The sequence below is a fragment of the Pseudoalteromonas sp. S16_S37 genome (assembly GCF_014694405.1).
GTDB lineage: Bacteria > Pseudomonadota > Gammaproteobacteria > Enterobacterales > Alteromonadaceae > Pseudoalteromonas.
This window is the reverse complement of the sequence record NZ_JAAUWV010000002.1, coordinates 1-57,671: the sequence shown is the minus strand read 5'-3', so window position 1 is coordinate 57,671 and position 57,671 is coordinate 1. Positions and strand designations below refer to the sequence as shown.

The following is a 57,671-nucleotide window of genomic DNA, read 5'->3' as shown; positions in this document are numbered from 1 at the left end:
TTATTAGCGTTTGATGAAGCCTTTGTTGTGCAGCTTGAAGCACAAATAGCGCTTTTAGAAAGCTTAGATAACGATACTTGGTTTGATAATAAAGATGTATTGCGCCAGCATAATGCATTGCTGTTGGCATTTTCTACAGTGGCAGCCGACAACCTAGAGGCAGCTTGGCAAGATGATTATAAGTGGTGGCTATTGCTGTTGGTGGCAATGACTTTGTGGGGCGCGTTGCTGTATTGTCTTCATAAAAAGTTGACTCATAGCATTGAGCTGACAGAGCAAGTATTACATAAAGTTATCAGCTCACATTCGTATAAAATACCTGAACATTTTTATGGGCATTTAGCTGCCGAGTCTCAATTAATAGAGCTACTTGATTTTGTTGATGTGTTATCAACGAGGCTAGATGAAGTGCATTCGCGCTTTATTGAAGAAGCACAAGAGGCAACCTTGGGGAGCATGACTCAAGGATTTTCAAAGTCTTTACTGCAGATCATTGAGCATGCGGCAACACATCAAAAGCGCCTCACCACAATCGTTAATAAGCTAGCCAATGGTCAGAACAGCGAGGAGCAAGAGGCGCAATTACACAATAAATCTCGCCAGATATTGGGTCAATTAGATGTTGAACTGGCAAATGTTTATGATCTTTTGGCTGATTTTGAACAAATATCCAATTTTCATCAGTTTGATATTGAAGTTGAATTTAACCTTAAAGAACTTGTTGAAGCGGTGTTTGCACGTCATAGCCAAGCACTGGTACAAGAGCAGTTCCATGTTAGTTATGAGATCCCCGATAACTTACAGCTACAAAGTGCCCCAGCGGTGTTTGAACAAATTTATCACCACTGCATAAGCAATAGCGTTAAACATGCAAAGTGCGGTGATAAAGTGTTACACATAGTCGTTTCTGCGATGGTTGTGAATGATTACTTACATCTATATTTTAAAGATGATGGTGCGGGGATCGATAGCGAACTCTTGCCAATTCTGGCTGAACCGACTTTAAACTCAAGACAAAACTTTGGAAAACATGGTTTAGGGTTAAGTGTTATCCACCATTTGGTAACGGATAAACTAAACGGCGAATTCAAGATCCAAAGTCCAGCACATGGTGGGGCTTGTATTCATATTGTATTGGAAAATACTCGGTTTGAACTAGCATCGCCTTGTCGTAAGACTAAGATGCATAAACAAGATCTCAGTAATTCGCCCTAACTGACGTTGCTGATTTTGCTTTTAAAGACATAAAAAAGGCTGCGATCAGCAGCCTTTCAAATTTTTTACAATTAAGCTATTATGCTTTTTTGCTTGCGACCCATTCGTCAACAAAGCGCTCTAATACATTCAATGGCACAGGACCATTTTTCAGCACTACGTCGTGGAACTGGCGAATATCAAACTTATCACCCAGCTCTTTTCTTGCCGCTTCTCTAAGCTCTAAAATCTTTAACATACCAATCTTATAAGCCGTTGCTTGAGATGGCATAACGATATGACGTTCAACCATTTTCACGCCATCAGATTTCGCGTTCGGCGTATTGTTTACGTAGTAATCAATACCTTCTTGGCGAGTCCACTTCATTGCGTGAATACCCGTGTCTACCACTAATCGGCAGGCACGCCATAGTTCCATTGCTAAACGACCAAAGTCTGAGTAAGGGTCTTCGTATAGGCCCATTTCTTTAGGCACTAACTCAGAATATAAACCCCATCCCTCAATGTAAGCGGTATAACCACCAAACTTACGGAACTTAGGAACACCTTCAAGCTCTTGTGCAATTGCTATTTGCATGTGGTGCCCTGGAATACCTTCATGGTAAGCCAATGCTTCCATTTGGTAAGTAGGCATCGCTTCCATATCGTACAGGTTTGCGTAGTAGATACCTGGGCGAGAGCCATCTGGAGCTGGCTGTTGATAGAAAGCTTTACCAGCGGCTTTTTCTCTAAATGCTTCAACGCGCTTAACAATCATGTCTGCTTTAGGCTTAACAATAAATAGCTCATCTAGGCGAGACTTCATATTGTCGATAAGTGCAGTTGCTTCACTTAGGTACTGCTCTTTACCTTCGTCGGTATTTGGCAGGTAAAATTGTTTGTTGGTTTTCATGAATTCCATGAATGCTTTTAAGTCGCCTTTAAAGCCAACTTTATCTTTAATCGCACGCATTTCATCATGGATACGAGCCACTTCAGACAAACCAATTTGGTGAATTTCTTTTGCAGTTAACGCTGTGGTTGTTGTGCGAGCAAGCGCATTGTTGAAGTACGCTTCACCGTCAGGGAATTTCCACGCACCATCACGGTCATCTGCGCGCTTTTCTAGCTGTGCAAGATAGTTAATAAGCTTGCTATAGGCTGGCTTAACAGCCACTTGTAGTGCTTCAGTTGCCTGTGCAATAAGTGCTGACTTTTCACTATCATCAATACTTAGCTTGTCAACTTTACGTTTAAAGTCAGCTAACAAAGTAGAATCTTTACCATTTTCAAACGGCGCACCAACAATGATGTTTTTGCTTGATTCAATGACATGTGGGAAAACAAACTTAGGCGCAATAATGCCTTTATCTGCTCTGATCTCTAAATTATCAATAAGTTGATCAAATACTTTAGGTACACCATTTAAGCGCGAAATATATGCTTGAGCATCTTTTACATCAGTGATTTGGTGTTGATTGATTAAAAATGCTGGCACCATAGAGTGTGTACCATACATTTGGTTTACTGGGTAGCTGTGGTAACGCCATTTAAAATCAGCAATTTCATTTTCTAAATTTTGTTGCATCAAGTCATAACTAACTTGAGTTGCTGCATCTAACTTATTGCGGTCGATAGTTTTTAATGTTGCTAAGTCTTTTTTGGTCAGCTCTAAATCTTCAAGGTCGCGAGCTTCGCTCTCATCGTCCCACTTATCGTAGTCTTGTTTGATACCCATATAGGTTTGATAAACAGGGCTACGCATGACACCGCGCATAAATACTTCTTCAAAAAACGCATTGGCTTTTTCTACTTCACTTTGTTCGACTTGTTGAACTTGTTGTGTAGGAGCTGGCTTTTCAGCAGTTTGCTGACAACCACCTAATAACGCTACGCTGATAGCTGCAGCAATAATAGTGAGTTTACGCATTGTTTTACCTTTATTGTTATTTAGGAGCCGAAGGCTCAGTCTTAAATTTGAACGATAGTCGGTGATTAATTGACTAATCTAAACAAAAGATTGTAGCAGGTCGTTTAAATATCTGTGGCCCTTATTTGTAACTAACCATGAATCACCTTGATCGAGCAACAGGCCATTTTTTTGTGCCTGGTTTATTTGGCTTTCGATATCAACAAGTGCAAGGCCAGTATAGTCAACAAACGCTTGTTTTGAACATGGTTGCTGCAAACGAAAGCAATTCATCACAAATTCAAAGGGCCTATCTTGTGGTTCTACTTGCCAACTTTCGTATAAATAAGGTTTGGTTAAATCCATATACCCTCTAGGGTGTTTAACTTTTACCGTACGAATAATTGACCCGTTACTTGGTTGTGTAATTTTGCCATGAGCACCACAGCCGATCCCGAGATAATCGCCAAACTGCCAATAATTTAAGTTGTGCTTACATTGGTAGAGCGCTTTTGCGTAGCCTGATATTTCATATTGCTGGTAGCCCGCTTGTGCGAGCAGCGCTTGGCCTTGCTCTTGAATGTCCCACAGGGTTTCATCTTCAGGAAGTATCGGTGGCTTAGAGGCAAATTGGGTATTGGGCTCTATGGTCAATTGGTACCAAGAAATATGAGGAGGTGCTAAGTCAATCACACGTTGTAAGTCGCTTAGGGCATCGGCTAAGGTTTGATCCGGTAAACCATGCATTAGATCCATATTAAACGACTTTAAACCAGCGTGTTTGGCTTCATTTGCTGCATTGATTGCTTCTTGCTCACCATGAATACGACCAAGAGATTTTAATTTATCAGCTTGGAGGCTCTGCACGCCAATTGAAATTCGATTAATACCTGCACCAACATAATGCTTGAAGCGGTCTGTTTCTACGGTTCCCGGATTGGCTTCCAGCGTTATCTCAATATCTTGTTCAAATTCAATGAGCTTATTTATCTCTTTAAGCAAATAATCATATGCATCGGCTGAGAGTAGGCTAGGGGTTCCACCGCCAATAAAAATACTGTGCAGTTTTCTTTGCTGCACAAAGTACAGATCTGCTTTTAAATCATTTAGCAAATGCTGTACATATTCTTGTTCAGGTATCTTGCCCTTTAAACTGTGGCTGTTGAAATCGCAGTATGGACATTTTTGTACGCACCAAGGAACGTGTATATATAAACTTAACGGCGGTAATTTCACGTACGGTCCTGCAATTGCTTAACAAGCATGTTTAGCGCTTGACCTCGGTGACTGATGGCATTCTTTTGCTCTTTTGACAATTCGGCACTTGTACAGTTAAGTGTTGGCACAAAAAAGACAGGATCATAACCAAAACCTTCGCGCCCCTGTTGTTGGGTTGTGATCTCACCTTCCCAACTTGCTTGGCAAATTAATGGGGTTGGGTCATCCGCATGACGCATATAAACGAGTACACACCAAAAGCGCGCTGTTCGTTTAGTTTGTCCTTCAAGTGCTTTGAGTAGCTTGTCAATATTGTCTTGGTCGTTGGCATCATTACCTGCGTATCGTGCAGAGTAAACACCCGGTGCTCCGTCTAGGGCATCAACCTCTAAGCCAGAATCATCAGCAATCGCAGGCAGCCCCGTAACTTTGGCCGCATGGCGTGCCTTGATGATGGCATTTTCTACGAAGGTGGTCCCAGTTTCAGGCACATCTGGCACATTAAATTGGCTTTGAGGAAGTACCTCAATATTGAGCTCGCTAAGCATGCTAGCGAGCTCTTTTACTTTGCCTTGGTTACCCGTTGCTAAGACAATTTGTTGGGTCATACTTGGTTAATCCACATAAAATTTTTGCTGAAACTTTAACACTTGTTGGTTATTGCCTTGGGCAATATTAACGGTAAAGCGATAAGTTTCTTCGTTGTTAAAATCAATCTGTGCTAAGTAATAGATGGCATCACCATCGATGACTTCTTTAAATTCCAACTCTTGCTTATTGCCAATTAAATTGCGCGCTTCGCCTGTTAAAACGGCTTTTTGCGCAGTTTTTTCAGCATTGTTTTTGAGCACTGAAATATTAACAACGGCTTTATAGTTACTCCGCTCTAAATCATATGCTTTAGCAATCGTTGGTTGAATAAAGGTGGATGGAAACGCAATGTAATGCACTTGCCATGGACCTAAGTTTTTGAACTGTCCACCTTGCTCTGTGCTTGCTTGTGCAAATGCACACGCCAGTAATAGCAAGGCAAAAGAGATGTACTTTTTCATCATGTATTGCTCCTAACTGAGTAAGTCCATCACCAGCAGTTGTAAAAACTGCATGCCGATGAGCAACACCAAAATTGACAAGTCTAAACCACCCAACGGCGGAATGACTTTACGAATTGGTCTTAGCATTGGCTCTGTGAGTTGATCAAACACTGCAGCGATTGGGTTATAGCCTTGTGCAACCCAACTTAAAATAGCCCTAATGATAAGGATCCAAAATACGAGTGAAAATGCTTCTTTAAGCACAGTTATGGCACCTTGGATAAATGCACCAAGAGGATTCCAGCCGCCATAAAAAAGCACCATCAATAAAGATACTTTAGCAAAGCCTACTATGAACGCCAGCAATAAAGACGCTAGGTCAAGACCACCTGCGCCAGGAATAATTTTTCGAAGCGGATTGACCGCAAAAGAGGTTACTTTTACGACCGTTTGGCTTAGTGGGTTGTAAAAATCAGCGCGAACAAGTTGTAACCAAAATCTTAACAATACAACCATTAAAAATAGATCGAACACGATCCCAATTAAAAAGTGCATGGCGTTCATAAATTAACCTTTAAAGTTCTTTTTCCATTTCTTCAGCACGGGCAATACAAGCATCCATTGCACCGGCTACTGTCGAGTATAAATTGTGTGATTTCAGGTGCTCAACCGCAGCATGGGTTGTTCCACCTTTAGAAGTAACATTGGCACGTAATTGCGCAATGCTGATATCGCTTTGCGATACGGCCATTTCAGCTGCGCCTAACGCTGTTTGTTGCACCAATTGGCGCGCTTGTTCATCGCTAAACCCAAGCGCCTTGGCTTTCTCTTCGATTGCCTCCATAAATAAAAAGAAGTAAGCCGGAGAGGAGCCTGTTACGGCAATAATGTCATTGATTTGTGACTCTTGCTCTACCCATGTAGCAATGCCTGTGGCAGAGAATACTTGTTCAACATAGTCACGTTCATCACTGCTGATATCAGCACCATACAAGCCACATACGCCTCTGCCCAATAGGCAAGGTGTATTTGGCATACAGCGCACCATTTTTACTTTTTTAGCCAGCATTTCTCTTAATCGAGACACTGTGATGCCTGCCGCAACAGAAATAAATAACTTGTCGCTGAAATCAACACCAGAGTCAATAAAGCTTTGACATAGCTGTGCCATCATCTGTGGTTTTACAGACAACACAATCACGTCTGCATCGCGTAGTGCTTGATTGTTATCAGAGGTGGTTTGTACTTGGAAGTCGGCAGCTACTTTAGCAAGTTTGTCTTGGTTGCGGTTGGTGGCAATAATGCTTTGTGGGGCAAAGCCATTTTTGATCATGCCACCGATGATTGCATAGCTCATGTTACCAGTGCCGATGAATGCAATTGTTTTATTAGACATAGCGCGTACTTACCTTATTTTCTTGAGCCAAAAATATCAGTGCCAATGCGTACCATAGTGGCGCCAGCTGCAACCGCAAGCTCTAAATCACCACTCATACCCATCGACAAGGTATCTAGCTGAGGATATTGGTCCTTTAGTCTATCAAAGCAAGCTTTCATTTGCTGGAAATATTGTAATTGTTTATTTTTATCATCGGTTTGTTCAGTGATAGTCATCAGCCCTCTGAGGTTCAGTTGGCGGCTGTTATGAATAAAATCGGCAAGCTCATCAAGTTCTTCTAAACGACAACCTGATTTATTTTCATCAGCACTGATATTAACTTGGATAAGTACGTTTAGCGGCATTAGGTTGTTGGGACGCTGCTCATTTAAACGTCTGGCGATTTTTAATCTATCAACACTTTGAACCCAGCCGAAGTGCTCTGCAACTAAGCGTGATTTGTTAGATTGGATAGGGCCAATAAAGTGCCACTGGATATCTTTTTTATCTTTGAGGTGAAGGATTTTATCTACCGCTTCTTGTACATATGATTCGCCAAACTGGCGTTGTCCATGTTCATAGGCTTGTTCAATCAGTTCAACAGGTTTTGTTTTAGAAACTGCTAGAATAGTAACAGGATGAGCATCTGAATGTTCAAGTGTACGCTGTTGGGCGGCTTTTTCTACTCGGGCGTAGGCCAAGTCAAGTCGTTCTGCTATTGTAACCATATTATTATTACGCTCGTAGTGGAGTCATACATGGATATTACTGAGTTATTGGCTTTTAGTGTGCAACACCAAGCCTCCGATTTACATTTATCGTCTGGCGTTTCGCCGATGATCCGCGTTGATGGCGATGTGCGCCGTGTTAACATTCCTGCGCTTGAAGCGAAGGACGTTAACAATCTGGTGTACGATATCATGAATGATAACCAGCGCAGAGACTATGAGCAAAATCTTGAGGTAGATTTTTCGTTTGAAGTGCCTAATTTAGCTCGCTTTCGTGTTAATGCGTTCAATACCAACCGTGGACCTGCTGCGGTATTTCGTACCATCCCCTCAACGGTGCTTAGTTTAGACGACTTAGGTGCACCTGATATTTTTCGCAGGATAGCCGAATATAGAAAAGGTTTGGTGTTGGTAACAGGCCCCACGGGCTCTGGTAAGTCGACCACTTTAGCCGCGTTGGTTGATCATATTAATGCCACGCAACACTATCATATTTTGACCATTGAAGACCCCATTGAGTTTGTACATAAAAATCAAAAATGCCTCATAAACCAAAGGGAAGTTCACCGTGATACACGTAGTTTTAATGCAGCGCTCAGGAGTGCTTTACGTGAAGACCCCGATGTTATCTTAGTGGGCGAATTACGAGACTTGGAAACCATACGCTTGGCCATGACAGCGGCTGAAACGGGGCATTTAGTATTTGGGACGTTGCACACCACATCTGCGCCAAAAACGGTAGACCGTATTATTGATGTGTTTCCGGGTGAAGAAAAAGACATGGTTCGTTCGATGCTTTCGGAATCATTACAAGCTGTTATTTCGCAAACCTTGGTCAGAAAAGTCAGCGGTGGGCGAATTGCAGCGCATGAAATTATGTTAGGTACACCTGCAATCCGTAACCTGATCCGTGAAGATAAAATTCCGCAAATGTATTCAACTATCCAAACTGGCGCCATTCACGGGATGCAGACGATGGAGCAATGTCTGAGCAATCTAGTCAACAGAGGAATAATATCGCAACAAGATATTCCCGGTAAGGCGCAAGATGATCATAATCAGCGGAATTTTTAAGGAGTACTGGTGATGTTGGATAAATATTTGCAGATGATGGTTGATAAGCAAGCGTCAGACCTTTTTGTGTCTGCGGGATTGGCTATCAGTGCCAAAATAGATGGTGAGCTGCGCCCGTTAGAAGATGACCCAATAGACGCTGCCAAATCGCTTGAGTTGGTTGAGTCGATTATGACTGACAAGCAAAAAACACAATTTCATGAACACAAAGAATGTAACTTTGCGATAGTCACATCTTTGGGGCGTTTTCGTGTTTCTGCTTTTTGGCAAAGAGATTGCGCTGGTATGGTGATCCGTCGGATCATCACTCAAATTCCTGACGTTCAAGAGCTTGGCTTACCATCGGTATTAACCGATGTGATTATGTCAAAAAGAGGTTTGGTGTTGTTCGTAGGTGGCACAGGCACCGGTAAATCGACTTCTTTGGCGGCTCTTCTTGGCTATCGAAATCGCAATCAGCGCGGTCATATTCTGACCATTGAAGACCCCATTGAATTTGTTCATGAGCACAAAAAAAGCATTATCACCCAACGTGAAGTGGGCATTGACACAGAAACATTCGAATCGGCACTAAAAAGCTCATTACGCCAAGCTCCAGACGTTATTTTGATTGGAGAAATTCGCTCACAAGAAACTATGGAATATGCGCTAAGCTTTGCCGAAACCGGTCACTTATGTGTTGCTACCTTGCATGCCAACAACGCTAACCAAGCGATTGACCGAATCATGCATCTGGTGCCCAAAGAAAAGCACGACAAGCTAAAGTATGATTTGGCTCTCAATTTGCGAGCCATTGTAGCTCAGCAACTCATACCTTCATCGAAGGGAGAGGGGCGCGAGGCTGCTATTGAAATCTTACTCAATACGCCATTAGTTGCCGAATTAATTAAAAAAGGAGACGTAGGGTCTATCAAAGAGGCCATGGCAAAATCCAAAGAAATGGGTATGCAGACCTTTGATCAGGCATTATTTGAATTGTATAAGCAGCAACGTATTAATTATGCCGATGCGCTGCATCATGCTGACTCACCGAATGACTTGAGGCTGATGATCAAATTGCAAAACAATGAGCAGCAAGGCGCTGGTTTTTTGCAAGGAGTCACGGTTGATGGGCTCGATAAAAAGTAGCTTATTTAGCGCTTCATTCATTAGCGTGTGTTTGGTAGCGCCATTTAATGTAGCTGCAAAAGATGCAGTTCAGATGTTTATCAGAGACGATGTGTACGCTGATTACTTACGTTTTTTGAACGGCCGAACGGTTGCACAGATAGATAGCTTTAGCGGCGATTATATTCGCCGCGATGTTGTTGATATGATTCTGTTACAAAAAGCCTTGATATTAGGTGGCTTTGAAAAGTCATTTGAATATCAAGCGGGTAATGTGAATTTTAGGAACACCAAACTGTTGGAGCAAGGCAAATTATTGCTTAGCTTTGATAGTTATTGGCTGGCTGACGCGCAACCTTTGCAGCAGTACCTATTCATTAGTGAGCCTGTGATCCGTCAAGGTGAATATTATGCAGGGCTTTACTATTCGCCGGATAACACCAAAGTAACTGCTTTGGCTGGATTTGAAGCGTTAAAAGCGCTTAGCGCAGTAAGTACACCACGATGGCGCACCGATTGGGATACGCTACAAAAACTTCCTCTTAAAAGTCATGTCATAGAGCACGAGTGGATTGCTCAAGCTCGTATGGTGAGTATGCAGTGGGTTGATTTTATGCTGATGCCACTAATGCCAGAAAAAAACAATGAGTATAAATTGGAGGGGATTCACCTTGTTGCACATCCCAAATGGGTGGTGCTGCTTGATGGAAGTCGCCATTTTGTTGTTTCAAAACGCCACCCCGATGGAGAACGTGCTTTTGCTGCGTTGCAGATTGGTCTTGCTAAATTAAGGGCTAAGGGACTGATCAAACGTGCCTATGAACAAGCTGGGTTTGTACCAGATTGGTCTAAAATGCAGGTTCTTAAACCTGCTCATTAAATTATTGCCACAAGCTCTCAAAGTAACTTTCTAAAATGATCACTGCCGACATGCTGTCTACATTGCCTTTGCCAAGGTTGCGATAGCCACCTTGTTCAAACAGTCTTGCTTTGGCATCTGCAGTTGTTAAACGTTCATCCTGAGTTTCAACGGGCAATCGATAGTTGTTATGTAAGCGGTTGGCAAACTTTTTAGCTGAAAAAGTAACCTGTTGATTTGTGCCATCCATATTCAGCGGCAGACCTACCACGAGTAAGTCTGGTTGCCATTGCTCAATATGTGTTGCGATATCAGACCAATTTGGAATGCCATCTTTGGCTTTTACTGCGCCTAGGCTTGTTGCTGTGCCGGTGAGTTCTTGCCCTACGGCAATGCCGATACTCTTGGTGCCAAAGTCAAAGCCCATTACAGTGCGCTCGCCAGGGCGAGCTGGTTCTTTTTTTGTCATAACTACTTCTAAGCGTGTCCTGCCTGAGAGCTTAATTGAGTTGCATCAATACCGAGCATTTGCACGGCTTTTTCCCAGCGTTGCTCAGGCGGCGTGTTAAATATGATTGCAGGGTCCGCCTCAATGACCAACCAAGAATTTTCCAATAGCTCTCTTTCTAATTGGCCACGTTCCCAACCTGCGTAGCCCAAGGTGATGAGAAAAGACTCTGGTCGGGCACTTGAAGTTAACGAAGCAAGCACATCTTTAGAGGTGGTGATCATAATGTCAGAGCTAAGCTCTTGGCTAGATGAGTAACCCGGTTTTGGTGTATGTAACACAAACCCTCTGTCAGTATGCACAGGTCCACCAGCAAAAACTTGTTCTGCAGCAGCTGAGGCACTCTTATCGTTGTCGATCTCTATTTTATCTAATAGCTCTCCAACGGTGACATCAATGGGGTGGTTTACCACCAGTCCCATGGCTCCATCTTCATTGTGCTCACAGATATAAGTCACAGTGTGCTTGAAAAATGGGTCTTGCAAGCTAGGCATTGCAATTAAAAAGTGATTTTCTAATGATTGCATATATATAGACCCCGAAATCGTTTTACTTAGTATGGGCGAGTTTTGCTTCTATCGCATCATAAAACATGTCCATAATTGAAATATCGTACGCCGCTTCTATTTCTTTAACACAAGTTGGGGCTGTTACGTTTATTTCAGTCAGTTTGTTACCGATAATATCAAGGCCAACAAACAGTAAACCTTTCTCTTTCAAAGTCGGGGCAACGGCCTGAGCGATGCGCAAGTCGTCATCACTAATTGGACGCGCTTCACCACGCCCGCCAGCAGCAAGGTTACCGCGTGTTTCGCCACCTTGGGGAATACGTGCTAAACAGTAAGGCACAACTTCACCATCGACCACTAAGACACGTTTATCTCCTTGTTTTATTTCAGGAATATACTGTTGTGCCATCGCGAAACGCTGACCATGCTCGGTGAGTGTTTCACAGATCACACCAATATTTGGGTCATCGTGTTTTACCCTAAAAATAGAGGCTCCACCCATCCCATCGAGTGGTTTAAGGATGATGTCTTGATGCTTTGTTAAAAACTCTCTAATTTGCGCTTGTGAACGCGTTACCAGCGTATCTGGTGTGTGTTCACTAAACCAAGCGGTAAAGAGTTTTTCATTGGCATCACGCAGGCTCTGCGGCTTGTTTACCACTAAGCTGCCCGCTTGTTCAGCACGTTCCAAAATATACGTCGCGTAAATATACTCAGTATCAAAGGGGGGATCTTTGCGCATTAAGATAACGTCTAAATCAGATAAATCAATTTCTCGCTTCTGTTCTAGCTCATACCAATGGTTTACGTCATCAAATACTTTGGCTTTTGCAGCGCTTGCTTTGGCACTACCTTGATATAAAAATAGGTCGCCCATCTCCATGTAATACAACTCATAGCCACGCTTTTGGGCTGCCATCATCATTGCAAACCCAGTGTCTTTTTTAATGTTGAATCCACTAATTGGATCGCTAATGATCCCTAATTTTATAGCCATGCATCACCTTTATACTGTTTTTATTAACTATGGGGGCCGCGCTTTGCAAATTAAAGGGCTAAATCACCAAACTGTAGTTGTAAAGCACTTAATACGGTCAATGCAGCAGTTTCCGTTCTTAAAACACGCGGACCTAAACGTACATCAATAAAGCCTTGCTCGCTGGTTGCTTGCATTTCTTCGTCAGTGAACCCGCCTTCTGGGCCAACAATAAAGCGCACCCCATTGTCAGGGACTGGTAAAGTTTTGATACTATGTTCAGCGCGTGGATGTAAGGTTAATTTTAGCTCATCCGAAGATTGTGCTAGCCAAACGTTTATATCTACAGGCGGATGTATTACGGTAATCGTGTTTCGGCCAGATTGTTCGGCTGCAGCAATGGCTATTTTTTGCCATTGCGCATGCTTTTTCGCGAGTCGTTCTCCAGAGAGCTTGACGCCACAGCGCGTAGTGAACAATGGTGTGATTTCTGTTATCCCCAGTTCCACTGATTTTTGAATGGTAAAGTCCATTTTATCACCGCGAGATATTCCCTGACCCAGATGAATTTTGAGCGGTGATTCACAGTTATGATTAACAAATTCAATAGGTTGAACAACCACTTTTTTCTTTGAAACTTCAACAATTTCACTGAGGTATTCGCCCCCTTTACCATTAAACAGCGAGACTTTGTCACCTGCTTGCATTCTCAATACTCGAGCAATATGGCCTGCGGCATCGTCGTCTAAGATAACTTGATTGTTTAAAGAGAGCTCTGAAGATTGGTAAATATGAGGTATACGCATAACTGGCCTACAAGAAATAGCAATGTTGCAATAGTAAAGTTTTGCCTTCTCAGCGTCTAGTTTCTAATGACCAGTGAGGGGAGTTTGCGCAATTAAATGCCTTTTATGTATCTAATTTACACAGTGAGGCTTCTATATCCTCGCCCACAGCGGGCAAAGCCCCATTACATGTCAGGTGATTGACATTGGCTGTGTCGGTTATTTTTTTGTAAGTGAAAGCGCCATCTTGTGTTTGTTCTAACAGGTAGCGCACGGGATGTAGTGAATTAAAAATAAATTGCTGGTCTTTACTCGCTAACTCGTAGTCAACATTAGAAATAAGCACACCGCTGACTTTATGATGCTCATTAAGATAACTGGAAAGTTCAGATACGCTGATTTCATTTGCAAAATCGCAATAACAATAATCTTTGATTAAATTATCAAACATCATCTTTAGTAGGTGTCGAGTGTTATCTCCAGCTGCGATCAACTGGCTCTCTTTATTACCTGAGTGTTTCTTTAGATATTCAGCATATTCCCGGCTGAACTCTTTGTTACTGTCAACTAAAAGAAAGTTATCAAGCTTGAGGGGCATGGCTCCACCTTGTGCAGCCTTATCCAACAGCTACACAGAAAATGTATTAATAAGTAGATAGCCCATTGATGCGAAAATCGCAAATTCTATGCAAGCAATTCCGATATTATCTTGATGGTCAACTTCAAGGCCAATGTCAACTTTAGGCAACGATAAATATACCAGCGCAAAACTACCCGCATAGAGCAATATCCACATCAAACCACAGTGCAACACAACCGAAAACAGGTTTTCTACTATCATCGCGCCATGGTATTGAGCGCTGTGTAAGCCCGCGTAGATAGCAAGGGCTAGGCCTATGGTTTTACCTGCGTATCGAATGCCGATAGATATATTGTCTAAACTAAAGTTTTGCTGCAGCGAAGCGCCTTGGTTGACCCTAGCAAAACGACTTTCTCTAAATTTGCTATCTAGTGCAAATAACCCCTGTAGTAGTAAAAAACTCGAGCAAACCACAAGCAAGTCACTAATACCTTGTGGGTGTACCCAATGGTATAAGCCAAGTACCAAAATACCGTTGGCAATGAGCATGCCTGAGTCAACTAAAGCTGCACAAATATTTTGTTTTAAAATGGCTTGCTCTTCATTGAACTGATACAAAATCCATTTTCGATGTATATATTGACCAAAACAAATAAATATCAGAATGAGCGACAATACAAATAGAGCGCGCAGCGGCTGCGCAATGGCGCTGGCGTATTTTATGTCGTTAAAAAAATACGCAACACTAAATGCTATCACTGAAATTTGCGATGCGTAACTGATCCCCAGCGCAAAATTGTCCCGTTTGGCCAGCTCTTCTTGCAGCGCTTGTTTTGCTCGGTACTGAACTTGTAGGCGCAAAAACGTAACAACAAGACAAATAACAACAAAACTCGACAAAATAGCAAAAAAATTAATGTTGGCTAGCGACAAATAGGTCATATTCGCTCTACTGGTAAATTTTAGATATTGTTACTATAACGACTCCCAACTCATTGAGCCATATAGCTATGGAGATTTTTTATGCATGACGTCGCTTTACCCACTAACTTGGCTCAACTTGCCCAAGAGCGTTGGCAAACACTAAGGTGCGAGCACCCGGCAAAGCCTGAACTGCTACGTTTACTTGCTATGAGTGATTTTGCTTATCGAGTGTTGCAGCAATCGCCAGAACTCGCGAATTGGTTGCTTGATGAAGAGCAAATGAAAAATCGAGATGTACCCTTTCCATTAACAGACGATTTAACCGCTTTGAGTGAAAGTGACTGTTTTAGGTTACTGCGAAAATACAGGCAGCGTTATTGGCTAAAGGTAATGTGGCTAGATTTGGTAAAGGGCAATGATATTGCAGATAGCATCCGCTATATTTCAGCGCTTTCTGAGCGACTAATTGATGCTGCCAATCGCTGGGCATTTGCACAAACGGTTAAGCAATGTGGCACACCACTTGATGAGTCAGGTGAAGCTCTGGCGATGATGGTTATCGGCATGGGCAAGCTCGGCGGTGCAGAACTGAACTTTTCATCTGATATTGATTTGATTTTTTGCTATCCACGAAATGTCTCAACACAAGTGGGGCGTAAAAGTGTTGAAGCACAAGTTTTCTATACCAAGGTCGCACAAAAACTGATTTGTGCACTCAATCAGGTGACCGTCGATGGCCAAGTATTTAGGGTCGATATGCGTTTACGTCCTTTTGGTGACAGCGGGCCTTTGGTGATGAGTTTGTCGGCGATGGAAGATTATTATCAAGACCAGGGGCGTGAATGGGAGCGTTACGCGATGCTTAAAGCTCGTTTGCTTGGGCAGCAAACGCAACATTGGCAAGCGTTTTACAACATGCTACGGCCTTTTGTATATCGTCGATACATTGATTTTTCGGTGATTGATTCACTTCGCAAAATGAAGCATATGATAGCCCAAGAAGTAAGACGCAAGGGGCTTGTGAACAACATAAAGCTTGGTGCCGGTGGTATTCGAGAAGTAGAGTTTATAGTGCAAGCGCTACAGATGATCCGCGGTGGTCGAGACACCAGTTTGCAAACACCTTCAATACTTAATGCATTAAGCCAGTTAAAAGCGCTAGAGGTGATCCCCCCAAATATCGTTCACTCATTGCAAGATAACTATCTGTACCTTAGAAAAATAGAGCAATACTTGCAGGCGTTTGATGATCAGCAAACTCAAACTTTACCCGATAGTGCGGTATCTCAAGCTCGATTAGTGACCTTGATGGGCGCGAAAAACTTCGATGAATGTTTAGCTATATTGCAAAACCGCATGACCAAGATTCGTGATGAGTTTAGTCAAGTGATAGGGGATGAGCCTTTAGAGCATACTCAGTCAGATGAAGCATACACTTATTTGTGGCTGGAAGGAGATACAGAGCAGCTCGTAGGTAAAGTTAACGAAGAGCAGGTAGAGCCTTGGCAGGAGGCATTACAGGAGTTTAAAGGAGCGTTGACTAAGCGCAAAGTTGGTGCTCGTGGCGCGGATATTCTCGATAAGTTAATGCCTTGCTTATTACAGCAAGCGGCAGAACTCAGCTTAAGCGGTAATGTATTGAGCCGAGTTTTAAACATAGTTGCAACCGTGGTATCAAGAACGGCTTATCTTGAGCTCTTATATGAAAATCAAGGGGCGTTAAAACAGCTGCTCTTCTTAACCTCACACAGCCAATGGATCGCCGAGCATATTGCCAAATATCCTATTCTACTGGATGAATTATTAGACCCAGCTGCGCTTTATAAGCCACTGCCCTTGAATGCTTACAAGCTAGAAATAAGACAATATTTTTTGCGTATAGAGCAGCATGATCTTGAGCAGCAAATGGAAGCGTTGCGGCAGTTTAAACAAACACATCAGTTACGTATTGCTGCGGCTGATGCAACTGATGTGCTTAGTATAATGAAGGTAAGCGATCACTTGACTGCGCTGGCGGAAGCTATCATCGAACAATCCGTTAACTTAGCTTGGCTGCAGATGACAGAACGCTACGGGCAACCACAAGGTAGCCATGAAGATGCCAAAGGGTTTGCCGTTATTGCTTATGGAAAAGCGGGTGGCTGGGAGCTTGGCTATGATTCGGATTTAGACTTGGTATTTGTGCACAATCGCGATGGCGATAGTTATACCAATGGAGAAAAGGCGATTTCATCTCGCCAGTTCTATCTTAAGTTAGCACAGCGTTTAATGCATTTGTTCAATACAAGAACTGCGTCGGGCATCTTATATGAGCTGGATACGCGCTTACGTCCTGAAGGTAATTCGGGATTATTAGCGATTAACTTAGAAAGCTATTACCAATATCAATTGCAGCAGGCTTGGACGTGGGAGCATCAAGCAATCGTTAGGGCAAGGCTTGTATATGGACAGCAAGACATGCGAGAGCGCTTTATGCAAATACGCGCTAACATATTAGAGCTGCCACGAGAGCACGACAAGCTATTGGAAGACGTGACCTCTATGCGAGAAAAAATGCGCAATCATCTGAGCAAAGACAGCGACGAGTTGTTTGATTTAAAGCAGGGACTCGGGGGGATGACAGATATTGAATTTATCGTGCAATATCTGGTTTTACACTATGCCCAGCGTTACCCCGAAATGGCTGAGCATACTGATAATGTGCGTATCTTAGCTTGTGCAAGTAAGTTAGGTATTTTGAGTGAACAAGAGCAGACGGTGCTAAGTGAAGCATATTGTTTTTTCCGTGAGCTTTATCATAACCTGAGTTTAAATCGCCAAGGAAAGTGTGTTGCCAAGGATAAGCAAATACATGCGATGACACAGAAAGTAACTGAGATCTTTGAGGCAACATTAGCAAAGTAGCTAAGCCGCTATATTGAATAAGCCCATGTCGTGACCTTAAAGGTCACGACTCGCTAAGACATTAGTTGGTTAGTTTTCGACAATTATCTCGAACAAAAAGAGTTGGTTTTTCGGTGATCACCGCTGCGCGTTGGCGATGACAGAAAAAGGTATATATTTCATTCTCAAAATCGTCGTTGATGGCGCGACCAACTTGGTACAGTGCAGATAAAAAGTTGCTATCGACACGAAAGTTCTGTTTTACAACATAGTCTTTATCTAAGTACCAAAATAGCTCTACATTTTCTTGGCGTGCGTAGTCAGCAAGCACACTTTTTAGGGTATCTCCAGATTCAAAACGTCTAGGTTGATGTTCCCCCGTCCAGCGTTGGCTGGAAGCTTTAACAACTCGCTCTCGGTCTTTGAGTGCTTCGTTGATACGAAATGATGGGTCACCAAGTTCAATCACAAACTTGGCACGCTCAGTATCTCTACTAGAAGTACTGTTACGGAAGCTTTCATAGAATTGTGAAAACCCTTGAGCTGCGACATTTGCGGTTGTGCTGACACTCATTTTTGGCATAGCACCAAACAAAAAGTAGTACGCTGATAAAATCAGAATGAATGCCAACGACAAATGTTTGACCCAAAACCAAGCTGCAGACACTTGTTTGGCTGTCTTTTTACTCCGCACTGGAGGTGGGGGCGGCGGAGGCGCTGTTTGACGCTTAGGTCGACTTCTATTATTTTTTTTCATAACCATAAATAGACTTAGCTGTAATAAGACGGCGCGTTTTCATCGGGCCGAGTTTTAAAACGTCTGTGCAACCACATATATTGCTCTGGTGCTAGCATTATGGATTGTTCCATGCGTTGATTTACACGGGTTACATCCTGCTTGGCATCTTCACTAGGAAAATCAGTTAACGCAGGGTAGATTTTTAAATGATATTTACCGCTTGCATCTCTTGTGCCACTTAAACTGAGTGTTTCACAATTTCTACTAGATGAAAATAGCAACGTACCAGTGGTTGTGGCTGCATCAGGTACCGCAAAAAATGAGGTGAATTCGCAGCGGTTACGTCCATAATCTTGATCTGGCAGGTAATAACACATTTTTTTATTCTTTAGTGCTTGTAATAGGCCTTTAACGTCGCGCTTAGTGATCAAGGTTTCATTCGAACGCAAGCGTCCCTTGGTCATAAAATATTCCATAAGCGGATTGTTATGTGGTCTGTAAAAACCGATACCTTGTTGTTTAGTGCCTAACACGCGGCTGAGCATTTCTAAGTGTAGCATATGTGGCACTAGCAGCAGCACGCCTTTACCTTGACGTTGAATGTTTTCTACCAACTCAAGGCCTTCTATTGAGCCAATGACTCTATTTACTCGCCATTGTGGCCACCACCAAGCCATGCCGGTTTCAAGTGTTGCTATACCGGTATTCTCCATGTTTTTTAACACCATGTCAGCGCGTTGCTGTTCGCTTAAATGTGGAAAACATAAAGCGACGTTTACTTGCGCTATGTGGCGGCGTTTTTGCACAAATCTATGCACTAAACGGCCAAGTAATTTTCCTAAGAAAAACTGTATCCGCTGGGGCAACCAAGAAATTAGGTACAAACATAAAACACCAATCCAAGTTAACCAATAGCGGGGAGCTAAAAACGACCATTTAAAAGTAGGGGCTGTTACCACGTACATTATCTCTTACTGCATAATGGCGTTAGTTTATCGCAAGTGCTTAAAAATACAAAAAGCCGACATCGAGTCGGCTTTTTACTTTAATAAGCATAAGTAGGATTAGCTTTGAACTAAGCCTTTATTAATTGCTTCTAAATCGCTACGAGATAGTGTACCCGTCGCTTGTTTCAAACGCAGTGAAGATAGCACATATTGATAACGTAAGTTAGCGAGGTTTCGCTTAGCGTTATATAGATTTTGCGTGCTAACAAGTACGTCAACAATAGTACGTGTACCTACTTCAAAACCAGCTTCAGTGGCTTGCAACGCACTTTCTGCAGATACTACCGCTTGTTCTAGTGCGCGATACGTAGCTACGTTAGACATCACCTGATTGTAAGAAGTTATAACAGAGCGCGTTACTTCACGCATGCTTGCTTCTAAATCTTGGCTTGCACCCACATATAATGCGCGAGCTTGCTCCGTTGCCGCCATAGTTTGGCCACCAGTGTAGATAGGCACGTTTAATGTGAGGCTAACATTCGTTCTATCGCCACGAGGTTTAAGTAATGAGCCATTAGAGTCTTGCAATGAGTCAGTGTAAGACGCATTCAAGTTGACCGTTGGATAATGTCCCGCTTTGGCTAGCTCAATCTGATCTTCAGCAATATCAAGGCTTGCTTTTGCAAGCGCAAGAGATAGGTTCTTCTCTTTTGCAACGGTAACAAAGTCAGTGGCTTGCTTGCTTGGCGATACCGTTGAGAATGTTTTTGTATTAAGTGAATCTAGCTTAGTGTGATATTTACCTGTGATGGTACGTAGTGCTTCACGCGCTGTTTCAACATCGTTTGTAGCCACAATTTCATTAGCGACTGATTGGTCAAATTGCGCTTGCGCTTCGTGTACATCGGTAATGGCTGTTAGACCTACTTCGTAACGTTGTTTTGTTTGCTCAAGCTGGCGCTCAATAGCACGCTTTTCTGCTTGCACAAATTCAAGGTTATCTAATGCGCTCAGTACATCGAAGTAACCTTGAGCAATACGTACAACTAGCTCTTGCTGAGTTAACTCATATTGCGTCAAGGCCTGCATTGCTTGTTTTTTAGCAATGTCTAAATTTTGCCATGAAGACATATTAAAAATGGTTTGCTGCAATGCAATTGAGCGGCTAAAAGTATCTTCGAAAGCATTGTAAGATGTGTAGCCAGAGGTATCATTTTCACTGCCTATGCCATGGCCATCAACATCCGTTTGGCTATAACTTGATTCAAAACCAAGTTGCGGAAGTAAAACGCCTAAGGCTTGCTCTTGCGCGAACTTTTGCGCGTCGGCCTGTGCTTTTGCTTTTAGCACCGTAGGATCGTTTGCAGTTGCAATGTCGTATACTTGAAGTAAATCTTCGGCGTGCGACAGATTTGAAGTTAGCGCACATGATAGGCCAACTAACAGAGATAATAAGCTTTTTTTCATCGTTCGTTCAGTCCTTAGACAACTTTTTGTATTAAACGCATGTTACCTTGTTTTTTTTCAGAACGAAAAAGTTTAAACGTAAATCAACACCAACAAATGTAACAGAATATAATACAGGCCTTTATCTTATGATAAAGACGTTTGAGAATAGTCAGAGCCACTATCATGGGGGTAGTTGATTACAATTTAAACCCCCCCTGTAAAAAATTAGGATGTAAATAATGTCATCAATCACATGCTTTGATAATCAAGATGTAACATTGGAGTCGGTCGATACCATTTTTAATGGTTTTTTTAAAATACAGCTTTATCAATTTCGCCATGCTTTGTTTGCAGGTGGTATGTCGCAAACAATTTGTCGAGAAATTTTAGAGCGAGGCCATGCTGTTGCGGTTCTACCCTATGATCCATCTTCAGACTCTGTATTGTTGATTGAGCAGATCCGCATAGGTGCTATGGCCAGTAAATCATCCCCTTGGTTGTTAGAGTGTATAGCTGGTATGGCACAGGGGAGCGAACAATACGAAGACGTTGCCCGTAAAGAGGCTTTGGAAGAGGCAGGTTTAGCATTGGGTGAGTTACAGTATATGACGTCATACCTTTCTAGCCCTGGTGGCACAACTGAGCGCATTTACTTATATTTAGCTAAAGCAGACTTGTCACAAGCCGGTGGTATTTTTGGTTTAGAAAGCGAAGGTGAAGATATTAAAAGTCATGTGATACCCTATGCACAAGCAATCGACCTTTTGCAAAGCGGTGAAATTGATAACGCGGCAACAGTGATTAGTTTACAATGGCTAGCGCTTAATAAAGAAAAAGTGCTCGCTCAGTGGGTGTAGTAGATAAGTTGAGGTGTAACTTTGAGTGATATAGCCCTTGCACGTGATTATGTTCAGTCCTTACCAAAGTACATCACTTTGTGTGAGCGTAATTACTTGCGCGCACTTAAGTTGTTGCCGCCTGAAGAACATGGTGCGCAAAGAGCAATAGAGCTGGCTAATGTGCATTATGTGATTGAAGTGCACGGCTGCGCAAAGTACACCACCGACATTACTATTAAGCAAACCTCTAATGGCAGTGTGTTTTTTCCTAGTTTGCATCTTGAAGTACGCTTATATCACGATGCTAAAGTCGCTGAGGTAGTTCATCATGATTATCATCAACGCATAAAGCCATCTTATCGTTATCCAAATCCTAAAATGCATCAAAAAGACGAAAAATATCAAGTAAATGCGTTTTTGGCTGATTGGCTAATGGCCTGTCTTGAAAGCGGTAAAGTACCGCTCAATTGGGATGTCAATAATGGCTTGGTTTAAGCAAAAGTACACATTTAAACAGCCAACACTGAAACTTGCACATATCACCGATTGTCACCTTTTTTCAGATACCCATGGCCTATATTTTGAAGTGAATACGGCGCAATACTTACGTGATGTATTATCACAGCTTGCCAAAGAGCACTTGGATGGCGTGATCTTTGGTGGCGATTTGACGCAAGATCATACGGTGGCGTCTTATTCATTATTTGCCCAGCTGATTGGCGAGTCGGGTTTAACGTGTCCGGTGTTTTGGGTGCCTGGCAATCATGATGAAATTGAGCTGCTAAACCATATTAGCGGCGGTCAAATACACAGTGCAAAACATCTATGCACAGAGCAAATTGATATTTTATTACTCAATTCCAAAGGGCAAACGCCTGCTGGGTGGTGCGATGAACATCATTTAGCGTGCGCCAAAGACATTTTAAATAGCTCTGCAAAAAAAGCCTTGGTATTTTGCCATCATCACCCGCTGCCTATTCAGGGGTATCTGGATAAGCACATGTTGGAAAATGGCCCGCAGCTTCTCAATATGTTGGTAGAAAGTGGCAACGTTATCGCGTTATTCCATGGTCATGTACACCATGATTACCATCAACATTTTAGAGCACTAGATGTGTTTGCCACGCCAGCAACCTCCATCCAATTTACTAAAGCTACAGCACATTGGCAGCAACAAGACTTAGGGCCTGCATGGCGGCGAATTAATATTGATAGCGACACATTGACTACTGAGGTGGTATGGTTAAAAGGGTAATTTATATTCATGGTTTTAATAGTTCAGAGTTATCAGCTAAAGCTCAGCAATTTGGCGCTTGGCTAGCGCAGCAACCATTGTCATGTGAATATATAACGCCTCGATTACATTTTGACCCGCGCGTTGCAATCATGCAGTTGGAGTCGGTTATTAATGAGCAAACGGTGTTGCTGGGCAGCTCTTTAGGTGGTTTTTATGCCACTTATCTATCACAGCAGTACAATTTACCCGCGGTGGTTATCAACCCAGCAGTGCGACCCTTTGAATTATTGGCGGATTATTTGGGAGCGCAGTATAATCCTTACCAGCAAATACATTATCATTTAGAGCACGAACATGTGCATGCGCTTAAGCAGTTATATGTGGCGCAGTTAACAAAACCAGAATTATTGATGCTTTTGCAGCAAATGGGCGATGAAGTCCTCCCTTATCAGCAAGCGCTGCAATATTATCAAGCGTGCCAGCAACGGATAGATTTTGCTGGCGATCATAGTTTTATGGACTTTCAACGTTACTTTGACACGGTTGTCAATTTTCTTAAAATCACGTAAAACAGAACGAATTAAATAAAAAGAATCTACCTATGAGCGAGCAAAATTATAACGCCGAAGCCATTGAGGTTTTAAATGGTTTAGAGCCGGTAAAACGTCGTCCTGGCATGTACACTGACACCACTCGACCAAACCATTTGGGTCAAGAGGTAATTGATAACAGTGTGGATGAGGCGCTCGCCGGTCATGCAACTAAAATTGATGTGATTTTGCATGAAGATAACTCTTTGGAAGTTATCGATGATGGTCGTGGTATGCCTGTTGATATTCACCCTGAAGAAGGCGTACCAGGGGTTGAGTTGATCCTGACCAAGCTGCACGCAGGTGGTAAGTTTTCGAACAAGAACTATCAGTTCTCTGGTGGTTTGCACGGTGTGGGTATTTCGGTTGTAAACGCTTTATCGAGACGCGTGGAGATCACCGTCAAGCGTGATGGCCAAGTGTATGAAATGGCATTTGAGCATGGCGATAAAGTACAAGACCTTGAAGTAACAGGCACCGTAGGCAAGCGTAACACGGGTACATCAGTGCATTTTTGGCCAGATGCCAGCTATTTTGACTCCGCCAACTTTTCTCTGACTAAACTCAATCATGTTCTAAAAGCCAAAGCGGTATTATGCCCTGGCCTTCGTATTCGTTTTGTTAACAAACAAACCAAAGAAACGCAAGAGTGGTACTACGAGGCGGGACTTGAAGATTATTTAAAAGACAGCGCTCAAGGCTATGAAGTATTGCCAAAAGATCCGTTTACAGGCAGTTTTAGTGGCTCTACAGAAGGTGTTGATTGGGCACTGCATTGGTTGCCAGAAGGCGGCGAGTCAATCACCGAAAGCTACGTAAACTTAATCCCTACCGCACAAGGCGGTACGCATGTGAATGGCCTAAGACAAGGTCTACTAGAAGCAATGCGCGAGTTTTGTGAGTTTCGTAATTTATTACCCAGAGGTATCAAGCTAACCCCTGATGATATTTGGGACAAATGTAGTTACGTTTTATCGGTAAAAATGCAAGACCCACAGTTTGCTGGGCAAACCAAAGAGAAACTGTCATCACGTTCTTGCGCAACCTTTGTATCGGGTATTGTTAAAGATGCATTCAGTCTATGGCTGAACGAGCACACAGATACCGCCGAATTATTAGCAGAGCTATGTATCAGTAACGCGCAAAAGCGACTGCGTGCAGCTAAAAAAGTGGTTCGTAAAAAAGTCACTTCTGGCCCTGCATTACCGGGCAAACTGACCGACTGTTCAGGCAGTGAAACAGAGCGTTCTGAGTTGTTTTTGGTAGAGGGTGACTCTGCTGGCGGCTCGGCTAAACAAGCGCGAGACAGAGAGTTTCAGGCGATCATGCCTTTACGCGGTAAGATATTAAATACTTGGGAAGTTGAATCAGGTCAGATCCTCGCCTCTCAAGAAGTACACGATATTTCGGTTGCCTTGGGGATTGACCCTGACTCCGATGACCTATCAGGTTTGCGCTACGGCAAAATTTGTATTCTTGCCGATGCGGACTCGGACGGATTACACATCGCAACGTTATTGTGCGCGCTATTTGTTCGTCACTTCCCGACCTTGGTTAAACACGGGCATGTGTACGTAGCCATGCCACCGCTGTTTAGAATCGATGTGGGTAAAGAAGTGTATTACGCTTTGGATGAAGACGAGAAAAAAGGCGTATTAGACAGGATCGAAGCTGAAAATAAGCGCGGTAAAGTGAATGTACAACGCTTTAAAGGTTTGGGTGAAATGAACCCTCTGCAGCTTCGTGAAACCACCATGGACCCAAATACGCGTCGTTTAGTACAGCTGACTTTAGACGATCAGGAGCACACCATGGAGATGATGGATATGCTACTTGCTAAAAAACGCTCTGGCGACCGTAAAGAGTGGCTTGAAAACCACGGTGATAAAGCGCAGGTTGAGGTGTAAGCTCATGCTTCGTTATGCACTGATTACCGCCAGTTTAGTTTGCTCAACGTTTAGTATTGCCGCCGATGAATTGCTTGAGCGATTAGCCTTACCTAAAGGGTACGAGATCAGCTATTTTGCTAAAAACGTAGACAATGCAAGGCAGTTGGCGGTCTCTAAATCGGGAGTGGTGTATGCAGGCTCGCGCAAGGCGGGCAATCTCTACGCGTTAATTGATAACAATCAAGATGGCGTTGCAGATAGAAAAATCGTGCTAGCACAAGGGTTAAATATGCCCTCGGGTATTGCTTTGCATAACGGAGATTTATATGTCGCCGAAGTGCATCGTGTTATCCGTTTTAAAAACATCGACAAACAACTGCCAAAACCCAGTTTTGAAGTGGTGTTTGATGAGCTGCCCACAGAGCGCCATCATGGTTGGAAGTTTATTCGCTTTAACGACGACGGCGAATTACTAATACCTGTTGGTGTGCCGTGTAACGTGTGTGCTGAAGATGAGCGCTTTGGACGTATTTTTTCGCTGAATTTACAGACTAAAAAGCTCACCACCATAGCGCAAGGGGTGCGTAATTCGGTTGGGTTTGATATCAATCCACAAAGTGGCGCTTTGTGGTTTTCAGATAATGGCCGCGACATGATGGGGGATGATATCCCACCTGATGAAATAAACCGTGTGAGTTTTAATGGTGAACATTTTGGTTTTCCTTACGTACACGGTGGCAGCGTGTTAGACCCCGAGTTTGGTAAAGATAAAACCCTTGCGGATATGCAAAAATATGCTGCGCCTAAATTGGCATTACAGGCTCATGTAGCGCCATTGGGTATCCATTTTTATCGTGGCAAACAGTTTGCCAAAAATATGCACAATAAACTGCTGGTGGCAGAGCATGGCTCGTGGAATCGCAGTAAAAAAGTGGGATATAGAGTGATGATGGCCACCATCAAAGAAGGCGAAATAGCCGCCTACGAGCCTTTCATTAGTGGCTTTTTAGATAAAGAACAAACCTTGGGTCGACCGGTTGCATTTGCCGAGCTTGCCGATGGCAGCTTGTTAGTGTCGGACGATTTTGCTAATGCGATATATCGCGTTCGCTATCACAATAAATAGGGTGTTACATGACTGATCCTCAAACCTTGTCTTTACAGGGGATTGAACAACAAACGATGGGGCGTTTTACCGAAGACGCCTACTTAAACTACTCCATGTATGTGATCATGGACCGGGCATTGCCACACATTGGTGATGGCTTAAAACCGGTACAGCGTCGTATCGTGTATGCCATGAGCGAGTTGGGCTTATCAGCCGCCGCAAAATATAAAAAATCAGCCCGTACCGTGGGTGACGTACTCGGTAAGTATCACCCTCACGGTGACAGCGCCTGCTACGAAGCCATGGTGTTAATGGCACAGCCGTTCTCTTATCGTTATCCTTTGGTGGATGGCCAAGGTAACTGGGGTGCAGCTGATGACCCTAAATCATTTGCTGCGATGCGTTATACCGAAGCGCGTTTGTCTAAGTTCTCAGAGGTGTTGCTTAAAGAGCTGGGTCAAGGCACCGTTGATTGGACACCAAATTTTGATGGCACAATGGATGAGCCAAAAGTGTTGCCATCCCGTTTACCGCATATTTTGCTCAACGGTGTAACGGGTATTGCGGTAGGTATGGCCACTGATATACCGCCACACAACGTGAGAGAGTTGGCAACGGCGTGTTGTATGTTGCTTGACCAACCTAAAACATCTCTAGAAGAGCTACTAGAAGTAGTGCAGGCACCAGACTATCCAACCGATGCTGAAATAATCACGGCTAAGTCTGAGATCCAAAAGATTTACACCACAGGTCGTGGCTCTATCAAAATGCGCGCAGTGTATACGGAAGAGCAAGGTGATATTGTGATCACAGCTTTACCGCATCAGTGTTCAGGCGCCAAAGTGCTAGAGCAAATTGCCGCGCAAATGACCGCGAAAAAGCTGCCTATGGTGGCTGACTTACGTGATGAGTCGGATCACGAAAACCCAACGCGTATCGTGATTGTACCGCGTTCAAATCGGGTGAAGCTTGAGCCATTAATGGCGCATTTATTTGCCACCACCGACTTAGAAAAAAGCTATCGCGTAAACCTTAACATGATTGGCTTGGATGGCCGCCCTAAGGTTAAAGACTTACTTCAGATTTTATCTGAGTGGTTAATATTCCGCCGCGAAACAGTACGCCGTCGTTTGCAATATCGTTTAGATAAGGTATTGGCACGTTTGCATATTTTAGAAGGTTTAATGATTGCCTTTTTAAATATCGACGAAGTAATTGAAATTATCCGTACCGAAGACAAACCAAAAGAAGAGCTGATTGCGCGCTTTAGCTTATCAGACAAGCAAGCCGAAGCCATTCTTGATTTAAAACTACGTCACTTAGCCAAGTTAGAAGAAGTGAAAATTCGTGGTGAGCAAGAGGAGCTTAGTATTGAGCGCGATAAATTAGAGCTCACATTGGGTTCAGAGCGCCGTATGTCGACGCTGATGAAAAAAGAAATTCAAGAAGCGGCAGAGCTTTATGGTGATGAGCGTCGCTCACCAGTGATTGAACGTTCAGAAGCCAAAGCGTTAAGCGAAAAAGACTTGATCCCATCTGAGTCAGTCACGGTTGTGCTCTCTGACAAAGGCTGGGCACGGGTTGCCAAAGGCCATGATATTGATGCTGAGGGTTTAAGCTATCGCTCTGGCGACAGCTACAAGGCCTCAGCCAAAGGGCGCAGTAATCAACCAGCGGTATTTTTAGATACCTCAGGTCGTGCCTTTGCCACCGAAGCACACAGCTTACCATCTGCCCGAAGCCAAGGTGAGCCGATGACAGGGCGCTTTAATCTAGGGCCTGGGTGTATTTTTGAGCATGTGGTGATGGGGGATGAGAAAACCCTTTACCTCATGGCAACCGATGGCGGTTATGGTTTTATTACTGAATTTAACGATTTAGTGAGTAAAAACAAAAATGGTAAAGCGCTTGTGAGCGTGCCAAAAGGTGCACAGCTCATGGCTCCTATCGTTGTTAATGATGTAGCCACCGACATGTGTATGGCAATATCTAACGAAGGCCGAATGCTGTTGTTCCCACTACGCGATTTGCCGAAACTCGGCAAAGGTAAGGGTAACAAAATTATCTCAATCCCGAGTGCCAAGGTTCAAGCTCGCGAAGAGTTTGTAAAAGTACTCGCTTGTGTACCTGAAGGTAGCTCAGTGACCCTACACGCAGGTAAGCGTAAACTTACTCTTAAACCAAGTGATTTAGAGCACTACTATGGTGAGCGCGGCCGCAGAGGTAATAAACTACCACGTGGCCTACAACGTGTAGATGAATACGAGATTGAGAGTAAAATACTAGCATCTGAAGAAGCTGAGGCACCACTTGAGCAAAGCGATGAGTAGCGCTTAAAAGCAGCTTTTAATCATAAAAACGGCGCAACAAGCGCCGTTTTGTTTTTACAGTGCCTTGGTAAGTGAACACTTGTTACTAAAAGCAAATGCGTGTGTACTATATTGTGTTTGTGCAAGTTTACAGCTCTCACGTTTATTCAACTATACAAATCTGCACAAGCAATAACTTATTTGCAGAAAATGATTATTGTAAATAAACCACCTTTTAATATTTCCATTTATTTAGCCGTAGACGATCCTATCTCTGTCAGCTGTTATAAATCAAGATACCACCCGCTGAAAATATTACCTACTAATCAAAGTAGTAGTTAGATTGATGTTTCGAGTTTTGAAACATTTGGTTTCTTCAATTGTTTATCTTATTGAAATTATTGATGGATATACGTTCAAAAATGCCACTAAAGGCACAGAGAGAAAAGAGGGACACTTTTGCTTAAAACGACTGCAAAGTAAACTTTAGTTGCACTCTAAGTTCCAGAAAGTTTACAAGAAGGTGACGTGTAATGGCTCGTAATTGGTCAAAAGTAAATTACCTGTTAAATTTATTTATGCTTTACTTGTTAATCCCAGCTAACCATTCAGATAGGCCATTCCAGATAACAAGTTAAAAGCAAACTCTAATCACACTTGGTGCGTCAGCCCTTCTTCGTAGGTCGGCAGAGGTATCTGCTGGTGTGTAGTAATCAAAGAAATATGAATACGCCTAATCAGTGGGATCACATGGTCAATGAAGTAAGAAGGTCGAATACTGTAGGAGCGTCAATTCATCCAATCAAATATTTTTGTAGGTAGTTAGTTAACTTAAAGGTACATACAAGGAGGGAATTTGATGTTTGTTGCTACTTTAATTAGAAGAGAAAATACAAAAATAGACTATGGTTCTCAATTGCAAAAGTATGGCTACCAAGTAGCGGAATACGCAGAGTTAAATGAACTAGTGCAAGATAAGTCGAGGCACATTGATGTACTGATCATTGATCTCGAATTGTCTAATGAGGACTGGTGCAATATACCCAAGTCGCAGGTGAAATGTATTCAACTTATAGAGCCCAATAGCTCTTCAGAACAAGCTGACATTCAGAACACAAATACGGTTTTATGTTTGACAAAACCAGTCGATATTAAAGCGCTAATTGCTGTGATAGAGGGGGTTTGTCGCCATGTTGAATGTGAAACGCAGGTGGCTGAAGTCGAGCACAGATTATGCACGGCAAAGCGGACTTTGTGTTTGTCTGGAGGCGACAAAATAAGCCTCAGTTCCAGTGAAGGCATTATTTTACATACGCTTGCGATGATTGCTCCGCAGCCTGTTTCTCGAAAGTCATTGTCAGAATCCTTAGGTCAGGATTTCCGTTTCTATGATGAACGAAAGTTAGAAGCAATAGTGAGTCGTTTACGTCGAAAAATAAAGCCATTAACACCGAATGCTGAGGTGATTAAAGCCGCTCGAGGAAGGGGTTATCAGCTGATGTTGAATATAGCGATCACCTAATTGTCGAGTCATTTTGTCTCGTCAGCTTTTGTCAGCTTTATGTGACCCAATTATCAGGTTTTGTCAGGTAGTACTAAAAAAGTTTTGTTAGAGTTAGTTCAGGCAAGGATTGAGGTTAAGTAAGCTGGGAGTATTGAACGCTGATTAACATCTACTTTGTTGACTGAAAGGAATGTTCGGTAACCTGCAATTACTGGATGCCCTTCAAATAACTCAAAGTTTTTATGAGTTAAATTTCACTTAATGTAATTAAACTTAAATTTATAAAGGTACGACAATGAGCACTAAACCATTAAACATGAATGCTGCATTAACCACTCTTCAAGATACAGATACTGGTGTTGCATCTAACCCTTCAAATGTTGCAGACGGCAGCTTCTTTATTGTTAAACCAAACAACGATACAGCTATCTTTACTATTCAAAGTGGCGGTAACGACGTTCAGACTCCAGAAGTACCTGCTGGTTTCCCAATTCCGTACCCAGTATCGTTTAACTGGAACAACAATACAGCTAGCTTAAACAACGGTAGCGTTCGTAATGCTGCTGAATTTGAAGCTGGATATTTCGGCATGCCAGCTCAACCAAATGTATGTCAATCTGGTGATGCTTCGCTAACTCGTTTTGAAAACACAACTTTCAGAACAACGCTTCAGCCTAAAACATTAACAGTAAAATGCTCAGAGCCTGCAATTGTAGGTATCATTATCGGTAGCAGCTTGCCAATATTTGTGGCTGTAAACGTGGATGGTAACTCATTACAAGGTCCATATAAAGAGCTTGTAAATCAAGGTGTTTTAGAAACTCAACTTGATGGTACTTACACTAACAGAACTAACTTCAGTGGCGCGAGTGTTACTGTTGTTAATATTTCAAATGGTAGCACGCCAGTTCAAGTTAGCTTGTTCTAAGAGCCACTATATTGTGTGCAGGCACATATCATAGTGTGCCTGCAGCAATGCAAATTATAAATTCAAAGAAGTGTAGGACTCGGGTGTATATCTGGTTATTTTTTTGGTTGTTGAGTTTTTCTTCACAGGCCAGTGTGCATGGTGGAAGCAATGCTACGCCTAATAGCAGCGATAATAACGCTGATTTGATAGTGCCATTAAAAGTTAATGGTACGGTCACGCTTAAACAAAACCAAGCCGCGCAAATTTTATATTCGGTTCGCTACCCAGTTATCACGATTGAAAACCAATTAAATACCCAATCACAGGTTGTGGTCACCTCTGGCAGTGGCGTTGAAACGCTACAACTACCCGCGGGGCAGCCGGTATTATGGCCATATAATAAAGATGTTTACGGTAATGCTGTGCGGATAAAAAATAGCTCCCCAGTACCTTCAACTTTGACGATTGGCTATTTTAGTTTTGCAGGTGAAGCGAGCTACTTGTTAACGCCAGAACATGCGCCTTTTGAATTGCAACAATATGAGTCTGCTATTGGTATTACTCAGGCACGTTTATCTCAGTTATACATTTCTTGCCCTGAACCTGGGCTAATTGCTTTGTTTACAGGAAATGCCCCAGCAAGTTTTCTCGCTATTAAAACCACAGGTAAGCCGCCTCAAAGTATTTATCAATACGTGGCATCACAGGTTAAGTATATTCCAGATAACTACTATCAAATCTCAAACAATTGGTGGGGGCAGGCATTGGCTGTAGTTAATGTTTCTCCACAACCTTCAACTTGCCAAATAAACTATGGCAGCGGTTAAATGAGTCTCGCTATGTTAAAAGCCGATATTTTTAAATGTTTGAGCGCTCTTTTAACGGCCAAGAAAAGTCTACTTGCAGTGCTTTTGTTGGCGCTATATACATTTTCCTTACCTGCTGAGAGCTTGTCGCATAATACTGCAGCAGGAGAGAACAAAACTTTGTTGGCTACTGGTGAGTCGGTGTTACTGAAAAAAGGCGACAAAGCGCATTTACAGGCAAGTCTCAACACCACAATGTTGTTGTTGGTGACTAACAAGTCGACGGAATTTGCTGGCGCCGATGTAAAGTATAGCTTTGTCGTTGATGATCAGTTGAGTATGCGAGATCTGGATGCCGGCGACCCTTCCCCTCAACAGTGGTTCAATAACTGGCAAGGTAAACCCTTAACGATTACTAATGTGAGTGCACCTGAGAATGCTATTTTGCAGCTGAATTTATATGGCGCAAGTACTACACCGACGATCCCATTGAAAATGGATTTTAGTACCACGCAAATTCCCCGATATCAAAGTGCTGGCGTGACCGTTGACGGTGAACATGGATATCTCTTATTGCATGCTCCTTTTGAAGAGGCCATTTTTGTCATGTTTATAGGTAAAAGCTATTTTGTTTACACGGTAAATGGTCCAGAAGAATTTGATAATAATAACAATATTAAGACGACTCGAAACAACACGCTGTCTTTTTCTGTCGATCAGCAACAAGGGCAACCAGTGCTGATTGTTAACGCGTCTAAAACCAAAACGGCGGCCGCGAGTGTCTCGTACCGACAGTTAAATAAAACAGAGGACACCAGTAATGCGACCTCTCAATAACTATTTATATAAACAACTATGTAATGCTCAACAGGAGGTTTATCGCAATGACGACCAATAAAGCACCCGGCGTGTATATTAATGAAGTACAACTCCCCCCATCCATTGTTGGTGTTGGCACCTCTACAGCGGGATTTGTAGGGTCCGGGACAACTAAATCTCCCTCTCTTGAAGCGTTGATGGTAACCAGCTTTACTGAATTCAGAAGCAATTTTGGTGATTTTTTTCCTATCACCTCAGACTCACCAAACCCTCAGAGTTATCTTGCTTATGCTGTCTATGCCTTTTTTCAGCAAGGGGGAAATCTATGTTACATCGTTAACACGAATGTTGAGCCTGCACAGCCGACTGCAGCTGAACAAGCTGCGGCAGCACAAGCCGCTGCGGCAAAGCAAGCTGCTGAGCAACAACAAGCACAAACCGACGCGGCAGTCGCGGCCAGTGTTGAAATCCAAAACGCCATCACGGTGACTGCGAAGCAACCAGGGTCTGCGGGTAATGCAATTTCTGTCTCAATAACAATTAGAGGTACGGCTGCGCAACTAAAGGTTGCTGGTGATATGGTTGGTAGTGGCAATAATGCACAAGCTCTCGCCGACAGCGTAAATGCAAACGCAAAGAGTAGCGTTAGTGTTACAGTCTTATCAGGGCAAAATGATACGAAGCTCAAGACACAGGCACCAACCTCGCTTCAAGGAGGGGTTGACAGTAAAGATGGCGCAGCGGCATCACTGACGATAGACGGTAAGCTCCTCGTTACGGCCAAACAAAAAGGAGTGGCAGGGAATCAAATTACCGTTGAGATCTATCAGCGCTCAGCCATGTCACCGTTTAACTTCAAGGTTAATGGCGCCATTGTTGGTGGCGTGGCGCGGACCTATGGTGATGTAATTACCATTGTTAACAATGAGCAGAGCATACCGATTACGGTCGCTACCGTATCGCCATCTGATAGTACTGATCCACTTAGTACTTTTCCTGAGACACATCTTACAGGCGGCGTTGACCCACAAAATGGTGGGGGCGGCAACCCTGGTGGTGGGGGAGGTAACCCTGGTGGGGGAGGCGATGACTCACTGTGGAGCACGTTGCAAGCAGGGTTAGAGTGCTTTGAAGTTATTGATGATGTTAATTTAATAGTTATTCCTGATTTATGCTTGGTCCCTGCGAGTGATTTAACAACCGCAATGAAGTACGTATTTAACTTTTGTGCGACCACCAAACAAGACTGTTTCTTTATTGCTGATGTACCGCACTCTGACGCCAACTATAACCATCCGACGCAACTTGGTAACAGCACGACGGGGTTTGTTGCGGTTAACCAACTGACTGGCTACAAAGGTTTTGGGGCAGTTTACTACCCATATATTCAAGTACCTAACCCCGCGCTTTATTTTTCATCCGATAGTGATTCGCAAGATAATGTAGCTAAAACACTGTTAATGCCACCATCAGGCGCGGTTGCTGGTAATTATGCAGCGACTGATGCCAGTGTGGGGGTTTACAAACCGGCCGCAGGCATCCGTGATGGACGCATAGCAATGGCTTTAAGTGAAGAAGTAAGAGTTACAGAAACAACATTAGGCCTGCTCAATAGCAGCGGCATTAATAATATTAGAAGTTTTCCTGGCACTGGCCCTTGCATTTGGGGCGCTAGAACCACCGCTGGTGAAGGAAGCGAATGGAAATATCTGAGCGTTCGGCGTCTATTTATATTTGTTGAGCAGTCGCTTAAAGAGAGTTTGCGCTGGGTCGTATTTGAACCCAACACTCCAAAGTTGTGGGGTATTTTGACCCGAAACATTACTGCATTCTTAACAACTTTATGGCGTGAAGGGGCATTTTTCGGAGATTCAGCTGAGCAAGCGTTCTTTGTAAAAATTGATGCTGAAAATAATCCTCCAGCGCAGCGACGCGATGGCTATCTCAATATTGATATTGGAATTGCGCCAGTTTTTCCTGCTGAGTTCGTCATTATCAATATTGGTCAAAAAACCTTACCAGCAGCATAGGAGTAAATGAGTTATGGCAGCAGGACAAAGAATCGACCCATATCAGAATTTTCGTTTTAGGGTTGAGATAGAAGGAATTCAAATAGCTGGTTTCTCTGAAGTAACTATTCCAGATTCCACTACCGCAGATATTGAGTATCGTGAAGGTACATATCCGCCTGGCACTCGACATTTATCTGGGTTAACCAGCTCTGGGTCGGTCAGTTTGAAACGAGGGATCACCGACAGCTTGGATTTATATAAGTGGAAAAAGCAGGTTGAAACAACTGGTGCGGGAAGTGCGCGTAAAAATATCTCGATCATTTTAATCGATGAAACGGGCGCCGATAAGTGTCGCTGGGATATTTTGTTTGCTTGGCCGACCAAGTACGAAAGTGGCCAACTTGATGCGAAGGGGAATGACGTCTTAATTGAAACCTTTGAGATCACCCATGAAGGTATTGAAAGAGTGAAATAACGTGTAGTTACGGGTGCTATTCACCCGTAACTATTTATCATTGATTAACAGGTAGGGCCTAACAAATATGACAATGTTAAAGACAGAATATCAGCTTACTTTACCCCGTGGGTATGTAGATAGTAAAGGAGATCTACACAAAGAATGCACGATGCGTTTAGCAACGGCAGGTGATGAGATCCAGCCAATGCGTGACCCTCGAGTACAGCAAAACCCCGGCTACTTATCAGTGATTTTGCTATCACGTGTGCTCATCCGCTTAGGCACGTTAGATGCAATTAATACTCAGGTTATTGAAAACCTGTTCAGTGCTGATTTTGCCTTTTTGCAAGAAACCTATAACCGCATAAACCATAAAGATGGGCTGGGTGTACCTGTGGTATGTCCGCAGTGTGAGCATTCTTTTGATACGGAGCTGTCTTTCTCGGGGGAATAATAAGCTATCCCTATGAACGCCTGCATGAGGAGATAGCATTTTTAGGTTATTACTTGCATTGGAGTTATGACACCTTACTGGGCATGGAGCATGCGGAACGGCAGCAATGGCTTAATCACACCAGTGCCATAAATCGTAGAGTAAACGAAGATAATGAGCCAAGCAGTACATCCAGTTCAATTTTATCTATTACCTAAAGTGTGCCAGCAGGGTTTGTTTGGGTAAAACACCGATGAAGGAGTAACTGGGCAATGGGCGAAGTGAAATTGTATTTATTTTGGCTTTTGTTTATCGGGCCACAAGTTAATGAATCTGAAGCGAGGATTTGGTCATGTCGACATTAAATGGACTACTTAATCAAGGTCTATCTTATTTGATTGATCCATTTCGCAACTTTAATTTTGTTGTAGAGATCGATGGAATTCAGGCTGCAGGTTATAGTGAAGTTTCTGGGCTTGGTATTGAATTAGAAGTTGAGCGGCGACAGTTTGGTGGCGACAATCACACTGAGTACAAATTCATTAAGCAGGCAACATATACAGATCTTGTACTTAAAAATGGTATTTCCCAAAATGATTTTATGTGGAAATGGTTTCAAAGCACAATTGATGGAAATATTACGCCGCGCAATGGCAGTATCTATCTTTATGACTCGGATGCCAAGAGCCAAACCTATTGGAATTTCTTCCATGCTTATCCTATCTCCTGGCAAGGTCCCGCATTAAACGCGCAGGGTAATGAGGTTGCGACTCATAGCATGACGCTTGCTTATCGCCAACTGAAAAAAGTGTTGGTGTAAGTCGCTATGGCCATTGACCTATCAGCAAGGGTTATTCTTAAGACACCTTCTTTTGAGGCTGCATACGTTGTTGCCTCAGCAGATGATCTGCTCGATACACATACTGTTAATAGACATCAAGCGTTCTTTAATAATGTTTATTCAGGTTATCTGATGCGACATAGAGTTGCTGATGATCAGGTTGAATTGGTTTATCACCACTTAACAAAGGCAACTAATCAAGATCAACATATACACAATCACATTAGCAAAAACTGCACATTGATAAATAAGCATGCTTATTATCAATTCAATCCCATGCTAGTGCCCAATAGTCATCGGCAAGCGAAACTAGTTGTTAAGCCTAATATCGACCAGCAAAGAGAATTGCCCAAGCAGGCTAGTTCATTCTTGCCGATGGTAGAAACAATGCTAGAAGGAAAAGCCGCTCATCAAGAGAAAATTTTTAAGCCATTACAGCTGCTGCTGCAGGGCAAGCACGATAAAATAGGTCGCCATTTTGGGGCGCTGATACAACAGCCACAACGGCAAAATGCGCCGCAGAGGCAAGGTTTGCGCAGCGAGAAAGTAGAGCCACAAAAGCGCGTATTATTGGTTGAACACCCGCAGGATAACAGGCGTCTTAGAAACTTGAGTCAGCGCAATCACTCGTTGAATAATGCGCACGGTCGACAACAGACACCTATCATGGTCAGTCACCCGCTTATCATCAATACATTTAATGATAGGCAGCAGTTACAAAATACCTATCAGAGCAAGCTTTTACCTAAGCTATGGACTGACAATTTCAGCATCAATGCTGATACGTCCAGCAATAATACTTCGCTCGCAAACTATCAATATAGTATGCAATATCATTCACTGCGCCAGACGATGCCTTACGCAATTTCGAGCGCGTTTGCCGCGAATATGCAAACTGATCTTGGTAATCAATCAAGTAGCAGCCAGCCGCTGAACTATTTACACAACTGGACTCAATCTGGTTTCAACCCTCAGTTACATAAAGCTTTTTTTAATGAGCTATCCTTAACTTCGTCTCAGTTGAAGCAATCGGTAGCAAAGCTGCACAGTCGCTCTTTAGTGCCAGCCTACCAAGAGCGGTATCAAAAGCTGTGGCAAGGAGCGGCTCGCGTCGAGAAGACAAGCTTTTCATCACCACTAGGGATGACAAATGATGGCTTACACAATCGGGTCGATAGAGCTGAAGATATCGCGGGGGAAATGCTGTACCGTCATTTATCTTCGCCACAGACCCAAGTGCTAAGTTCGTCAGAAATAATAAGAGTGACGGGTAGTATTGTTAAATCGGCTTTGCAGAAGCGCCAAAAACACATCGAGGAGCAAGATAGTTTTAACTATAAAGCGAATCAGGAGCATGCGAACTCGGATATCAGCCGTATTATTGTTACCAAAACACCGCTTCACTTAGGCAGTCAATCTTCATCAATTATGGCTGCAGGCATGTTTAACAAAGCCACATTTGTTGAAGCCCCCACTAAACAGTTATCGCGCACGGCCAAAGATAACAGTCGCGCAACTTTGGTATACACAACCACAGACAAACCAACCAGCTCTATAGGGTCCTCTGGGACTTTACCTAGCACTGTATCAACATCTATTGATGGCACAAAGTGGGCGCTCAATCAGTCAAATGCCCAAGTACACAATTCAATGTCAACTGCAAAAGCGGAGCCCCCCTCAGTGCTTACGCCAGAGCAACAGTCTCCGCCGTTTGGCCAGCGATCACACAGTGCATTGTCCAAATCACAAACCCGTCAGGTCGCAGATGAAGTTTATCAATTGATAAATCAGCGCTTGCGCTTTGAAAAACGACGCAGAGGATTAGCCTGATGACCATGAGTAAAGCCAGCATTATTAATGTTGATGAGAGTAATAAAAAAATTGAAGTCATGTTCAATCCACAAGAGTATGAACTTGTTACCAGTGCTAAATACGCACAAAACAATGGCAACTTGCAATACAACCGCAGCGAATTGGAAGACTTCTCCGTGTCGTTGTTTTTCGACAGTTACGAGACGGGCGCTGATGTACGAAATATGACTAATGATATTTCAGCCCTTGCGATCCCCACAGTTACTGGTACGAACACAAAGCGACCGCCCATCTGCATTTTCAGTTGGGGAGGATTTAGCTATCGCGGTGTTGTGAGCAAGGTGCAACAAAAATTTACTATGTTTTTGCCCAGTGGCGTGCCTGTGCGAGCTGAATTGCAAGTTACATTTACGTCATGGCTAACAGATAAAGATGAATCGGATTATTCGGGCAAGGAGGCTTGTGTCAAATTTTGGATTGTCACCAGCGCCGATAGGCTCGATTTAATCGCCAACGAAACACTTAACAACCCAGCATTATGGCGCTTAATTGCTGATAATAACCGGATCACTAATCCGTTAACTTTCCCGACCAAAGCCGATATTGGCAGACGCTTACTAATCCCCGATATCGCCAATAAGGAGCCGTTGTAACGATGGGACGTCAGATACAAGTACCTAACTTTGATATCTATCTTAATGGCAGTAAGTTGGGCAACGAAGTCAAAAAATATATTTCACAGGTAACGGTTAAAGAAGATCTGGATGCGCCGTCTTCATTTAGTTTTAGTTTTGATACGGTTAATTTGCAGCAAGGGAAATGGCAGGGCATAGACCTAGAGCTATTTACGATAGGTGATAGCATTGACATTTACCTTGGTATGGATCAAACAGTACAGCTTATCTCTGGCTCGATTGACAGTATGCATGTCAACTTTGGTGACAAATCATCGGTTGATATCAGCGGATTTTCTTGGTTGCATAAATTGACTTTTGGTACGCGTACTCAGGCATTTAAAAATATGTCTGACAGTGATATTGCCGCTCAGATAGCCCGTCAAGAAAACCTCTCTGCTGATGTAGACTCAACCGACACACAGTATGAGCAGATCAACCAGAACAATCAGAGTAACTTTCAATTTCTATTGGCTCGCGCTAAACGCATCAGCTATGAATTATCAGCTAGCCACAAGCAACTGATTTTCAGAAAGTCTCAAGAAAATGATGCACCGGCAGCGAGTTTGCAATTTGGCGTCTCTTTGTTCGACTTTTCAGTCAGCCTGAACAACTTGGAGCAGGGCAGCAGTGTTGAAGTACGAGGCTGGGATATGTTGAAAAAAGAGGCTTTTTCGGGCACCGCGGGACAAGGTGATGAAGACAGCAAAATGGGCAAGCCAGACAGTGGCTTTTCCATCGCCAGTGAAAAATCTCCTATGGTATTACAAGCCTCCGATCCTGCTGACTTGCACAATGCTCAAAACCTTGCTCGAGACAAATACAACGATCTGCTACTTGAATTTTTGACTGGCTCAGGACAATGCCTCGGCAATAACCGCATTAGAGCGGGAAAAACGATCGAAATAACAGGCATTGGCAGCAAATTTAGCGGTGTCTATTACGTCAGTTCGGTAACTCATACCCTAGGGGATGCAGATTATCAGACTCAATTTAGTGTTAAAAAGACGGCTATTTAGCCGCTGTCTATAAGAATGATGATAAGACTATGGATGAATTACTCGACGCTCAAACTAGTGGCTCTTCTTTGATACAAGGCGTGGTAATAGCGCTCGTTACCAACAATCAAGATCCGCAAAATTTGGCACGGATCAAGGTCAGTTATCCGATGCTAGATAACAACCTTGAATCAGACTGGATACGAATGGTGAGTTTTATGGCGGGCAAAGATCGCGGTGGCTATTTCTTGCCTGAAGTTGGCGATGAAGTGTTAGTCGCGTTTGCATTTGGCAATATCAATTGCCCTTATGTTATTGGGGCTTTGTACAACGGAGTGGATACGCCACCACAAAATAATGAAGACGGTGAGAATAACATTCGTGAGATCCGCTCGCGCAGTGGTTCGGTGATCCGCTTTAATGACAAAGACTCGCAAGAAACTGTAGAGATCATAGATAAAACAGGCAACAACAAAATCGTCATTGCAACCAAAGACAACACCATTAGTATCAGCACCGATCAGGACATCAATTTGAGCGCAACTAAAGGAACCGTCGCCATCAATGCACAAGACATTAAGCTTAATGCTAGTAATGCTGTGTCACTCAATGGGGCAGAGGTAAAGATCAAAGCCGAAAATTCCTTCTCGAGCGAGTCAGGTGCTACGACGAGTATCAAGTCTGGTGCCAGCGTATCCGTTAAAGGCATTACGATAAATCTCAACTAATGAATAGGGAGACATAACCATGGGGATGCCAGCAGCTAAAGAGGGTGATAAAGTAATTGCCGTTGATATTCATATTGTGATGATCCCCTCTCCTGGGGGGCCTATACCGACGCCATTACCAAATCCTTTTAATGGCATCCTTAATCAAAAGCTCAGCCCAGACGTTAAGATAAATGGCTTACCTGCGGCCACCGTTGGCTCAGTCGCCAATAACCTTCCACCACACATACCGATGGGAGGCCCTTTTGAAAAACCACCGAGCAACAAAGGAGAGATTATAACCGGCAGTGCGACAGTGTTTATCAACGGTAAAATGGCTGCCCGAACAGCGGATATTGCACTGACATGTAACGATCCAACTGATTTACCTGTGGGTACGGTTGTTGCGATCAGTAATGTGTTGATTGGAGAGTAATATGGATCAGAGCTTTTTAGGAAGGGGCTTTGCTTTTCCTTTTTCATTCAAATATGGACAAGCGCAACAAGCTGACGGTGATGAATTAGTTGAGCAATCAATTGTACAGATATTGGCGACGCGCAAAGGTGAGCGTTTAATGCGGCCCGATTATGGGTGTGGCATTAACGAGCTGGTATTTGCTGCTAATAATAATGCCACGGCAACTGAGTTTGAATTTATGGTACGTGAAGCTTTGGATAAGTTTGAACCGAGAATCGAAGTATTGACGGTGAAAGCGGTTACCGACTTGAGTAATCGAAACCAATTGAATATCCATTTGGAATATAAAGTAAAAGCGATTAACTCATCAAGAAACCTGGTTTATCCGTTTTACTTACAAGGTAATCAAGCGTGACCCAGGTACAAGAGGCACTAGACGCAGAACAGCCGAGCTATCAATTAGGCAAAGTCGACCCTAGAAGTAGTGAAGATGTTTATCATCAGGCTCTTGCTTTAGCACGTATTTATTGCCCTGAATGGCTTAACGTTCATCAAGCGGAGCTCGATGAGCAAGATCTTGGCATTGTGTTACTAAAACTATTTACCCAACTGTGCGACACAATATCTAGACGAATAAACCAATTACCGCAAAAGCAGTTGCTTAGTTTTTATCAATTTCTTGGGTTGACTATGCAGCTTCCCAAGCCGGCACAGGTATTGTTGTCTTTCAGCCTCGATAAGTCGGTGCAAGATCCCATATTGATTCCTTCTGGTGTACAGGTTGCGTCGGCCAAAGATCAAAAAATAGTGTATGAGACAATAGAGCCACTGCGTGCTAGCAATTTGGCTTTAGTTGCTGCCTATGCTGTTGATCCCAGTTCTGATTCTACGCTTGACCTTACAAGCACTGTGGTGGGCAAGCAGCAGAACTTTAATATTCTTGGTTCAAATCACATAAATACAGATGGCAAGCCGACTCCTAACCTTGAATATTTGCGCCATGCAATGATGTTCAGCAGTTCCTACTTTGATTATCAAACTGCTGCACAGTTAGTTTTGCGTATCCAATTTGATCAAGTGCACCCCGAGCAGGGGGAAACTGGTGAGCGCAATAAAGAAACCGAGGCTTTTTTCCGCTGGTTTGGTTTTGATGATAAAGGGCAGCAGGTTGAGCTAAAACCCACTTTGGCATGGCAGGGGAATGAACTTTCGGTGACATTTAACGAGTTAGTTTTGTACTCAGGTACGATTGCTGAGCAAACTGCTCATTATCTTATCTGGACGCTTGAAGCCTCCACTTTGGCTAAGTCAGAGGCTAAAATATGGCAACCCAGTACCCTTCCAAATAGTGCTCATACTCTCGATATGCCAAGCGCAGAGAGTGGCCAAAAAACAGATGTCGAGTCAGGGCCACTTGGCCCACAAATGCCTATGATTGGTCAGATAACCGACCTGCAGTTTAGTTTGAGTGCTCAGAATGTTCCGTGGGATGGTTTGTTTGTCAATAGTAGTCAAGTCAGTGCCAAAAAAGGCTTCTATGTATTTGGCAACAACCCAGCCCCCAAAGACGTGTTTTACTTTGCTAGTCAAGAAGCGTTCAAACAAGGTTTTGATGTCACACTAAACTTGTTAATCAATCCGGGTGTTCCGAGCAAAGCCTTACAATTAGCATGGCAATTTTTTGATGGCTTGCAATGGCAGCCGTTACCACAATACAACTGGATAAAGTATCGCGACACGAAAAATAAACAAGAAGTTTGGCAGACTCTTCCCAACGGCACCGTGTTTAATTTTGACTTACCGGGTATTGAAGAAGCTGAAGTTGAAATTAACTTCACTTGCCCTAATATCGGATTGGCAAAAATAAATGATGTGGTGAGTCGTTGGATCCGAGTTCAGATAATCGATGGTGACTACGGTGATCGTTACACACTTACGCCACTGGATTTAGAGCAACAGAAGCAGCTGCAACAAGCCATAGCAGGTAAGCTAGAGCAACTCGCGACACACTGGCAGGACAGTGTGATCCCCAATGAAAGTGAGTTTAAGCTAAAAGAGCTGATGGCTTTGGGAGATTTTAAGCATAAAGACGAATCTATTTGGCTGCCAGGAGGCTTGCTTGGTTTGTTTGATATTGGTGCCAAAGCAATTATAGAGAAGTTGATGGGCTCATCTGTTGACTCACTATTTGACTATAAGTCTCCAGTTCAAGTAAAGCCAAGGTCAAAGGTACTCGACTACTCGGGTTTGGACAGCATTAATCCATCGCTCGATGAAAATATGCAAAAGTATCTCGACGATGAGATCACGTGGCAAAAAATACTGACTTATTTAGCCGAGCAGGGGTGGGTCATCGGCAGTAAAAAAAATTGTGTCGCACCTTATATGAGTGCGTTGACGCTGCAATATACGAAGACAAATGGAACAATTGAACACAATATCAGTGAGAACAACTTTCAAACAAGGCAAGACCTACCGTTACCATTCTTTCCGTTTTACGCAATCAGTGGCGATCCAAGTTTCTTTTTAGGGTTTCAGGGAGATGTCAGTCAGCTTAAGTGGAATGGCTATTTCTCTTTTGCAATACCCAACCCTTCTAAGCAAACATCCGGTAAGAATGACTATGGTGTAGGTTATCAATATTACAGTGACGAGGGGTGGCAAACGCTTCCGTTGGATGTTGATCAAACGGAAAACCTCACCCGTAGTGGCATGATTGCTTGGCACCTCCCAGATCAGGAGTTGGCTGAACAGCGTAATGTACCTGCGGCAAAAAAGAATACTTTATTTTCAGGCACTTCTGCGATGTTTTGGGTACGTCTCAGACGAACCAAGTTTATTGAACAATTTGATAACCAGAAAAAAAATACCTCATCGTTAGTGACGGTACCGACACCTGAGCCGCAGGAAAAAGACAAAAATCAGTCTGAGCAGAGCGAGCTATTGGAAGGAATACAGGTTAAAGGAATTTATCCCAATTCAGTGTGGGCAGAAGACTATACCACACATATTAATCAGGTATTGGGTACAAGTAATCAAACAGAAAATCAACAATTTCAGATCACCCCAAGTCTGGTTTACCCCGGTCAGCAAATAGAAGTACGCGAGATGACTTGGCCCGTCCCTGAGCAGGTCAAAATGATCGAACTTGAATCTGGTAAAGAGGCCATTCGAGAAGTCGTTAATAATGGTATTAAAGAGATATGGGTTCGCTGGGCAGCCGTGCCTTCATTGCAATTATCAGGGCCTAAATCCAGACATTACATGATAGACCCCTACACAGGCACTATCACCTTTGGTGATGGCGTGAGAGGCATGATCCCACCTGCACTAAAGAACAATATTGTTGCTCGTTGGTATCAGCGCAGCAATAGTGGTCTGGTAATGCCTGATGCTGGCGAACTAACCAAATTACTTAAGCACTTGCCCAATGTCAGTGCTGTGAATAATTATGAGGCAGCGATTGGCAAACAAGTTCAAGAGCCCACTTGTGACTTTCTTGCCCGAGCACCACAGGTGATACAAACTCGAGACCGTGCTGTGACCTTGGATGATTTTCAATTTTTGGCGATGCAATCCACTAATTTGGTAGCACGAGCCAAATGCTATCAGGAAGAGAGTACGCCACATTTAATTGAAATCATAATTGTGCCCGATAGCTTATATGGCAGCTATTACCCTGGTGCAGATCTCAGTCAAAAAGTTGCTAATTACTTGCAGCAAAGGGCATTACCGACATTAAAAAATCAAATTATCATCCGCGCGCCCAACTATACCCTAATCACCGTTTCCGCCAAGTTAACCATCGATCCTGATTATACTCAGGCTTCGGTCCGTTCAGCTGTTATTGCGGCTTTGCAGCAGTTTTTGGACCCTGTGATTGGGCAAGTAGATCATCAAGGGTGGGACTTTGGCGCGGTCATTTTCTCTTCACAAGTCAGTAATGTGATCCGCAATGTTGACGGGGTCGTCGAAATCCTCAATACCGCAGGGGTTGCGAGTGTTGCGAGTGTCTCTGCACTTACCGGACTGCTTGATAGTGAAGGCAGCTCAGATCCTACAAATCATTTGGACAAAACAAATGCGTTAGAGCAGGACGGTGACGCGCACATGCTGGAAGCTGACAGCTCAACAGATGAGTTGGGCAGTGGCTCGTTTACTCAAGTTCACCTTGGTGAAAGATCTTTACCCTTACCCGGTGAAATTAAAATCACCTTTTAATCGGATTTACTGGCAGGACAGTTAATGAATATAGACATTCCAAATCTTGATGACCTGACGTACCAACAGCTGGTGGATAATCTGGTACGTTCGATACCTCAATATAGTGGTCAATGGACAGACTTCAATCCGTCTGATCCTGGGATAGCCATATTAGAAATGTTGAGCTGGATCAGTCAGTCGTTACTATATCGGGCAAACAATATTTCCGATGAAAGCTACAAAAACTACTTAAAGTTAGTTGCCGGTGAGCATGCTTATGAACCCGAAGACCGCCTGCACAGGGAGTTATTAGACGAATTAAAAAATTGGCCGACCCCCCAAACTAGCGAGGGACTGGCAACCATCACATCTAAGGTCCAAGCCTATTGGAGCACAAGTAACCGAGTGATCGCAGAAGTTGATTACTATGCGCTTTCATTGGAGGCCTACTACATTGAATGTGCTCGCCAGTTGGGCATACCTTTTAATCCGCAAATCCGCTATCGCCAGCAGAGTTTAAGTCATTTACAACAGCTAAGACGTATCTTTGTTAATGCCGAAGTCGCCATTGAATCTGACGCAGAGGTCAAGCGCATTGAGGTCATAGTCAATACTGCGCCAGATCCAAAAGAGCGAGAAAGCAATGCGCAAGCCAAGCCATTTGAACCTGCCATCGAGCCTATGTTAATGGCTATCAAGCGTTTTATTGTGCCGCGAAGGCCTGTGGGCACACTACTATCAGTGCGACAGGTAGATAATACCAATGTTGATTTGGCGGTGAGTTTAGTTTTTATCAGTTCAAGCCAGCCAAGCACAGTGACAACAGCCATTGATGAGCGTGTTGCAAGTTACGTGAATGCATTTACCGGCGGTCGATATAATACGGGTTGGCCACTGGGAGATTCTCTTGTCAGCTCAGATCTTGTTAGGCTGATAGGAGAGGTAAATGGCGTAGCTGGCGTAACCAATGTGCAGCTCTATGATTATGTTGTTTTAGTCAGGCGTGAGCAGCAAACACCAAATCATGAGATACCCAAAGGAGGGCTGCAGATTTACTACAAGTCTTCTCCTGCCGTGTCTTCAACTACAGGTACTGATATAGATAAAGACTCTCATTTTGGGCCATGGGCCATTTTGGTTAAACCCAGTGACTTTGCATCGTTGCAGCGTAATTTATCCGAGATGGTCAAAGAGACCACTAAAACGCTTGAAGCTGCGACCACGCAGTTAACCCTATTTGCACAAGGTTCAGCCGCAACACAAGCCAGCGAGCAGCAAAAGCTGGAGGCCAAATTAGCTGCAACTCGTGCAGCACTTGATTCATTGCAGTCACTACAAAAAGCGGTCGATGCAATATCGCAACAAGCCAGCGAAAAAGCCGCTCAACAAGACCCGCAAAGCTCCAGTAAATCGCTAACTGAGGTGCAGAACAGTCACTTAGTCGTAGGGCAAAATGTGCCTTTTAGCTTTCTTATTATTCAGGAACTGGTTGGTAAAAGCCAAATCGTCTATTCGCGATTGCAACTGACAGGTCAACACCATGAACGCTGATTTACTGTCGAGCTATTTGAAACTATTACCTACATCACTGACTTATGATGATGAGCAAGTCAACATGGCCTTAGTTGGCTATCTGAATATTTTTGAGGCCTTGCTGACTCAAAGTGAACCTGTCGTTATCGAGCAAGACAGCAATCAATCGTCCACATTACAGAGCAGTCATTTTCAAGGAAATTTGCCTACTCAAATAGACGGTTCTCAAAGTGCCATGAGAACACAGAGTCAGGACGAACAGTCGAAACAAACGGTGATTTCATTTGGGCGAATGATAGACAATGCCTCTGTTTATTCAGATCCAGACAACATTCCGCTCGGCTTATTTCCTGAGCTGGGCCCTTGGATGTCTCGTTGTTTAGGTGTTGTCGCGCAACAAGATTGGAGCTACTACCAACAAAAGCAAATAATAAAAAACATCATTCCAATTTATCGTATCCGTACAACCAAATCAGGGATGGAAGCCTTATTTGGCATTTTAACGGGTTATCCCGCACAGGTGATTGAAATTTTGGGGAGCTTTGGCATTGGCTTTTATCGTCAACCGAAAATTGATAATAAAGACGTTTATTTTTGCTCCGGTCGCCTTGGTACTGTTTCCGAACAATTAGCACAAAACAACATGGTACTTGGCGGAAAAATGCTCGGCAGCTTTTTTATCATTAATTTGACTGTGTCGGCATCTTATCATGGCGAAAAAAGGGCGCTTTCGCTGTTCAACAGAGTTACTAACTTATTTCTTTGGATAAACGAAGAAAAGCCGGTACAGACTCAATTCCAGCTAAATTACACCACCACTCCTTTGCAAGTTGGCGCAAGAGGGACCTGTACGGTTGGTGTGAATACATCGCTGGAGGCAAAAAAAATCACCAGAACCATCAACAGTTGGCAAAACTGTGAACAGGTTCTTAGACAACAAATCGCGACTGAAAAAACAACGAAAGAAGATAAAGAATGAGGAAAAATCGTGGCAGATAATACTAACAATACAGCAGGCTACCTTACGAGATTGAGTTATTACGATGGTCTTTTTTTGCAAGGTCGTGACTTTACGCTTGAGCAAGATTATGGCATGCAAATGTTGAGTCTTCACAATCAGTATGTACATGACAGTTTTGGCGTGGCTAACGGATTATTACTTAGCGTGGTTCAGAACTCGATAACCAATAATGGCACCCAAGCAAGCCAATGGGTGGTGACCATTACCGCAGGGTTCGCGCAATGTGAAGCTGAGCAAATCAATGGTACGTCGCTGAGCAAAGGGTTGTTTTTTCCTGAAAAAACAACCCATACAGTGCCTAGTGAATATGGCAGTACTTTTTATGTTGCACTGACCTATGGTGAAAAAGAGGGGGCTATCGACCCAGACAAAGGCCCCAAACCATATGAAATAGTTGAAATTCCAAAGGTGGTTTTTTCCAGTAGTAAAACCTTTTCAGGTGATAAAGCGTATGTCGTGCTTGGCAAGCTAACTTGTGACTCGGCCACAGGCAGTGCCAATATTGATTACGATGACAGAATCAATATTTATGATGTAAACAATGTATTCGCTATTCAGCACATAGATAACGATAATTCATACCAACTGGGATTAACAGGAACCCTGACTGTTAGTCAAAACCTACAGGTTGGTGATACCTCATCACTGAACGATAAAACCGCCGCATTAAAAGTTGGCGATGGAATATATACCAATCAACTAGAAGCCAAAACACAGCTTAAAACAGATGGAGAGTTAAGTGCGCAAACTGCCACCATTACCGGCGATAGTTTAAACGTCACCAGTGGCACCATTAGCGCAAAAAACATTACAGTAAGTGGTCAGTTAGATGCGGCTAATTTAAATATTAACAGCAACTTTTCAGTCGCAGATACCTTTACAGCAAAACAAGGGATCAGTATCCCTGCTGGTAATTTACAGATCAATAACGGCGCGCTGAATATGGATAATGGTAGTTTGACTATCCAAAGCGGCGATATCACCTTAAACAGTGGCAACTTAGCTGTTACTGGCACAGTCACTGCGACAGGGAATATTAGCGGTAAAGACTTGCTAGCCAGTGGCAACATTAGCGCACCATCTGCCCATGCTCAGCTCATGCAACTGACGGTATCCGATACCGTCACTGCCAATAGCATGAGATTGACATCAACACTGGATGTTGGCTCTAAGCTGATTGTTGATAAGGGGTTCACACTTACTGGTAATGCAACGCTTAATGATGATCTGGCAGTTAAAAATAATCTGTCGGTTAGTGGTTATCTTAGCGTCGATCAGAATCTAACCGTCAGCGAGGTACTGACTGCAAAAACTGTAACGGTTACTCAAGGGTTGAGTGTTGCCGCAAATGCTAGCGTGACAGGCAATGTCACCGCTCAAAGTGTGTCTGCTGATACTTTTAACGCCAATAACATAACCGCAACGGGTCAATTGCAGGTTAAAACGCTCAATTTAACTGACGCCCTAACGAGCGATGATGAAATTACAGCCAAGAGCATGAGCAGTCAAACCAGCTTATCGAGTCAATCGGGCGTTGTTGAACGAGACTTTTATCTTTATCAAAACTGGCAGCAAAAAGGAGATCAGGTATTTGAAGTCGAGCCACTCACACAAGCACTGCAAGGTCAGTCTGTCATGTATCGCATAGTGATTGAAGGTGTCAGTGATTTAGGGGGGGTGCACTCGGAGCTGACTGGCATTATTGAGCAAGCTGAGCCGACTAATTTACAAGCCGAAACGGTCAATAATATCGGCGCTGGTGCATCGGTCAGCCAATCCTTAACTGGCGGTAAATTGATGGTTACTGTTGGTCAGGTGAATACCAGAAAAGTCCCTAAAAAGTTGTGTTTTACTGCGTCGATATGGCTGTTCACGAACGATAATTAAGCAAGGAATGCAACGATGATAGATCAGGCTTTAACTGTGGTTCGTGATGCGCTAAGGCAGTTTATTCGGCTTAAACTTCAAGTTGAAATGATTGAAGAAAAAGTTGTATTAACTTCACTCATTGATCAGGCAGGGCAATCGACTATGCCGAACAATGGGCTGGGGTTAGCCTTATATCGGATTGTTGAGGATAGGGTATCGGAAAGCGAATATCGTTCAACCTTAACGGACAGCGAATTTGAACAAATACGCCCTCCTGTCATTATTAGTTTGGAGTTTTTGGTTGCGGCAAATTTTACTGATTACAGTGAGTCGCTGAAATACATCTCTACCGCCTTGGCTTTTTTTCAGAGCCAAAATTACTTTGATCAAACCAGTAACCCAGATATGCCAGCTGATATGGCGCCGTTTAGCGTGTCTTTGTATACCCAAAACGTGTCAGAGCATAACCATACTTGGAGCCTATTTGGCGGCCGCTACATGCCCTCTGTTATGTATCGCCTACGTAGCATAGATATTCAGGAACAACAGATACAACGTATTGATACACCAGTGGAAAATATTGATCTCGAACTCAGTGTTGGTGAGCCTGCTATGAGTGAAAGAGTAAACGGAGACTAGGCATGATCCATTATCGTAAGCTTTGCCAGTTCAACATGGAGCATGAATACTACAAAACACATGGTGATCAGAATAATGCCAGCACACCGCAACTAATGCAGATAAAACCAACACCAGCTTGCGAGTATTTATTAAAACGCAGTCGTGGGGGCTTTAAGGTTAAACATAATCAGTTATTACTATATTGCGAGGTGACTGAAACGCGCTCGGATGGGAGCTTTGTTGTGCCACAAATACTACGTCAGAGGCAAACATTTACATTTGCGTTATATCCGTTGTTACCCGCATTACTTGAAATATCTGCATTTGATATGCCGCAAAATAGTGTCGTGAATTTTCGTAACAGTCAGCTCCAACAAACAGCCAATCAACAGCTAGCAAGTTTGATGATGCCTGCCACACAAGAGCAGTGGCAACAAGGGGGGAATTGGCATCAATTACAAAAGCATCTATTTGTTTGGCCATATACCAAGCCAGCCCAGAAAACGGCTAAAAATTGGTATCTGATTGCTGTAAACAGTGGTGAAAAGTTACCGATAGAGCTAATCACTTTGTACAGTGACGGTTTGCAAATCGACCTGCGTGGTTATCCAGCAGGAGAGTATCAGCTGTTTTGGGCAAGTACCGCGCAAGCGTCTTTTTATGTTGATGACAATCTTTGCTGGCGTGCTCCTTTGGCGGTGTTAACACTACAAACTGGGCCTGAACTGCCTGTTGATAGCCAGTTCATCGACGCTCAGACTGGGGTGATCACCGAGAAAAACTTCATCATGTCTATGCCCGCACGTCAGACTATCTGGCGCTATTTTGTCGTCGCTAGATATCTCTCTGATCAGCAGCAGGCGCTGTCGATAGATAGTGATAAGGCTGAGTATCGTTTCCATCCGCCGCAGCAGCTCCAAAAATCGGATGGTACTCGAGTGTTCCGCTTTGATTCCGTACAGCCGATTACGCTTACAGTACAAGGAGTAAAAGGGCTAACACTCAGCGGTAAGCGTCAAGGCGTGTTAATCGATAACCTACCATCGCCGCGAGCGGATCAATTGGTGATTGAGCATGGTCAGGCGTTTTCTGATATGTATATTTATGTTTAGGAGCTGAGATGGAATATCAAGGCGATTTGACCTCACATTTGAGTGAACAGCCGTTGAGCTTAGATTTGGCGAATAGCGTTTTACCTGCTGATGCCAGTGTACTTGAGTGCGAACTGGCGTGGTTAGAGCAGTGCATAAACGACAGGATCCATGCGTATTTTCGAAAAGAAGAGGCAAAATCTGACACCTCAGAGCAAGAGGCTCTTCCACAGCCGCCAAATTTGCCCGCCTCTTCTGAGGGAAGGTATGTGAGTTTGTTGCAACAATTAAAGCTCAACACCGCCGAACGCTTAGTCCTGATTTTAGCGTTGGCCACGTATTTAAAGCCGCAGCTGTTGGACATCTTTTTTGCTAAAAACGCGCTATATCAGCGTATCTACAGCGAGTTCGGTGGTATTAACGCTAAAGTTCATGGCGGTTTTTTACCAACCATCGAAACCGCGCTATTTCTATTAGCGGGGCAAAACTTATCGAAACGGTTGTTTTACATGACGGTGTTCAGACCTGAGCATCGTCTTTTTCGACAGTTGATTTTAATGCCGATGCCCGTTAACCCTGATGAGCCTTTTACAACAGGGATATTGATGGTTTCCCCTGAGCTAGTTGAGCGCCATATTCTGGGTGTGTCTGCTCGGACACCTAGAGAGCTTGATTTTCCAGCGCACCCGTTAACAACGCAAAAGGCTTGGTCAGATCTGGTGTTAACCAGCCAAACGGCTAATCAGCTTGAAGAGTTGCAAGCTTGGCTTGAGTTTGGAGAGCAATTGCAAGCTAAAGAAGATGCCAAACAATTTAAACCGGGTTACCGCAGTTTGTTTTATGGGCCGCCAGGCACGGGTAAAACCTTAACGGCGAGTTTGTTGGCAAAGCAATATGCGCGTCAGGTATATCGGGTAGATTTGTCGCAACTGGTGTCAAAATATATTGGTGAGACGGAGAAAAACCTGGAGAAAGTGTTTGCTGAAGCCGAAAAAAACAATTGGATCTTGTTTTTTGACGAAGCCGATTCTTTGTTTGCTAAACGCAGTCAAATCAACAACTCTAACGATCGTTATGCCAATCAGGGCACGGCTTATCTGCTACAACGCATCGAAGATTGCCCCAATGTGGTGATATTAGCGAGTAACCTTAAAGATAACTTTGACCAAGCTTTTATTCGCCGCTTTCAGTCTTTTGTATACTTTCCTATGCCTAGCAAGCGCGAACGCTTACAGCTATGGCAGCAAGGACTCAACCACAGCAGTATATTTCGGCCACCTAGTTTTTCGCTTGAGAGTGTCGCCGAACAATTTGAACTGCCGGGTGGGGTAATAAGCAACGTCATTCGCTTTGTTTCTTTAATGGCGCTGAAAAATAACAGCACGGAAATTACCTTACCTCAATTGACGCAAGGCATACGGCGAGAATTGGCGAAAGAAGGAAAAAGCGTATGAACACGCCACCAAAGTTAGATGCAAAACAGCAACCAGCTAATAAACAAGCGCATAATAGCAATTTGCGCAGTGAGTCAGCCTCGCAACGCAGTATAACAATACAGGCATTTGCTGATGAGCGTGCTCAAACAGCCAGCCAAGATTTGCAAATACAGCAGATGCAAGCCGCGACACAGTCAGCCAATAACACGGGGTTACCTGATAAGTTGAAGTCTGGAATGGAAACTTTATCGGGTTATTCACTGGATGATGTGAAAGTACACTACAACTCAGATAAACCCGCGCAGCTGCAAGCACATGCTTATGCTCAAGGAGCTGACATTCATCTCGCTCCCGGACAAGAAAAACACTTACCACACGAAGCATGGCATGTCATTCAGCAAAAGCAGGGGCGGGTTAAACCAACGCGGCAAATGAAAGGTAGGATACACATTAACGATGACTCAGGGTTAGAAAAAGAGGCAGATATTATGGGGGCAAAGGCGTTACACATTGCGACGCAAATCGCCCCTCAGCCGACGAATGAATCGGGCGATAAAAGAAGTGGTGTGGCTGCTATTCAATCTAAATCAGTTGTGCAAGCTGTAATTAGCCCCGAGCAGCAGCAGGTTGTTGATAACGGCAATGTTCATCGTACTAACTATCAGTTTCCGGCTGAACAAATTGAGCAATTAAAAGCGCTTTATCAACAGTGGGGCAAAACTGTGCCAACATTGCAGCAATTTCAAGAGGCCACACACACTTATTTTGCATTGCGAAGCAGTGATCCTGCGCTAACCCAAATAGACCAGTTGTTAGCTAAGTATAACGGGACGAACGACCCAGATGAACAAGTCGTTTGGGTCAATCATTTACTGCTGGCATGCAATTTTTGGCTACGCAAAGTCAATCAAGTTAAGCAAGGAAAACTACCTTTAGATTTTACTAATCGTGGAAACCTGCCAAATAATGGCAAAAAGTTAGAGGGCAAAGAGTCGCGCCGCCTAGGTATAATTACTCTGCAGCATTCTTTAACTAGCTATCTTACTCAGCATGACAAACCCAATTCACTTAGCAAAGTTGTTAATAGTATGGCACGCGAAAACCGCGGTCTTTCAGCACTACACCAAGAAGTTGATATTCACAACTGGGACAATAGGCATAATCAGCGACTCCCACATACGACAAGTACCCAGCACGAAAGGGGGGTATTTGGTGATACAGATCCTGATGGCCGTTTATTCAGTCTTGATAATGACAGCCAAAAACGTTTAGCAAAATTAGTTTTTCGTAGTGGTAAAGCCTATCGTTGGCAAGATTTTCTTAAAAATTCAGGATTTGCATTATTTAACACCAGCAACGGTGGTGTTCATTACACCATGGATAAGCGGGGACGTATCTATGCGGGAACATTTACTGATGGCCCTTACTTTGTTCACTCCTCTTTAGTCGGGTTTTCTGATGTTTTATCTGCAGGCTTTATTGTTGTAAAAGATGGCAAAGTGACAAAAATCAAAAATGACAGTGGCCATTATCACCCACGAGCACAAGAGATGGTTAACATGTTACTGCGATTGCAGCTTTACGGAGTGAACTTGGCTGATGTAACCGTTGAGCGGCTTAATGGTACACATCATAAGGGAGCAAAAGAATTCACAGCCAACGAAATGTTATCGGCAGCACCAGGCGAATGGCCAGACGAGTGGGAGGGGTTACAACCTTTATTGTAGCCTTAAAGTAAAAAGAGAATTGCTAATATTTGCGCTTAGGACTTAACTCGATTTGACTAACGCAGGTATATAGAAACGGAAAAGCTATGAGTAAGTCATCACAAGCGGATTTTAAACAGAGTAACAGGCCTGAGCATATCAGTAACCTTCGTGCTGAGCTTACCAGTACAGCCAATATGACGGCTAACGCATTTACAGATACCCGTGCTGAGGTAACGACACAAAGCGCGCAAATTCAAATGATGCAGGCAAACACAACGATGGCCAATAATACAGGCTTGCCCGATGACCTAAAATCGGGGATGGAGAGCTTATCAGGCATGAACTTGGACCATGTTAGAGTGCATTACAATTCCTCTAAACCGGCAGCGGTACAAGCTAACGCCTATGCGCAAGGTGCAGATATTCACCTAGGGACTGGTCAAGAAAAGCATCTACCGCACGAATTAGGCCATGTAGTTCAGCAGATGCAAGGACGGGTGAAACCGACTACCAGTATTGACGGTGTTGCGGTTAATGATAATGCTGGCTTAGAGTTAGAAGCGACCCGCATGGGTGAACAGGCTTTGCAAAGAGCTGCTAAAACGAATAACGCCAGTGACAATCGTGACGCACATGTCAGTGCTGCACCACATAGTCATGCTGGGATAGTGCAATGCTCAAAAATTATTTCTCACGATGCCAAAAAAGAAGAATCACCATTGGGCGCTTTGGCCAGACAACTGCCCGGAATTAATGATTTCTTTTTAAGTCCAACCGATGCAAGCAGGATTATGTATCGCAATGACCCCGATTACTCGGTCTCTAGAGATAGACCTAAATCGGTTAAAGCAGAAATTCAAGGTGCGCGCAGACCTGTGGGTGGTAGAGATCCCAACAGTCTAACCGCCATCATTGGTAATTTAGGGAATGAAGAGTTACTGATTGCGCATGGGGCGAGAGGGCAGTTGTATGAAGGCGGACATTTGATTGGTGATCAATTACTGCCGACCACCATTGATAGCTTTACGGAATGGAATTTAGCACCACAAAATGCAGATTTTAATGCCCCCATTTATGAGCAAATAGTGGAAGCGGAGATTGCCGCAGGTTCAGTGAATACATTTGGGCAAAGAAACAAAAATGATGCCATTACCTTAACGGTGACGCTGAGTTATCAGTCTGACAATGTGACGGTAACAGCCGATGATTTGGTCACCCGAGGTGTTGTTCGACAAGCTGACATGGATGCAGAAGTTGACCCTATGGATCAAACCACGACCAACATCACGTTTCCAAGGCGGGTGCCATCAAAGTGGGAGCTAAAAGTTGATCTTGACTTTTCTTCAACCGATAAACTGCCCGCACATAAATTGACTGACAATCAAAAGAAGGCGTACAACACAAATATAACCGATGCGGTTGGCCCGCTTGATTATTACATTAATTCGGATAGTTTAACGCAAGATCCCATTTCAAAAGACTATTATATTGGTGGTGGAAAAAGCTATACATTGACAGGGATACAAGGGGAACCAACGGCTGCTAACACAACTTCCAGTCGCTCTGGTAAAGTGAGTATGCCAGCCGCACCTGCACCCGTAAAACAAGCATACTTAAACGCTCAGTATGACCTTAACCAAGAGATAAAAGACACAGGCAATGGTACGCTATCTTTAGCGGCACAAAAGAAAATATCAGACAGCCCCGCTTACACTAAAAGTTTTGCCAACGCACTCAGTGACGCAATTTGGGCTTATTGTAGATCAAAGGGAAAGATTGTGGCCTTTGCTAATGTCGCTGAATTGATTCACGCATTAGAGCGCACGGGTAAAATCAAAGGGACTAATATTGGATATGCCAGAAAGTTTATTGATGATGCTAACTTAGTCATAAAACCGCCCGTATAACCAAGCTTGCCTGAGATAGGGCTAACTTGTATAGGATAAAAACGGCGCAACAAGCGCCGTTTGTTTTGCGGAACATATTGGAATAAAACTTAAGAGAATCGTAAAATTAAACTCGCAGTAACGGATATGAAAAAGCGCTTTATATCAACTCCCTTACCCTGAGCTTAGGTTAGTTAGCGAGCCGAACTAAGTTGATTCGACATAGTCAGGCGTGGGGCCGTAAAATCTTTACCAAACACCAATGCAACCTCATAAGCTTGCAGTATACTCATTACCGTTTTACCGCTTTCAAAATTGCTTATTGTGGCCTGATCTACACCAAGAATAGCGCCAAACTGTTTTTGAGTTAATCCGCGCTCTTTGCGCAAATTACGTATACCGGTTTGTAGCTCATCCTTAAACTTATCTACTTGTGCTTTTCTTAATGCTAAATTGTTTTTCATGTTGCTCTCCTAGAGTAGAACCGCATTAATGGCTTGGATTACAAACCAAAGTGATACGCCCTCGCTAAACCGCTTTTAAGTCAGCTCTATCACTTACACCATCAAAACACCGTGGTCCGTGTATGGTTTTACTTCGACTTTGTTACTTGGTGTTAACATTATTTGCTGTTCGGTGTGGAAAAATCTCCCCATCAGAAAAATAAATACATAAAAATGCGCTTAATGTTTGTAACTTGGGGGAAATTGCATGGAAATAGCCGTATTAGGTACATTTGGCAGGCGTTTAGCAAAAAGGTAAGGCTGTATAGTGGGTAAAACAAGCTGGGTGCAACAGCCACCCAGCTTATTCTTACAGGCAAATTAGTCGACACTGAAAATCACTTAATGCATTGATCTTCTTGATGATCTAAACGATCTTACTATCCTCATTTTGCAACGTTTGTTTTCTCACCCCTCAAAACCTTGCAAAATGGAGATTAAAAATGAAGCCAAAAGCGACCAACCATACACCACAAAAGCAACTGTTTGCGATCGAATTGATTGACCTCGTGGCGCCCAACCACGAACTGGTTAAATTGGCCAACATCATTGATTGGCAGCGTTTAGAAGCCGAATTTGGTCAACTTTATAGTGCAGATACTGGCGCATTGGGAAAACCCATTCGGTTACTGGCT

53 protein-coding genes and 1 pseudogene (1 of these 54 running past the window's edge) are annotated in these 57,671 nt (G+C 43.4%); 37 read left to right on the top strand and 17 right to left on the bottom strand.

The genetic code is table 11. The features are described 5' to 3' along the window. Window positions 1-1,215, top strand: partial view of a HAMP domain-containing sensor histidine kinase gene (locus tag HC733_RS01270; RefSeq protein WP_190363246.1) — the 3' portion only. It extends 255 nt beyond the left edge of the window; only the last 1,215 of its 1,470 coding nucleotides appear in the window; its start codon lies beyond the left edge, outside the window; the stop codon is at window positions 1,213-1,215. A gap of 79 nt (window positions 1,216-1,294) precedes the next feature. Here the strand turns inward: HC733_RS01270 and HC733_RS01265 are convergent, their stop codons facing one another. The 7 genes from HC733_RS01265 to HC733_RS01235 all read right to left on the bottom strand — a co-directional run bounded on the left by HC733_RS01265 (window position 1,295) and on the right by HC733_RS01235 (window position 7,461). Continuing rightward, on the bottom strand, window positions 1,295-3,124 hold the full coding sequence (locus HC733_RS01265; protein WP_190363245.1) for a DUF885 domain-containing protein: 1,830 nt from the start codon (window positions 3,122-3,124) through the stop codon (window positions 1,295-1,297). Between the two features lie 78 nt (window positions 3,125-3,202). Beyond that, window positions 3,203-4,339 carry a radical SAM family heme chaperone HemW gene (gene hemW / locus HC733_RS01260; RefSeq protein WP_190363244.1) on the bottom strand — a complete coding sequence of 379 codons (1,137 nt, stop codon included), beginning with the start codon at window positions 4,337-4,339 and terminating at the stop codon, window positions 3,203-3,205. After that, window positions 4,336-4,929 carry an XTP/dITP diphosphatase gene (locus tag HC733_RS01255; protein ID WP_190363243.1) on the bottom strand — a complete coding sequence of 198 codons (594 nt, stop codon included), beginning with the start codon at window positions 4,927-4,929 and terminating at the stop codon, window positions 4,336-4,338. Before HC733_RS01255 ends, hemW begins: the two co-directional genes overlap by 4 nt. Before the next feature lie 6 nt (window positions 4,930-4,935). Then, window positions 4,936-5,373: a DUF4426 domain-containing protein gene (locus tag HC733_RS01250; RefSeq protein WP_190363398.1), complete on the bottom strand. Its 438-nt coding sequence runs from the start codon at window positions 5,371-5,373 to the stop codon at window positions 4,936-4,938. Window positions 5,374-5,385: 12 nt separating this feature from the next. Beyond that, entirely contained in the window at window positions 5,386-5,919 is a 534-nt protein-coding gene (locus HC733_RS01245) for a YggT family protein (protein WP_190363242.1), read from the bottom strand. 10 nt (window positions 5,920-5,929) lie between these two features. Beyond that, a complete protein-coding gene (proC, locus tag HC733_RS01240) occupies window positions 5,930-6,751 on the bottom strand; it encodes a pyrroline-5-carboxylate reductase (RefSeq protein WP_190363241.1) in 822 nt (273 codons plus the stop codon). A 14-nt stretch (window positions 6,752-6,765) separates the two neighbouring features. Then, window positions 6,766-7,461, bottom strand: coding sequence for a YggS family pyridoxal phosphate-dependent enzyme (locus HC733_RS01235; RefSeq protein ID WP_190363240.1), 696 nt, complete (start codon window positions 7,459-7,461; stop codon window positions 6,766-6,768). A 30-nt stretch (window positions 7,462-7,491) separates the two neighbouring features. On the opposite strand from HC733_RS01235, the gene HC733_RS01230 reads away from it, so the two are divergent. From HC733_RS01230 to HC733_RS01220, 3 genes are read left to right on the top strand one after another with little or no spacing between them, the layout of a single operon-like run. Continuing rightward, a complete protein-coding gene (locus HC733_RS01230; RefSeq protein ID WP_190363239.1) occupies window positions 7,492-8,535 on the top strand; it encodes a type IV pilus twitching motility protein PilT in 1,044 nt (347 codons plus the stop codon). Between the two features lie 12 nt (window positions 8,536-8,547). After that, a complete protein-coding gene (locus HC733_RS01225) occupies window positions 8,548-9,663 on the top strand; it encodes a PilT/PilU family type 4a pilus ATPase (RefSeq protein WP_190363238.1) in 1,116 nt (371 codons plus the stop codon). After that, window positions 9,644-10,522 (top strand): hypothetical protein, encoded by an 879-nt coding sequence (locus HC733_RS01220; RefSeq protein ID WP_238937394.1) that lies wholly within the window; start codon window positions 9,644-9,646, stop codon window positions 10,520-10,522. The genes HC733_RS01225 and HC733_RS01220 overlap by 20 nt, the downstream gene beginning before the upstream one ends. Window position 10,523: 1 nt before the next feature. Here HC733_RS01220 and ruvX read toward each other — a convergent pair whose 3' ends face one another. The 6 genes from ruvX to HC733_RS01190 all read right to left on the bottom strand — a co-directional run bounded on the left by ruvX (window position 10,524) and on the right by HC733_RS01190 (window position 14,801). After that, entirely contained in the window at window positions 10,524-10,970 is a 447-nt protein-coding gene (gene ruvX, locus HC733_RS01215) for a Holliday junction resolvase RuvX (RefSeq protein WP_190363237.1), read from the bottom strand. An 8-nt stretch (window positions 10,971-10,978) separates the two neighbouring features. Next, on the bottom strand, window positions 10,979-11,536 hold the full coding sequence (locus HC733_RS01210; RefSeq protein WP_190363236.1) for a YqgE/AlgH family protein: 558 nt from the start codon (window positions 11,534-11,536) through the stop codon (window positions 10,979-10,981). A gap of 22 nt (window positions 11,537-11,558) precedes the next feature. Continuing rightward, on the bottom strand, window positions 11,559-12,515 hold the full coding sequence (gene gshB, locus HC733_RS01205; RefSeq protein ID WP_190363235.1) for a glutathione synthase: 957 nt from the start codon (window positions 12,513-12,515) through the stop codon (window positions 11,559-11,561). A 50-nt stretch (window positions 12,516-12,565) separates the two neighbouring features. Beyond that, window positions 12,566-13,300, bottom strand: a complete 735-nt coding sequence (gene rsmE, locus HC733_RS01200; RefSeq protein WP_190363234.1) for a 16S rRNA (uracil(1498)-N(3))-methyltransferase — start codon at window positions 13,298-13,300, stop codon at window positions 12,566-12,568. Window positions 13,301-13,403: 103 nt separating this feature from the next. Beyond that, window positions 13,404-13,877 carry a hypothetical protein gene (locus tag HC733_RS01195; RefSeq protein ID WP_190363233.1) on the bottom strand — a complete coding sequence of 158 codons (474 nt, stop codon included), beginning with the start codon at window positions 13,875-13,877 and terminating at the stop codon, window positions 13,404-13,406. Window positions 13,878-13,907: 30 nt separating this feature from the next. Beyond that, window positions 13,908-14,801: a DUF350 domain-containing protein gene (locus HC733_RS01190; RefSeq protein WP_190363232.1), complete on the bottom strand. Its 894-nt coding sequence runs from the start codon at window positions 14,799-14,801 to the stop codon at window positions 13,908-13,910. Between the two features lie 81 nt (window positions 14,802-14,882). On the opposite strand from HC733_RS01190, the gene glnE reads away from it, so the two are divergent. Further along, window positions 14,883-17,687 (top strand): bifunctional [glutamate--ammonia ligase]-adenylyl-L-tyrosine phosphorylase/[glutamate--ammonia-ligase] adenylyltransferase, encoded by a 2,805-nt coding sequence (gene glnE, locus HC733_RS01185; RefSeq protein WP_190363231.1) that lies wholly within the window; start codon window positions 14,883-14,885, stop codon window positions 17,685-17,687. A 61-nt stretch (window positions 17,688-17,748) separates the two neighbouring features. Here glnE and HC733_RS01180 read toward each other — a convergent pair whose 3' ends face one another. The 3 genes from HC733_RS01180 to tolC form a co-directional block, all read right to left on the bottom strand. Beyond that, entirely contained in the window at window positions 17,749-18,423 is a 675-nt protein-coding gene (locus HC733_RS01180; RefSeq protein WP_190363230.1) for a TcpQ domain-containing protein, read from the bottom strand. A 14-nt stretch (window positions 18,424-18,437) separates the two neighbouring features. Beyond that, window positions 18,438-19,364, bottom strand: a complete 927-nt coding sequence (gene lpxL, locus HC733_RS01175) for an LpxL/LpxP family Kdo(2)-lipid IV(A) lauroyl/palmitoleoyl acyltransferase (protein WP_190363396.1) — start codon at window positions 19,362-19,364, stop codon at window positions 18,438-18,440. A 105-nt stretch (window positions 19,365-19,469) separates the two neighbouring features. Further along, window positions 19,470-20,819: an outer membrane channel protein TolC gene (gene tolC / locus HC733_RS01170; RefSeq protein WP_190363229.1), complete on the bottom strand. Its 1,350-nt coding sequence runs from the start codon at window positions 20,817-20,819 to the stop codon at window positions 19,470-19,472. Between the two features lie 221 nt (window positions 20,820-21,040). Between tolC and HC733_RS01165 the strand changes: the two genes are divergently transcribed. From HC733_RS01165 to HC733_RS23000, 31 genes are all read left to right on the top strand, one after another. Further along, window positions 21,041-21,658 (top strand): NUDIX domain-containing protein, encoded by a 618-nt coding sequence (locus tag HC733_RS01165; RefSeq protein ID WP_190363228.1) that lies wholly within the window; start codon window positions 21,041-21,043, stop codon window positions 21,656-21,658. A 21-nt stretch (window positions 21,659-21,679) separates the two neighbouring features. Beyond that, window positions 21,680-22,135 carry a DUF1249 domain-containing protein gene (locus tag HC733_RS01160; protein WP_190363227.1) on the top strand — a complete coding sequence of 152 codons (456 nt, stop codon included), beginning with the start codon at window positions 21,680-21,682 and terminating at the stop codon, window positions 22,133-22,135. Continuing rightward, window positions 22,122-22,895 (top strand): metallophosphoesterase, encoded by a 774-nt coding sequence (locus tag HC733_RS01155; protein ID WP_190363226.1) that lies wholly within the window; start codon window positions 22,122-22,124, stop codon window positions 22,893-22,895. The genes HC733_RS01160 and HC733_RS01155 overlap by 14 nt, the downstream gene beginning before the upstream one ends. Then, window positions 22,880-23,446: a YqiA/YcfP family alpha/beta fold hydrolase gene (locus HC733_RS01150; protein ID WP_190363225.1), complete on the top strand. Its 567-nt coding sequence runs from the start codon at window positions 22,880-22,882 to the stop codon at window positions 23,444-23,446. The genes HC733_RS01155 and HC733_RS01150 overlap by 16 nt, the downstream gene beginning before the upstream one ends. Before the next feature lie 32 nt (window positions 23,447-23,478). Further along, a complete protein-coding gene (gene parE, locus HC733_RS01145) occupies window positions 23,479-25,374 on the top strand; it encodes a DNA topoisomerase IV subunit B (RefSeq protein WP_190363224.1) in 1,896 nt (631 codons plus the stop codon). A 4-nt stretch (window positions 25,375-25,378) separates the two neighbouring features. Continuing rightward, the gene (locus HC733_RS01140; RefSeq protein ID WP_190363223.1) at window positions 25,379-26,482 is read left to right on the top strand and encodes a PQQ-dependent sugar dehydrogenase; all 1,104 of its coding nucleotides are present in this window, start codon (window positions 25,379-25,381) and stop codon (window positions 26,480-26,482) included. 8 nt (window positions 26,483-26,490) lie between these two features. Further along, window positions 26,491-28,794, top strand: a complete 2,304-nt coding sequence (parC, locus tag HC733_RS01135; protein ID WP_190363222.1) for a DNA topoisomerase IV subunit A — start codon at window positions 26,491-26,493, stop codon at window positions 28,792-28,794. An 838-nt stretch (window positions 28,795-29,632) separates the two neighbouring features. Further along, window positions 29,633-30,295, top strand: coding sequence for a winged helix-turn-helix domain-containing protein (locus HC733_RS01130; protein WP_190363221.1), 663 nt, complete (start codon window positions 29,633-29,635; stop codon window positions 30,293-30,295). Between the two features lie 277 nt (window positions 30,296-30,572). Further along, window positions 30,573-31,205, top strand: a complete 633-nt coding sequence (locus HC733_RS01125; RefSeq protein WP_190363220.1) for a hypothetical protein — start codon at window positions 30,573-30,575, stop codon at window positions 31,203-31,205. 83 nt (window positions 31,206-31,288) lie between these two features. After that, a complete protein-coding gene (locus tag HC733_RS01120) occupies window positions 31,289-32,014 on the top strand; it encodes a hypothetical protein (protein ID WP_190363219.1) in 726 nt (241 codons plus the stop codon). Then, window positions 32,015-32,830 carry a hypothetical protein gene (locus HC733_RS01115; RefSeq protein WP_190363218.1) on the top strand — a complete coding sequence of 272 codons (816 nt, stop codon included), beginning with the start codon at window positions 32,015-32,017 and terminating at the stop codon, window positions 32,828-32,830. A gap of 47 nt (window positions 32,831-32,877) precedes the next feature. Continuing rightward, entirely contained in the window at window positions 32,878-34,842 is a 1,965-nt protein-coding gene (locus HC733_RS01110) for a phage tail sheath C-terminal domain-containing protein (protein ID WP_190363217.1), read from the top strand. A gap of 13 nt (window positions 34,843-34,855) precedes the next feature. Then, complete coding sequence (locus tag HC733_RS01105) at window positions 34,856-35,299, top strand: phage tail protein (RefSeq protein ID WP_190363216.1); 444 nt, start codon at window positions 34,856-34,858, stop codon at window positions 35,297-35,299. Between the two features lie 67 nt (window positions 35,300-35,366). Then, window positions 35,367-35,735, top strand: a complete 369-nt coding sequence (locus HC733_RS01100; protein WP_190363215.1) for a phage tail assembly protein — start codon at window positions 35,367-35,369, stop codon at window positions 35,733-35,735. Further along, window positions 35,732-35,932: a DUF6760 family protein gene (locus tag HC733_RS01095; protein WP_190363395.1), complete on the top strand. Its 201-nt coding sequence runs from the start codon at window positions 35,732-35,734 to the stop codon at window positions 35,930-35,932. The genes HC733_RS01100 and HC733_RS01095 overlap by 4 nt, the downstream gene beginning before the upstream one ends. A gap of 134 nt (window positions 35,933-36,066) precedes the next feature. After that, window positions 36,067-36,534, top strand: a complete 468-nt coding sequence (locus tag HC733_RS01090) for a phage tail protein (RefSeq protein WP_190363214.1) — start codon at window positions 36,067-36,069, stop codon at window positions 36,532-36,534. A gap of 6 nt (window positions 36,535-36,540) precedes the next feature. Next, window positions 36,541-38,385 (top strand): hypothetical protein, encoded by a 1,845-nt coding sequence (locus tag HC733_RS01085; protein WP_190363213.1) that lies wholly within the window; start codon window positions 36,541-36,543, stop codon window positions 38,383-38,385. After that, window positions 38,385-39,020: a CIS tube protein gene (locus HC733_RS01080; protein ID WP_203219196.1), complete on the top strand. Its 636-nt coding sequence runs from the start codon at window positions 38,385-38,387 to the stop codon at window positions 39,018-39,020. Before HC733_RS01085 ends, HC733_RS01080 begins: the two co-directional genes overlap by 1 nt. Before the next feature lie 2 nt (window positions 39,021-39,022). Then, window positions 39,023-40,060 (top strand): phage late control D family protein, encoded by a 1,038-nt coding sequence (locus HC733_RS01075; RefSeq protein ID WP_190363212.1) that lies wholly within the window; start codon window positions 39,023-39,025, stop codon window positions 40,058-40,060. Between the two features lie 29 nt (window positions 40,061-40,089). Then, entirely contained in the window at window positions 40,090-40,767 is a 678-nt protein-coding gene (locus tag HC733_RS01070) for a phage baseplate assembly protein V (RefSeq protein ID WP_190363211.1), read from the top strand. Window positions 40,768-40,786: 19 nt separating this feature from the next. Beyond that, window positions 40,787-41,182 carry a PAAR domain-containing protein gene (locus HC733_RS01065; protein WP_190363210.1) on the top strand — a complete coding sequence of 132 codons (396 nt, stop codon included), beginning with the start codon at window positions 40,787-40,789 and terminating at the stop codon, window positions 41,180-41,182. 1 nt (window position 41,183) lies between these two features. Continuing rightward, the gene (locus HC733_RS01060) at window positions 41,184-41,579 is read left to right on the top strand and encodes a GPW/gp25 family protein (RefSeq protein WP_190363209.1); all 396 of its coding nucleotides are present in this window, start codon (window positions 41,184-41,186) and stop codon (window positions 41,577-41,579) included. Continuing rightward, window positions 41,576-45,385: a baseplate J/gp47 family protein gene (locus HC733_RS23490; RefSeq protein ID WP_190363208.1), complete on the top strand. Its 3,810-nt coding sequence runs from the start codon at window positions 41,576-41,578 to the stop codon at window positions 45,383-45,385. The genes HC733_RS01060 and HC733_RS23490 overlap by 4 nt, the downstream gene beginning before the upstream one ends. 24 nt (window positions 45,386-45,409) lie before the next feature. Further along, on the top strand, window positions 45,410-46,918 hold the full coding sequence (locus HC733_RS01050; RefSeq protein WP_190363207.1) for a hypothetical protein: 1,509 nt from the start codon (window positions 45,410-45,412) through the stop codon (window positions 46,916-46,918). Next, on the top strand, window positions 46,908-47,879 hold the full coding sequence (locus tag HC733_RS01045) for a hypothetical protein (RefSeq protein WP_190363206.1): 972 nt from the start codon (window positions 46,908-46,910) through the stop codon (window positions 47,877-47,879). Before HC733_RS01050 ends, HC733_RS01045 begins: the two co-directional genes overlap by 11 nt. A 9-nt stretch (window positions 47,880-47,888) precedes the next feature. Further along, window positions 47,889-49,808: a hypothetical protein gene (locus HC733_RS01040; protein ID WP_190363205.1), complete on the top strand. Its 1,920-nt coding sequence runs from the start codon at window positions 47,889-47,891 to the stop codon at window positions 49,806-49,808. Window positions 49,809-49,823: 15 nt separating this feature from the next. After that, window positions 49,824-50,429 (top strand): DUF4255 domain-containing protein, encoded by a 606-nt coding sequence (locus HC733_RS01035; RefSeq protein WP_190363204.1) that lies wholly within the window; start codon window positions 49,824-49,826, stop codon window positions 50,427-50,429. A 2-nt stretch (window positions 50,430-50,431) separates the two neighbouring features. Then, entirely contained in the window at window positions 50,432-51,523 is a 1,092-nt protein-coding gene (locus HC733_RS01030) for a hypothetical protein (protein WP_190363203.1), read from the top strand. An 8-nt stretch (window positions 51,524-51,531) separates the two neighbouring features. Then, window positions 51,532-52,956, top strand: a complete 1,425-nt coding sequence (locus HC733_RS01025) for an ATP-binding protein (protein ID WP_190363202.1) — start codon at window positions 51,532-51,534, stop codon at window positions 52,954-52,956. Continuing rightward, a complete protein-coding gene (locus tag HC733_RS01020) occupies window positions 52,953-54,665 on the top strand; it encodes an eCIS core domain-containing protein (protein ID WP_190363201.1) in 1,713 nt (570 codons plus the stop codon). Before HC733_RS01025 ends, HC733_RS01020 begins: the two co-directional genes overlap by 4 nt. 86 nt (window positions 54,666-54,751) lie before the next feature. Then, window positions 54,752-56,554, top strand: coding sequence for an eCIS core domain-containing protein (locus tag HC733_RS23000; protein WP_238937393.1), 1,803 nt, complete (start codon window positions 54,752-54,754; stop codon window positions 56,552-56,554). Between the two features lie 173 nt (window positions 56,555-56,727). Here the strand turns inward: HC733_RS23000 and HC733_RS01010 are convergent, their stop codons facing one another. After that, window positions 56,728-56,997 carry a helix-turn-helix transcriptional regulator gene (locus HC733_RS01010; RefSeq protein ID WP_190363200.1) on the bottom strand — a complete coding sequence of 90 codons (270 nt, stop codon included), beginning with the start codon at window positions 56,995-56,997 and terminating at the stop codon, window positions 56,728-56,730. A gap of 482 nt (window positions 56,998-57,479) precedes the next feature. Between HC733_RS01010 and HC733_RS01005 the strand changes: the two are divergent. Further along, a pseudogene (locus HC733_RS01005) lies at window positions 57,480-57,671 on the top strand (IS5/IS1182 family transposase); the annotation flags it as partial.

What these genes read in the sequence shown, in the direction of transcription:
- HC733_RS01265 (WP_190363245.1), bottom strand. Translation starts at nt 3,124, where the DNA reads ATGCGTAAACTCACTATTATTGCTGCAGCTATCAGCGTAGCGTTATTA.
- HC733_RS01255 (WP_190363243.1), bottom strand. Translation starts at nt 4,929, where the DNA reads ATGACCCAACAAATTGTCTTAGCAACGGGTAACCAAGGCAAAGTAAAA.
- HC733_RS01250 (WP_190363398.1), bottom strand. Translation starts at nt 5,373, where the DNA reads ATGAAAAAGTACATCTCTTTTGCCTTGCTATTACTGGCGTGTGCATTT.
- HC733_RS01245 (WP_190363242.1), bottom strand. Translation starts at nt 5,919, where the DNA reads ATGAACGCCATGCACTTTTTAATTGGGATCGTGTTCGATCTATTTTTA.
- proC (WP_190363241.1), bottom strand. Translation starts at nt 6,751, where the DNA reads ATGTCTAATAAAACAATTGCATTCATCGGCACTGGTAACATGAGCTAT.
- HC733_RS01235 (WP_190363240.1), bottom strand. Translation starts at nt 7,461, where the DNA reads ATGGTTACAATAGCAGAACGACTTGACTTGGCCTACGCCCGAGTAGAA.
- HC733_RS01230 (WP_190363239.1), top strand. Translation starts at nt 7,492, where the DNA reads ATGGATATTACTGAGTTATTGGCTTTTAGTGTGCAACACCAAGCCTCC.
- HC733_RS01225 (WP_190363238.1), top strand. Translation starts at nt 8,548, where the DNA reads ATGTTGGATAAATATTTGCAGATGATGGTTGATAAGCAAGCGTCAGAC.
- HC733_RS01220 (WP_238937394.1), top strand. Translation starts at nt 9,644, where the DNA reads ATGGGCTCGATAAAAAGTAGCTTATTTAGCGCTTCATTCATTAGCGTG.
- ruvX (WP_190363237.1), bottom strand. Translation starts at nt 10,970, where the DNA reads ATGACAAAAAAAGAACCAGCTCGCCCTGGCGAGCGCACTGTAATGGGC.
- HC733_RS01210 (WP_190363236.1), bottom strand. Translation starts at nt 11,536, where the DNA reads ATGCAATCATTAGAAAATCACTTTTTAATTGCAATGCCTAGCTTGCAA.
- gshB (WP_190363235.1), bottom strand. Translation starts at nt 12,515, where the DNA reads ATGGCTATAAAATTAGGGATCATTAGCGATCCAATTAGTGGATTCAAC.
- rsmE (WP_190363234.1), bottom strand. Translation starts at nt 13,300, where the DNA reads ATGCGTATACCTCATATTTACCAATCTTCAGAGCTCTCTTTAAACAAT.
- HC733_RS01195 (WP_190363233.1), bottom strand. Translation starts at nt 13,877, where the DNA reads ATGCCCCTCAAGCTTGATAACTTTCTTTTAGTTGACAGTAACAAAGAG.
- HC733_RS01190 (WP_190363232.1), bottom strand. Translation starts at nt 14,801, where the DNA reads ATGACCTATTTGTCGCTAGCCAACATTAATTTTTTTGCTATTTTGTCG.
- glnE (WP_190363231.1), top strand. Translation starts at nt 14,883, where the DNA reads ATGCATGACGTCGCTTTACCCACTAACTTGGCTCAACTTGCCCAAGAG.
- HC733_RS01180 (WP_190363230.1), bottom strand. Translation starts at nt 18,423, where the DNA reads ATGAAAAAAAATAATAGAAGTCGACCTAAGCGTCAAACAGCGCCTCCG.
- tolC (WP_190363229.1), bottom strand. Translation starts at nt 20,819, where the DNA reads ATGAAAAAAAGCTTATTATCTCTGTTAGTTGGCCTATCATGTGCGCTA.
- HC733_RS01165 (WP_190363228.1), top strand. Translation starts at nt 21,041, where the DNA reads ATGTCATCAATCACATGCTTTGATAATCAAGATGTAACATTGGAGTCG.
- HC733_RS01155 (WP_190363226.1), top strand. Translation starts at nt 22,122, where the DNA reads ATGGCTTGGTTTAAGCAAAAGTACACATTTAAACAGCCAACACTGAAA.
- HC733_RS01150 (WP_190363225.1), top strand. Translation starts at nt 22,880, where the DNA reads ATGGTTAAAAGGGTAATTTATATTCATGGTTTTAATAGTTCAGAGTTA.
- parE (WP_190363224.1), top strand. Translation starts at nt 23,479, where the DNA reads ATGAGCGAGCAAAATTATAACGCCGAAGCCATTGAGGTTTTAAATGGT.
- HC733_RS01140 (WP_190363223.1), top strand. Translation starts at nt 25,379, where the DNA reads ATGCTTCGTTATGCACTGATTACCGCCAGTTTAGTTTGCTCAACGTTT.
- parC (WP_190363222.1), top strand. Translation starts at nt 26,491, where the DNA reads ATGACTGATCCTCAAACCTTGTCTTTACAGGGGATTGAACAACAAACG.
- HC733_RS01130 (WP_190363221.1), top strand. Translation starts at nt 29,633, where the DNA reads ATGTTTGTTGCTACTTTAATTAGAAGAGAAAATACAAAAATAGACTAT.
- HC733_RS01125 (WP_190363220.1), top strand. Translation starts at nt 30,573, where the DNA reads ATGAGCACTAAACCATTAAACATGAATGCTGCATTAACCACTCTTCAA.
- HC733_RS01115 (WP_190363218.1), top strand. Translation starts at nt 32,015, where the DNA reads ATGAGTCTCGCTATGTTAAAAGCCGATATTTTTAAATGTTTGAGCGCT.
- HC733_RS01110 (WP_190363217.1), top strand. Translation starts at nt 32,878, where the DNA reads ATGACGACCAATAAAGCACCCGGCGTGTATATTAATGAAGTACAACTC.
- HC733_RS01105 (WP_190363216.1), top strand. Translation starts at nt 34,856, where the DNA reads ATGGCAGCAGGACAAAGAATCGACCCATATCAGAATTTTCGTTTTAGG.
- HC733_RS01100 (WP_190363215.1), top strand. Translation starts at nt 35,367, where the DNA reads ATGACAATGTTAAAGACAGAATATCAGCTTACTTTACCCCGTGGGTAT.
- HC733_RS01090 (WP_190363214.1), top strand. Translation starts at nt 36,067, where the DNA reads ATGTCGACATTAAATGGACTACTTAATCAAGGTCTATCTTATTTGATT.
- HC733_RS01085 (WP_190363213.1), top strand. Translation starts at nt 36,541, where the DNA reads ATGGCCATTGACCTATCAGCAAGGGTTATTCTTAAGACACCTTCTTTT.
- HC733_RS01080 (WP_203219196.1), top strand. Translation starts at nt 38,385, where the DNA reads ATGACCATGAGTAAAGCCAGCATTATTAATGTTGATGAGAGTAATAAA.
- HC733_RS01075 (WP_190363212.1), top strand. Translation starts at nt 39,023, where the DNA reads ATGGGACGTCAGATACAAGTACCTAACTTTGATATCTATCTTAATGGC.
- HC733_RS01070 (WP_190363211.1), top strand. Translation starts at nt 40,090, where the DNA reads ATGGATGAATTACTCGACGCTCAAACTAGTGGCTCTTCTTTGATACAA.
- HC733_RS01065 (WP_190363210.1), top strand. Translation starts at nt 40,787, where the DNA reads ATGGGGATGCCAGCAGCTAAAGAGGGTGATAAAGTAATTGCCGTTGAT.
- HC733_RS01060 (WP_190363209.1), top strand. Translation starts at nt 41,184, where the DNA reads ATGGATCAGAGCTTTTTAGGAAGGGGCTTTGCTTTTCCTTTTTCATTC.
- HC733_RS01050 (WP_190363207.1), top strand. Translation starts at nt 45,410, where the DNA reads ATGAATATAGACATTCCAAATCTTGATGACCTGACGTACCAACAGCTG.
- HC733_RS01045 (WP_190363206.1), top strand. Translation starts at nt 46,908, where the DNA reads ATGAACGCTGATTTACTGTCGAGCTATTTGAAACTATTACCTACATCA.
- HC733_RS01035 (WP_190363204.1), top strand. Translation starts at nt 49,824, where the DNA reads ATGATAGATCAGGCTTTAACTGTGGTTCGTGATGCGCTAAGGCAGTTT.
- HC733_RS01030 (WP_190363203.1), top strand. Translation starts at nt 50,432, where the DNA reads ATGATCCATTATCGTAAGCTTTGCCAGTTCAACATGGAGCATGAATAC.
- HC733_RS01025 (WP_190363202.1), top strand. Translation starts at nt 51,532, where the DNA reads ATGGAATATCAAGGCGATTTGACCTCACATTTGAGTGAACAGCCGTTG.
- HC733_RS01020 (WP_190363201.1), top strand. Translation starts at nt 52,953, where the DNA reads ATGAACACGCCACCAAAGTTAGATGCAAAACAGCAACCAGCTAATAAA.
- HC733_RS23000 (WP_238937393.1), top strand. Translation starts at nt 54,752, where the DNA reads ATGAGTAAGTCATCACAAGCGGATTTTAAACAGAGTAACAGGCCTGAG.
- HC733_RS01010 (WP_190363200.1), bottom strand. Translation starts at nt 56,997, where the DNA reads ATGAAAAACAATTTAGCATTAAGAAAAGCACAAGTAGATAAGTTTAAG.